Here is a 57671-nt window from a genome sequence, read left to right as displayed (position 1 = left end):
CATTAGCTTTTCCAAAGCAGATTGTTCCTGTTCCACCGCCATATTTTTTTCTAAAGCATGCATTTCTTTTTCTAATTCCTTTTCTACTTTAAAAGCAGAACTCAATACATCATATACAGTCATAGCCTCATCAAACTTCGGAATTTGTGCGACATGACCAATACGTGTACCTTTCTTCATATGAATGGCTCCTGCATCCAAACTCTCCATTCCCGTTAGAAGCCCAAAGATTGTTGTCTTCCCACTACCGTTACGACCAACTAATCCAACACGTTCACCATTCTTTATTTCAAGCGATATATTTTCAAATATAGTGTTTCCACCAAAAGATTTCGTTACATTATTTACACTACAAATAGTCATTTTCCGTACTCCTTTCAATATAAAAAACCATGAGAAAGAAACATTCCCCATGGTTTTCGGCATAGAAAAAGGAAGCCAAATAGCTCCCTTTTCACACGTTTATTAAAAATGGGTGAAGAGATTTCTATCGTTCAATAGTCACTATGCAATTGTTAAAAAAGGGCATACGTATCCCGTTAACAACTACATCATGAAAAATCGCACGACAAAAATAGATAAAATCTAAAAATTTGGCACGTGCAGCTAAAGAACGTTTCATCTCATTCACCCCTTTCGTACGGAATTTAATACTTACTTCTTTATTATACTTTCCAATTTCATGTTTGAATAGTCATTTTTCTGAAAATAATGAAGATAGACTAAACATTTCAATAAGTGACATCAAATCTTACAAAACTGTTATGTTCACGTAATGGAAAGCGATAGTACGAAAAGATGCCTCCCTATACAATAAAGATGTAAACAAGAGAGACAAACAAAAGGAGGAAACAAACATGATGAAAGAAATCGTAAAAGCAATCTTTGAGGTATTAGTGAACGGACAAGCAGTTGTAAAAGAACTAAATGAACTATAAAAAGGAGTGAAGAAATATGATAAACATGGTGAAAATGATTTTACACGCTTTAGTCGATGCAAAAGCAGTTAGCCAAGAATTAAACCAACAATAAAAAGGGGTATATGAATATGAAGAAAGCCATTATTATAATTGCAAGCACAGCAATTACTTTATACACAATAAAAAATAGAAAAAAGAGAAATAATGAAAATGTTCTATATTATCCATACACACTATTAGAGAAAAAATAAAAGACAAGGTACCCTATCGTAATGAGGATATCTTGTCTTTTATTTTTTCTCTATTGCCTTTAGAGGATTTCCTTCTCCTTTTCCCGAATGTATTAAGCGGGATTTTCACACATATTTTAAAGGGGCATATATATAAATGGATACACAACAACTATATTTTTTTAACGATATCGGTAAACAAAAACCAGAAAGTATTCGGAATAGAAGCGCTGCATGTCCATTTTGCGATAAAGAACATTTAACGGATATTTTAACAACTGATGGTTCTATTATTTGGTTAAAAAATAAATTTCCTACATTACAAGATACATTTCAAACAGTGTTAATTGAAACCGATAATTGCGAAGATCATATCGCAACATATACAGAAGAACATATGCGGAAATTAATGCAATTTTCTATTCAACATTGGTTACACTTACAGAAGAAAGAAGAGTTCGTGTCTGTGATTTTATACAAAAATCACGGTCCATTTTCAGGTGGAAGTTTGCATCATGCACACATGCAAATTATCGGAATGAAACATGTAGATTATCTTGAAAATATTGAAGAAGAAAATTTCCAAGGGGTAATTGTTCAAAAAAACGAACGCATTGAGCTTAACATTTCAGAGCGTCCCATTATTGGCTTCACTGAATTCAATATAATCATTGATAATATTTCATATATAGATGATATGGCAAATTACATTCAGCAAACTGTACGTTACATACTGACAGATTTCCATAAAGGATGCAGTAGTTATAACTTATTCTTCTATTACTTAAATGGAAAAATTATTTGTAAAGTTGTTCCTAGGTTTGTCGTTTCACCGCTGTATGTAGGATATAAAATACCTCAAGTTTCTACAAAACTAGAAGACGTAAAAATACAACTAGCGGAGTATTTCACAAAATGACACGATTATCAAAAAAATAGAGTAGGTTAAAACCTACTCTTTTATTACACCTTTATTTCGATAGTACACATCTTCTAATCCGATGTTATACTTCATGTTATTATCCGTCCACTCTGGCCCTAAATTCCCTGGCCATCCAGATGTATTCGCTATATATTTCAGTAATGCAAAATCAGTCAAACCTTTTTGCACCCCGCGCTTATATCCTTTCAGTAAATGCGGCATTGCAATTTGTGCATTTGTACGTGGATCTTTTAGCTCATCATCAGTTAAATGTTCTGGTGCAAGCCCGCCGCCGCGGTGCAGTTGAAACAATCCGAATGAAGTTCCATTATCTCCAACACTCCTTGGATTTAATCGACTTTCATGCTCAGCAATTGCAAGAGGTATCCATTCCGGAAGATTTACTTTCTTCGCTTCCTCTATAATGATTTGTTTCACCTGTTTTGCTTCTTCTGAATCAACATAGCTTGTTCCATTCACTAGCTTATCCATTCCTTCAGACTTTCCTTGGAAATATAAATATACTCCAAGAACAACTAAAAATCCTACAAAGAATTTCTTCACTACCTCTACCTCTTTCTCCGCTGAAATTTTTCCCCTTTCAGCCTTCCCTTTACAATTACCTACATTCTATTACTCTTTTATCATAGCAAATAACTATACATATTATCATCATGCTTTAGACCGATTTTGTGAAAAAACAGCTGGTAAATACGTGCAAAAATGTAACTTTCATAGACTATAACGCATTTATTGTATATAATTGTAAATTGAATTCTAAATATAAACTAGGAGAATAATAATATGAAAAAATGGCTGTTACTCTTATTTAGTTTACTACTATTAATTCCTGTCCCTATTTCCGCACAAAAAACTGAACAACCAAAAACCCTTATTTTATATAGTTCAAACGATGATCAAATTACAAGCGATATCCAAATACTTAATACACAAGTAGGGCATTTCACTAATAATATAACAATTAAAAACATAAAACAGTTAGCTGAAATAACTGATAAATCTTCGTATACACATGTTATTTACATGGGTGAAAAACAAGAAGAACTTTCTACTGAAGCAAAGGAATTTCTAGAAGGCTTCCCAGGACCATTACTAGTTTTAGGTCAAAATATAGAACAGTTATCTACTCGTTTTTCATTTATCACACTTAAAAATGAAGATATAAACTCTGATACAATTGAATATCCAACACGTAAACTAAAGAATATATTAGAAGAAGAAAGATCAATTAAACAACTTGATACAAACGGAACAATTCTCGCACATGCTTTAAGAGGAAATAATACTTATCCATTAATTGTACAGCAAAATAATTCTTATTATGTAGCTACTTCTAACCTCTTTGATTGGATATCTTATTATATTGGCGAAAGCCTATTTTCTTATTTTCAGCAAAAACCCGAAACCAATAAAAAATTAGCTTATTTACGTCTTGAGGATGTTCACCCAGCAGCAGATATAAATCAATTGAAAGAAATTGCTGAATTACTAAAAGAGAAGAAGATCCCTTACATGATCACTGTTATTCCTGTATATACAGATCCAGATACAGGTAAAACACTACATTTAAAAGATAAACCCGAACTAGTCGATCTTTTACGCTCTATGCAAGATGATGGCGCAGCGATTATTATGCATGGTTACACTCACCAATTTTATGATAGTGAAACTGGGGAAGGTTTTGAATTTTGGGACGTAAAGACGGATCAACCAATTCGCCAATCGAAACATGAAAAACCGAAGAGAAAAGATGAATTTCCAAATATAGAGTCATATAACCAATATGTAAAAAAAGGGGAAGAGTTTGAGGAAAAATATACGACAGATCATATCGAAAAGGGGATTCAAGAACTTGTAGATGCTAAACTATATCCTGTCGCCTTTGAAGCACCTCATTACACAATGTCTCAAAAAGGGTATGAAATATTATCAAGATACTTTTCAACTTATGTAGGACAACTACAGTTAAGTGATACAACTTGGAAATCCATGCACTCTCCAGCATATAGAAGTACACCATCATTTCTACATGGAATGAAATTAATGCCTGAAACAGTCGGTTTTATTGAAGAAGATAAGCCACAAGCTATTGCTAAAATGAAAGCAAATGCTTTATCTGTTGCTAAATTATCCGATGGGATTATTGGAGCATTCTATCATCCTTACTTAGGTGTGAAACCATTAAAAGAAGTGTTAAAGGATCTAGAGAGTATTCCAAATATAGAATGGATTGATTTACAAAAGGAAAAGAATGAAGTAAAAATGAAAGATATTCATATTACTACGAATAAAGACGGCATTCACGTTAAAAAACCAACAAGTGCAAATGACATAATTGATTATATAAAGCAATATGGCTTCTTCCTTATACTAGGATTCGTTATCATTGTCTTTCTTTTATTATTAAAACGTGCGAAAAAATTAGAATCCTAATACAAAACCACCGAGCGGAACGCTTGGTGGTTTTTTGTCATATATCAAACCGTGGCATTTTACTAAATAAATTCAACTTTTACTTTTTCCGTTACATGATTAAAACTATAATTCCCCTATCCTTTCAAATAAAATTGACTTGTATTTTCATATATTGTTTTTGCGACCTTATCAATGGATATGTTTTTTATAGAACTAATTTCCTTTAATACCTCTCGAATCATTCTTGGGTGCGTTATAACATCCTCTTGAAATTCCCACGGACCATCTGTTTCTACCATCATATATTCAAGCGGATAATACGAAACGATTTTTCTAATCTTCTCCTTATGTAAAACATCCGGTGTAATCGAAATATAATAACCATTTCTCATCATCCGTTTCATTGTTTCATCGCTTCCTTTAAACCAATGGAAGTGTGCACGTGAAACTTTATATTTCTCTAGCAAATCACATACAATGTCAGCATCTTCATAAACTGCGTGTAATACAATCGGCAAATTATACTTACTAGCTAGTTCTATAAATTTTTTCAATACAGCTATGTATGGATCTGCAGCAATTCTTTCATCTTCTTTTCTCAAATAATAGGGCAAACCTACTTCACCAATCGCAACAATTTCCTCTGCGTTCTGTTCAATAAGTTGATAAATCTGTTCACACTCTTCTTTATGAATCTGTTGCTCTGGATGAAACCCTATCGCTGGATATATAAAGGGATACTTCTTCGCTAAAGATAACGTTTCCTTACAAGATTGATAATTCATAGATACCGCAATAAGCCCCTTTATTTCTTTACTATTTTCCACCTCTTTTAGTAATCTGCTCTTCTCTTCATCCTTATATTGATCAACATGTATATGACTATCAATCCATTTCATCTTTATGCCCCCATAAAAAAAACAAGAAAGGACTTCCTTTCTTGTTTTAGCATCTATATTATTTAACAATTAAGTTTGTTATGATATCAAATAATCCAATACACACTACGGCAACAGTAAAGTAGCTACAGAAATCTTTAATTGGTAACTTCACTACTTCTTCTTTACGCATCCCATTTTTCTCCCTTCTTACTAGATCCCTAATTATTTTTCTATCTGTATCTATTATGCAAAAAATATGACAAATTTACTATCGAATTAACTTACGTAAACCTTACAATGTTGTAAGGTTTAAAAAAGATCCCCATCTTTATTCAGATGAGGATTATTAAAAATTAGTTGGTTTTTCATTCTTCATTACAAACAGAAAGTAATACATTGATACTTTCTAGTTACACTATATGAAAATTACTATCTTTTAACTATCGAATTACATTACAGAAGGCTTACATGTTTGTAAGTTATGTGTAATGTAATTCGATAGTTCTCCTTACTTATATTTCGTACAATAAAGTTAGAAAGTAAGCCAAATAAGAAGAACAATCACATAACCAAATTACATTGCTAGTAGCTACTCTTCTTATACCTTTCACCCATGCTACTACAATGTACCCCCTTCCCCTTTATATAACAAAAAAGCCTTAGTCTATATGGACTAAGGCTTTTTTATTAACCTTAAAAATACCCTTACCCAGTATTTTTATTTTCGACAAAAAAATAGCTGGGGGTATATTTCGCTATCTCACCGTTAAAAGTTTACTCTTCGCATTTATAGGAATATTTGCAACCTCAATCTCTTCAATGGACTCACCGTAACGCCCTTTTGCAAAAACCTTTAATGCTTCATCTCTCTTTAACATATGCTTAACCGTTTTCTTTATTTTCTGCTCTCTACCACGTTCATCGAATGCAATAAATTCATATTCATACCACTCATCACCGATATGCTGACCAATTGTATTCACAACCGTATAGTATTCTTTCGTCTTATAAAATGGATTATATTTATCGATAACCGGTCCAAGTTTCGTAGGCAGTAACATTACTACTATCACTATCATCGCTATTATAGTAGTGATCATTTTTTTCTTCATAATAAACATTCCTCCTCTGCAGGATATATATACATCCATTTTAAAAAGGGGGAATAAAATCTACTATTGAATCTCATTACATTACACTTACATTTTTGTAAGAATTAAAAAAGGTGAACGAATTTACTCGTTCACCTTTTAGCTTGCTTTAAAGCCACCGCCAAGTACATCACGTACATCATGTATAACAACGAAAGCATCTTCATCTACCCGGCTAATAACTTGTTTTAACTTAACAAGCTCTTGTTTATTAATAACAACATATAAAACTTCTTTATTTTTACCAGTATATCCGCCGCGCCCTTCTAATACAGTAACACCGCGTGTCATATTTTTCGTAATAGCTTCACGAATTAAATCTGGTTGATTCGAAATAATCGTAACAGCCGTTTTTGTGTCCATTCCTTCTACAATGAAATCAATCACCTTCGCTCCAATGAACACAGCCACAAGTGTATACATCGCCTTTTCTTGCCCTATTATAAATACAGAACCAGCAATTACAACAATATCAATAATTAGTACGCCTTTCCCTACACTCCAACCTAAATATTGATTTGCTAACTGAGCTAAGATTGCTGATCCTCCCGATGTACCTCCGGCTTTGAACATACAGCCTAATCCAATGCCCACAAATAAACCAGCAAATAAAGCTGCTAATAATGTATCACTATTTACATGATACTCAATATGTTCTGTAACGTATAAAAACAAAGATGTTTCTACAATCCCTAAAATTGTATAAATCATTGTTTTCTTATCAAAAAATTTATAACCAACAGCTAGTAAAATTGCATTTATAGCAAAGTTCACAATTCCTGGTGACCAATCAAATAAGTAGTACGTAACAACCGTTAAACCAATAATTCCACCTTCCGATAAACGGTTTGGAATTGCAAAGTAATTAATACCAATTGCGAATAATAATGAACCAATTGTAATTAGTGTTATTTCCTTTATACGTTGATTAACCATAGTTCATACCCTCCCCCCATTTGACATTGTATCACTATCTCCTAGAGGTTTAGAAGTGGTTTTTATTCCGCATTTTCCCTCTTAAAAATTGAAATATTATGTTTAAACAGAGGGTTGATTAATTATTCATATTTGCTCTAACTGCACGGACAAATCGCTCCACATTCCCTTTCTGAATATACTTAGCGCGAATGGTTTCATGACTACAAGTAAATTCAAAATACGGATAAAAATCTATGCTATCTATATGCAAATATGAATACTCTTTAAATGTTGAAGAATAGTACGGAAATTTCCCGTAAAAAAGGAGACGTCTAGTAGTGGCAACAAAAACCCCATGTTGATACGATAATATAAAATTATCCTTCTCAAATATCCCTACCACAAAAGCCAGAATCTTTTCATCATCATCTACATACTTTTTCATACTCGATAAAAGTTCATTCATGCATATTCCTCCAAATTCTATTCACTGCATTAACACTTGAAAAGAATCCATGGATTATTACAGACCGGTTTAACTTCTTTATAAAGTATGAAACGCGTTTCCTGTCAAAGATATTTCAAAAAAAATAATCCGTTATGCGATTATACACATAACGGATTACGATTAAACTGTAGAGCGTTCCACAAGTTCGTATGGAATTTCCAGCTTTTCTTGTTCAGAACTCTCGTCATTCACTTTTCTATGCAACATTTCAAAAGCAGTTTTCCCTATCTCCTTTAAATTTTGATCAATAGTTGTCAATTGTAACACTTGCGAGATAGGTTGATTATCAAAGCCAATAATCGCTAAATCCTCAGGAACTTGAATCCCTAATTTTTCAACCTCTGTCATAACCCCAATCGCAACTTCATCACCTGCTACTATTAATGCTTCAGGAAGATCCTGCATCTCTTTTAACTTATGAGCCACTTTTACACCATCTTCTAGTGTAAAACATTCTGTAAAAATCCATTCTTCATTAACCTCTTCGTCTATAGATTGCAATTGCTGTTTATAAACATCAAAACGTTTTTGGCTACTTGGCCCTAATTTCCTTCCCGTGCAATAACCAATTTTTTTATAACCTTTCTCAATCAAATAATCCATTCCTAATTGAAAGGCCGCTGAATGATTCGTATATACACTTGAGATGTTTGAAATATCATTGTCTTCACAAGCAATTATTGCGCCGTAAGAAGCATACGGTTCTATCGTTTCCCAATCATTTGCACGTGAACAAATAATAAGACCATCCAATTGTTTTGTTTTTAACATATGTAAACTTTTCATTTCTTCTTTTTTATTATAATTCGTTTGGCAAAGTAGCACCCTGTAATTATGCGCTAACGCAGTCTCCATCATTCCGCTCACCATCGCATCAAAACACGGATGATTAATATACGGTAAAATCACACCAACAATATTCGTTTTTCCTTTTGATAAATGAACAGCATTTGCGTTTTGCGAGTAATTCAATTTCTCAACTATCTCTATAACCGCTTTCCTTTTTTCTTCACTTACATATGGGTGATCATTCAACACTCTCGAAACAGTCGTAACTGAAACTCCCGCCATCTTTGCAATATCTTTAATATTAGCCATACACTCACCTCTACCTTTAACTTAATGAATCTCATGAACATATGTCAAATCTTCTTATCATTACACCTTCATTCGTTTCTCTTACAAAAGTGTAATTTTTCTGTAAGCTAATTCGATAGTTACTTTCCGCAACATTTCATACAATGGAGTCAGAAACAGGGTAACAACTATTCGAAAAGGAGCGGATTAATATGCTGAACAAAATGAAAACGAACAATTTCTTAAATACAATGGGCATGGTATTTTCCGCTCTTATCGACGCAAAAGCTGTTGCTTCTACATTAAACAAGTAAGGAAAATATATTATGAATAACATCACTTTTAACAAATTAGATTTTTTAGGACTAGCTAGTGGCTCGCTTCTTCTTACTGCTTTTATTTACGCCGCTACGCTTGTATAACTTTGTGTCCCCTTTCCCCTTTATTATAAATAGTAATAGAAAAGACGACCGTCTATGCCCGGTCGTCTTTTCTTATTTTTGATTTGATTGCAAAGCTTCTTTTAACTCCTCAAACTTCTCATTTAATTGATCTGTCATCATTTTCATAGCGGTTTTTCGATCTATTTGTTTCCCAGCCTCAATTTGAATTGGATCTCCAAAAATCAATTGTGCCTTTTTCCCCTTTATTAATTCTTTTACACTTGATGGACCAACATAAGCTGCTGGTACTAACGGAACATTAGAACGCATCGCAATTGTCACAGCACCCGCTTTTAATGAAACATCTTCCGCTGATCTTGTTCCACTCGGAAAAATCCCTACTACCTTTCCTTCTTTTAATAAACGTGATGGAATTTTAAGTGTACTTGGTCCTGGATTCGCACGATCTACAGGGAATGCATTTACATTTTTAAAGAACCAATTTTTGAATTTCCCTTCAAATAATTCTTTTTTGGCCATGTAATGAATTTGAGTTGGATACATCCCTGTAGCTAACATTAATACATCCATAAAACTTGTATGTGTACATGCAACAACATACGGTCCACCTTCTGGTAGCTTTTCTCTTCCTTGCACTTCTACTTTCCCAGCTGTTTTAAATATATATTTCAACAAAAATGTAATTGGTTTATACATTTATTTCGTTCCTTTCTAAACATCCGAAGTATAATCATATTCTTATAATAATTATAACACTAAGTTTTAGGAGTTGGTAATAAAATTAAGGATGAATTGTTAAATTTCAATTCTTACAAAAGTGTAATTTTCTTGTAAGCTAATTCGATAGTTACTTCTTACTATATTTCATACAATTAAGTCAGAAACAGGGCAACAATTATTCGAAAAGGAGTGGATCAATATGATGAACAAAATGAAAACGAACAATTTCTTAAATACAATGGGCATGGTATTATCGGCTCTTTTCGATGCAAAAGCTGTTGCTTCTACATTAAACAAGTAAGGAGAATGTATTATGAATAACATTGCTTTTAACAAATTAGATTTTTTAGGATTAGCTAGCGGCTCTCTTCTTCTTACTGCTTTCATTTACGCTGCTACGCTTGTATAACTTTGTGTCCCCTTTCCCCTTTATATAGAAAAAGACGACCGTCTATGCCCGGTCGTCTTTTTAATTTTTTCTTTCTTTCAATTCTTTTAAAAGCTGTATCAGCTCAGCTTGTTGTTTTATCTTTTTACGACCATTTCGATTAATTGCTGCAAGCTCACAGGCAACTCCGACGGCGAAGAAAAACAATAAACTTTCTAACATGTGAAATCCTCCATTTGCCTATTAAACAGCTTGACGTAATTGCTCTTCTTGTAAAACTCTCTTATTTATATTTTCTTCTTTTCTCTGACAAACGTTATTGCGAATAAGCGCTGCAATAACAAGTACAGTCCCTATAATATCAAACATTGTGATCTGATACCCTTGCATCATCATAATAACTAAAGTCGTAATTGGTACAAAATTAATAAATAAAATCCCATTAATGGATGATAAAATTTTCACACCATAGTTCCAAGCAAGTAGCGCTACAATACCTGGCAATGTCATCATAAATAACAAATCGTACTTCACAATAGAAATCGTTCCCATACCAGGAACTGAAACATATCCAAGCGACGTAATAATTACCGTTATAATTCCTGTAACAGTCGTACCGAATACACACGTCAACGTAGAATAACGTAATGTTGACCAATCACTACACGTTTGACCACCCATCGTATAAATAACCCAGCCTACAACACCAATAAATATAAATGCTAATGAGAACATATTATCTTTCAATGTTACAAAGAAACTCATGTCACCTTTTGTAATAACAAACACAGCTCCTACAAAAGCAATAACCATACTCGTTATCATATACTTCTTCGGTTTTATATGCTTATATCCCCATAAAATACAAATAGAAATCATCGGCATAAGTGATTCCATAATGGAAGCTACCATTACACCCGACTTACCCATTAACATTTGCCCTAAAAATATGAGGACATTATATACTGTAAATGCCATCGTTCCAAAAAAGACGAGTAACTTTCCTCTTCCCTCTAAACGAAATGCCTGTTTTCCTTCTTTCATTAACAACAATACAATCAGCATTATCGCCACTGCTCCATAACGAATAAGCGAAAAATAAAATGGATCTATGTATTCTAGCGCATGATCAGCAACTGGAAACATCGCTCCCCATGACATACTCGCAATTAAACACGCTAAAGCCCCTAATATCATTTGACCTCTTCTCACCGCAATCCCCCGTTTCTTTCTATTTGCACAAAGAGAATTGTAAAAGAAAAAATATATCACGTAAAATGATTCAAAATGATGTTAACTATCATTTATAATGATAGTTAACATCAAGGGGGATTACAAAATGGAATTACGAGACTTACAAATCTTTAAAAGCGTTGCCGACCAGGGTAGTGTAAGTAGCGCAGCAAAGGAATTAAATTATGTACAATCAAATGTAACTGCACGTATTAAACAACTAGAAAACGAATTAAAAACCCCACTCTTCTACCGCCATAAACGAGGAATGACTTTAACAGCTGAAGGAAGAAAAATGCTCGTTTATGTTAGTAAAATTTTGCAAGATGTCGACGAACTAAAACAAGTATTTTTAGATAGCGAAACACCCTCCGGTATATTAAAAATCGGTACAGTCGAAACAGTAAGTACACTGCCTACCATTTTATCTTCTTACTATAAAAGCTATCCGAATGTCGATTTATCATTACAAGCGGGTCTAACAGAAGAATTAATTAGAGAAGTACTTGATCATCAATTAGATGGTGCCTTTATATCAGGTCCTATTAAACATCCACTAATCGAACAATACGATGTTAGTACAGAAAAATTAATGCTTGTAACACAAAATAAAGCTTTTCATATAGAAGAATTTACAACAACGCCTCTACTCGTTTTTAACCAAGGATGCGGATACCGTTCCAAACTAGAACGATGGCTGAAAGACGAAGGTTTGCTACCAAAAAGAATTATGGAATTCAATATATTAGAGACAATATTAAACAGCGTTGCACTCGGCCTCGGAATTACACTCGTACCACAGTCTGCTGTCCATCATCTTTCTAAAGCAGGTAAGGTGCATTGTCATGCAATTCCTGAAAAATACGGCAGTATTTCAACGGTTTTCATACGCCGCAAAGATAGCTATATGACGAATTCAATGCGTAGTTTTTTAAAAACAATTGAAGAACATCATCATATCAATATGCTGTGAAAGACATTCTTACATGAATGTCTTTTTTTCTTACAAAAGTGTAAGTCTTTCGTAAGCTAATTCGATAGTTGCAAGTGGACATATTTCCTATAATTAAGACATAAGCAGGGCAACTACAATTCGAAAAGGAGCGGATACGCATGATGAACAATATGAAATCAAATAAATTTTTAAATACAATGGGCATGGTGCTATCCGCACTTGTCGATGCAAAAGCTGTTGCAACTACATTAAACAAATAAGGAGAGATTATAATGAACAACATTACTTTCAACAAATCAGACTTTATCGGACTTGCAAGTGGAGCTACTCTTCTTACGGCTTTCATTTATACACTTGCTCAAGGTCTTGTTTAACACTTTGTTTCCCCGAACCCCTTTATATATAGAAAAAGCTGCTCGTCTTATAGACAAGCAGCTTTTTAGTTTGTTTCATATATTATTTGACCTGTTTTCGTAATATCATATCCGCCAATTGCATTTAATTCATTATGAAATTCTTCCGATTGCAGAATGTCTTTCACGACTTCAATCAGCTCTTCATTTTCTTTATTCTTCAAAATTACTAAATCATACTGTTCTTTCATGATTGGAATAAAGTCCACATTTACAATTTGCGAAAACTTTTCTGAACCTACTCCTACATCAGCTTTTCCATTTGCAACTCGCGTGGCAACACCCAGATGATTCGATTCTTCCCATTCATATCCACTAATATCAGCTTTATTTAATTTTTGGATTCGTAATTGTTCATCCACTAACACTCTAATACCAGAACCCTTTTCTCGATTTACAAACTTTATAGCGGATCCAGATATGTCGGCCCATGTCTTTATTTTCTTCGGATTTCCTTTTTGGACATAAAATCCTACATTTCTGGACAATAAATTAATCATAATACATGGCTGGCCTACTAAAATGCGTTTTACATAAGGAACATTATATGTACCCGTTTCACCATCAAACAAATGCAAACTAACGATACTTCCTTCTCCTTGATACATTTTCACTAAACTTGTTAAGCTACCTTGATACGCCCTTAAAACATTAGAACTTGGCAAACGATTTTCTATACGTTTAGCTAACATATCTAACGTTAGTTCTTGACCACTAATAATACACGTGTTCAAGATACTACTACCATCGTTTTTTACAGGAGTAACTTGTACCTTTCCTGTTTTCATTTGTTTTATATATTGATCTAAATCTGCTGCATCAATGCGCATCTGTCTACCAACTCTATAAGAAGGAAGTTCTCCTTTTTTAATTAAGTCGTATACAGTTAATTTTGATACTTTTAATCGCTTTGCTACTTCTTCCGTTGTGTAGGAATGATGATCCATAGACGATTCCTCACTTTCTTCTTTCATTGTAACAAAGAAAAGAATATTTCTCCTATTTTTTAAAAATAGATATATGTTCAAATTATATTCAATTATAACTAGTTATATTTAGTTATATTTAGTTATAATTAGATGTGTCAAAACGAAAGGGGATTTTTTTATGAATAAATTTACATTACGTTCGATTGGGGCACTTATACTTTCTTTCCTTCTTATATTTAGCGCTGCTTGTACAAGTGGAGAAAAGCATACAAAGTCAGCTGCTAAAGAGGATAAAACAGTTGAACTGACTATCTCAGCTGCTGCAAGCTTACAAGATGCATTAAAAGAAATTGAAAAACAATATAAAGAAAAAGAACCAAATATTAAACTTTCTTTTAACTTCGGTGCTTCTGGAGCACTTCAACAACAAATTGAACAAGGTGCACCTGCTGATTTATTCTTCTCTGCTGCAGAAGATAAATTCCAAATCCTTGTAAAAAAAGGATTCATTAATGAAAAAGAAGGGAAAAATCTTCTTGGAAATGAACTAGTTCTAGTCATCCCTAAAGATAGTTCTCTTACAAAATTTCAAGATTTAAAAGATGAGAAAATCAAAAAAATCGCACTTGGTACACCTGAATCTGTACCTGCTGGCAAATATGCAAAGGCCTCTCTAACACACGAAAACCTTTGGAATGATGTTCAAAATAAAGTCGTATTTACAAAAGATGTTCGCCAAGTGTTAACATATGTAGAAACAGGGAATGTCGATGCTGGTATCGTATACAAAACAGATGCTCTCATTTCAGATAAAGTAAAGATTGGTGAGACAGCAGCAGCTACTTCTCATGAGCCAATCCACTATCCTTTAGGTGTTATAAAAGAATCTAAACATAAGAAAGAGGCGAATTCATTTTATGAGTATTTGCAGTCAAAAGATGCCCAATCTATCTTTAAGAAATATGGATTTACAGTCCTGTCGTAATTACTATGAGCATTGATGCTATTATATCGCCTGTCTTTCTATCTTTAAGAGTAGCTGCGTGTGCCACTATTCTCGTTACAATTTTAGGGACGATTGTCGGACGAGCACTAGCTCGCTCCTCATGGCGATATAAAGTACTATTAGAAACCATATTTTTATTACCAATGGTACTTCCACCAACTGTTATCGGCTTCTTTCTCATTATCATCTTTGGAAACAACAGCCCGATCGGAAGGTGGGTTGAATCATTATTTCAGCAGTCTATTATGTTCACATCTACCGCTGCGATCATCGCTTCTACAGTTGTTGCATTTCCACTTATGTACCAATCAGCGAAAACGGGATTTTCTATCGCAAATGTACAAATTGAAGAAAGTGCTCGTGACCTTGGCGCAAGTGAATATCAAGTTTTTCTGCACGTTACACTTCCGCTCGCATTTCCTGCATTACTAAGCGGGATGATTTTGAGCTTTGTCCGCGCGCTCGGTGAGTTTGGTGCTACACTCATGTTTGCCGGGAATATCCCTGGTAAAACACAGACAATCCCGACTGCAATTTACATGGCCATTGACGCAAGTAATATGCAACTCGCCTGGACACTTGTGGTTATCACTATTAGTATGTCACTCCTATTTCTGCTATGTATTCAGCTTATTAACAAAAGAATTACTAACCCTTAAAGCAGCTTTTTTGGAAGCTGCTTCTTTATTTCTTAGGAAATAAAATATACCACCGGGAAATAACTGAATTTTACCTCTTATTTAAATATACATTTTATTTGAATTCACTTTCTAAAATAGGCAATTTCCTGTTATTATATGGAGGTGTTTCAAAAAATGAAGAAATGAAAACGCATTTATATCATGAATTCTTCATCCTGTTTTAGCGATCGGTAATCTTCTACTCTATTAGTGGGGCATTACCGATCGTTAGAACGATATGTAACTATATTGGTATAGCAAACCGAAGGGAGTCTTGTAATGGACATTTTATTAGCGCTTCTTCCTGCAATTGCATGGGGAAACATCTTATTAGTAAGCGTAAAAATGGGCGGTGGTGCATATAGCCAAACGGTAGGTATGACAATCGGTGCTCTATTCTTCGCAACAATTATGTATGTATTTACTCAACCAGCTTTAACAATGACAGTCTTAATTGTTGGATTTATTTCAGGTTTATTCTGGGCTTTAGGACAAGTAAACCAATTAAAAACAGTTGAAAAACTAGGTGTTTCAACTACCGTAACAATTTCTACTGGTATGCAACTTGTTGCAACTTCTATCTTTGGGGTTATCGCTTTCCGTGAGTGGACTACTACTACAACGATTATTCTGGGAACGATTGCAATCCTATTAATCGTAGTTGGTGTTGTATTCACATCACTAGATGATAAAGAAAATGCTCAGCCACCAGGACAATTGAAAAAAGGACTTCTTACTTTAATTGTTTCTACTTTCGGCTATCTTGTATATGTAATTATTATTCGTTGGTATAATATCGATGGTTGGTCTGCTATTTTACCACAAGCAGTTGGTATGTTTGTTGGTGCGGTTGTACTGACATCTAAACATAAACCATTTAACAAATATGCAATCCGTAATGCTTTATCTGGTTTACTATGGGGAACTGGAAACTTATTCTTACTTCTTTCATTACCACGTGTTGGAGTAGCAACAAGCTTCCCATTATCTCAAACTGGAATCGTTATCTCAACATTCGGTGCGATTGTATTCTTAGGTGAAAAGAAAACAAAACGTCAATTGATCTTTATTGCACTAGGTAGTGTTTTAATTATCGGCGGCGCTGTATTACTTGGTATGACAAAAGCTTAATCTTATATTCTATTAGTAAACCCCTGAAGCATATATGCTTCAGGGGTTTTTTAATTCTAATTATTTTCTAGATATAATTATTTGTATGTTCTTGCCCCTTATAATTGCTCTTCCACTCTAGCAAACCAGCTACACATATAAAGAGATTAATAATAGCTAATATTAGCATGACGTATAAACCAGTAGAAATATAAATTACAATGCTAACTACGTTATATAAAATCCATAAATGCCAGTTTTCTAATATTTTTCGACTTAACATAAATTGAGCCACTAGTCCCAATACGGCATTTAAAGCGTCTAAATATGGACTTGTTGAATCTAAATAACGGACTTGATAATAACCCCAACCAATCCAAGCAACTAAAATAAAACTTATATAAAAAGTCCACCCTTTCAAATCTAAACGAACTGTTGCTTTTACTTCTCCCTCCCCACTTTGTGCAATCCAATAATACCAACCATATACATTAAATATAAATTGAAAAGCGGCTAATACTGCCATTGCATATAAACCTTGTGTAATAAAAATGTATAGAAATACCGCAACAGTAATCATGCCAAATAAAAAGTTGGATACTTTTTCTCTCGCTAATAACCAAACATTAATGATTCCCATAATTGATGCGAAAATTTCAATATAACTCGATTGAATATACAATCCAACTAATACACAAATAATACTAGAAACAAGTAAAAAAAGTGGACTTCTAACCATATTTATCTCTCCCTAGATGTGTAATAAATTCCCTATCACCAGTATAAGGAATAGCCCTTTCCTTTACCATGAATTTCCTCCTTCTCATTATCCATTCCATCTACGGTAAGTCTTTTCTTTTTACAAAATTCTCTTAAAGATGATATCGTTTTTATAACATATCTCTACTAGAAAGGAATAAAGGATATGCCTAACAAACATCGAATTTTATTTATTGGTGCTGGTCGTATGGCAGAAGCTATATTTTCCGGATTACTTAAAACAAGCAAAGAATACATCGAAGAAATTATCATCTCTAACCGAAGCAACGTAGAAAAGTTAGAACAATTACAAAGGCGATATAATGTGTCTATTACAACGGATTGGAAGCAGCATATTACATCTGTCGATACGGTTGTTTTAGCAATGCCACCTTCTGCTCATGAAGAATTATTAGCTGAGCTATCTCCGTTAATATCAAATCAACTTGTCGTAACAGTAGCAGCTGGCATTGGATCATCTTATTTAGAAGCTAGACTCCCAAAAGGCACACCTGTTGCTTGGATTATGCCTAATACAGCTGCTGAAATTGGAAAGTCTATCTCCTTATATACAATAGGACAATCAGTAACCGAGATGCATCAAGAAACCCTGCAACTGCTTTTAAGAGGTATTGGTACTTCGCAACTTTGTACTGAGGAAGAAGTTCATCAGCTTACTGCAGTTACTGGAAGTGCACCAGCCTTCCTTTATTACTTTGCTGAAAGCTTAATTGAAGCAACAAAAAGTTATGGAGTCGATGAAGAAACCGCAAAACATCTTGTCATTCAAATGATTTCTGGCTCTGCTTCTATGCTCGAGCAAACGCAAAATCCAGCTAACCTCCGCGAACAAGTAACAACGCCAGGTGGTTCTACAGCTGAGGGTCTCAAAACTTTATACGAATATAATTTTTCAGAGGCAATTCAAAAAGCAGTAGAAGCAACAAACAAAAAAGCTAGGGGGAAATAATATGATTTTAACAAGTTTAAAAGATTATACAACATTACATAACGGTGTAAAAATGCCTTGGTTTGGTTTAGGTGTTTTTAAAGTAGAAGATGGTTCAGAAGTAATTGATTCTGTAAAAGCAGCAATTAAAAATGGCTACCGCAGCATCGATACTGCAGCAATCTATCAAAATGAAGAAGGCGTTGGACAAGCGATTCGTGAATCCGGTGTTTCACGTGAAGAATTATTTATTACCTCAAAAGTATGGAATAGTGATCAAGGATATGAAACAACACTTCAAGCATTTGAAACTACATTAGAGAAATTAGGTCTAGAATATTTAGATTTATATTTAGTACATTGGCCTGTAAAAGGGAAATATACTGAATCATGGAAAGCATTAGAAAAACTTTATAAAGATGGCCGTGTTCGCGCTATCGGTGTGAGTAATTTCCACATTCACCACTTACAAGACGTATTTGAAATTGCTGAAATTAAGCCAATGGTCAACCAAGTGGAATATCACCCACGTTTAGCACAAGAAGAGCTACATGCATTCTGTAAAGAACATAATATCCAGCTTGAAGCTTGGTCACCATTAATGCAAGGACAACTACTAGATAATCCAACGTTACAAGAAATTGCGACAAAATATAATAAATCAACTGCGCAAATTATTTTACGCTGGGATTTACAAAACGAAGTTGTAACAATCCCTAAATCAATTAAAGAACATCGCATTATTGAAAATACAAACATCTTCGACTTTGAATTAAGTGCTGATGATATGAAAGCAATTCAAGCTTTAAATGAAGATCGTCGCGTTGGTCCAGATCCAGATAACTTTAACTTCTAGTAGAAAAACCACTGCCATATGCAGTGGTTTTTCTGTTTAAGAAAACTGAAAATTTAAACTATATTCCATTTGGTTGACACTTCATTATTCAAGGTGTAAGATTTTGAATTATCAAAGAAACACAAAAATTAATAAAATTTATTCGTTTACTCATTGTATCAAGAGAGGTGGAGGGACTGGCCCTTTGAAACCTCGGCAGCAGGTTCATTTTGAATACTGTGCCACTTCCTGCAAGCTTTATGCTTGAAAGATAGAATGAGGGACTTCGTTTATATACGGGTGCATAACTTGTACGTAAAAATCCCTCTTTCTCAATATGAAAAGAGGGATTTTTTATTTTTCATTTCCCTCATCATCATCCAAACTTAATTATTTAGGAGGAAAATCAAATGAAAAAGAAGTTTGTACCCGGTATTGCATCAGTTGTAGGAGTAAGTATTTTATTAACTGGTTGCGGTAGTTATAAAAACGAAGCAAGCGGAGCAAATGCAAAAGACGAGGCACCTAGTAAACAGGTTTTAAACTTATCTTCACCTACTGAAATACGAACAATGGATACGGCTCGTGCTACAGATACTGATTCTGGTCAAGTAATGAGAAACGTATTTGAAGGTTTGTATAATCTTGGTGAAGGTAACAAACCTGTTCCTGGTGTTGCAAAATCTCATGAAGTAAGTGGCGATAAAACGAAATACACATTCCATTTGCGAGATTCAAAATGGTCAAACGGCACTCCTGTTACAGCGAAAGATTTTGTGTTCGCTTGGCAACGTGCCGTAGATCCAGCAACAGCCTCTGAATATGCATTTCTATTCTTTGATATTAAAAATGCAACAAAAATTAACAACAAAGAACTTCCAGCCGACCAACTTGGTGTAAAAGCAGTTGATGACCATACGTTTGAGGTAGAATTGGAGCGTCCTGTTCCGTATTTTATTAGCTTAACAGCGTTCCCAACATTTCTACCAATTAACGAGGAATTCTTTAAAGCACAAGGTGATAAGTACGCTTTAGAAGATAATACAATCTTGTACAATGGAGCTTTTACACTAAGCGATTGGAAGCACGAACAAAGCTTTAAATTTAAGAAGAACCCTACTTATTGGGATAAAGATACTGTCAAACTAGAAGAAATCAATTTTAACGTCGTAAAAGAAAAATCAACAGAAGTAAATTTATTCGAGTCAAAACAATTAGATCGTATAAAACTAACATCTGACTTCGTTGATAAATATAAAAAAGATGCTAACTTTAAAGAACGTCCAAATGTAGGCGTACAATTTTTACGCATGAATCAACAAAACAAAGTACTTCAAAACGTTTCTGCACGCCAAGCAATCGATCAAACAATTGATAGAAAATCCTTTGTAAATACGTTATTAAATGATGGCTCTACACCAACATTTGGTCTCGTTCCAAAAAACTTTGCAAAAGGACCTGAAGGAAAAGACTTCCGTACTGCAAACGGCGATTTAACAAAAGTTGATACAAAATCTGCACAAGAATTATGGAAAAATGCTAAACAAGAGCTTGGTTCTGAAAAGATAACATTAGAATTATTAACGAGTGATGCTGACCTTGATAAGAAAACTGGTGAATTCTTAAAAGGGCAACTAGAAAAGAATCTAGATGGATTAACAGTAAATATAAAACCGCAACCGCGTAAGCAACAAGTTTCGCTTTTATTAAAAGGTGACTACGAAATCGGAATTGACGGCTGGAGCCCTGACTTTGCGGATCCAATTACATTCCTTGAGCTATTTACAACGAATAACCCTTATAACTTAGATCATTACTCTAATAAGGAATTCGATGAAACAATAGCAAAAGTGAAAACAACTTTAGCTGGTGATGAAAAAGCTCGCTGGGAAGCATTACTAGAATCCGAGAAAATATTATTTAAAGACTCTGTTATCGCTCCTCTTTACCAAAAAGGCGAATCTTATTTAGAACGTTCTTATGTGAAAGGAATTGTGCAAGTAGACTTTGCGGGTCAATTAAACTTCAAGTGGGCAAAAATTGAAAAATAAAGTAAAACCGTAATAAGTGGGGGTTCTTCATCCCCACTTATTATTAGCCCACACCAATTGTTTTTTTAGCAAAATATATTAAAAGTAGGTTCTCTCACACAAAAGAATCTACTTTTTTAATATATTATTCTAAGAAATTAACATTCTATTTTTATTATTGACATATAGTTCTTTCCAGTGTTAATATTCTAAATAATCAAAGAAACAAAATATTTCACCATCAAAATATAATGTCTACTAAGTTGAAACATATAACGATAGATTATAGCTCAACATGTATATACATATAGAACACCTGATTACCTATAAACAAATATTTATAATAGGTTCTATCTCCTTCTATAGCTACTTCAAGACATGGACATTATGACGTTACGAACAACACATTTAGGGAGGAATGAACAATGAAGAAAAAAGTTGTACCTGTTGTTGCATCTGTTTTAGGGGCAAGTCTATTACTAACTGCTTGCGGGGGAAATAAAGATAATGCCGGCGGAGCGAAAGCAAACGATAAAGTACCTGATAAACAAGCGATTAACTTATCATTCGCTTCAGAAATTCCAACAATGGATGTTGCAAAAGCAACGGATGGGGAATCCATGAATGTAATGCGCAATGTTTTTGAAGGCTTATATGCAATGGGAGAAGATAATAAACCGATTCCTGGTGTTGCTGAGTCGGTTGACATTAGTCCCGATAAAACAAAATATACATTCCATCTGCGTGATTCAAAATGGTCAAACGGTACTCCTGTTACAGCAAAGGACTTCGTCTTTGCTTGGCAACGTGCCGTAAATCCTGATACAGCAGCTGAATACGCATTCTTATTCTTCGATGTACAGAATGCGAAACAAATAAACCAAAAACAATTACCAATTGATCAACTAGGGGTCAAAGCTGTTGATGACAAAACGTTAGAAGTACAACTAGACCGTCCTGTTCCTTACTTCTTAAGCTTAACGACATTCTCAACATTCTTGCCAATTAATGAAGAGTACTTAAAGTCTCAGGGCGATAAATACGGTTTAGAAACAAATCATTTAATTTACAACGGTGCTTTCACATTAGATAACTGGAAACACGAACAAAGTTTCCAATTGAAGAAAAACCCTAACTATTGGGATGCTAAAACGGTAAAATTAGAAGAAATCAACTTCAATGTCGTTAAAGATAAGTCTACAGAAGTGAACTTATATGATTCAGGACAAATTGATCGCGTTGCTTTAACTGCAGAGTTTGTTGATAAATATAAGAGCGATCCAAACTTCAAGGAACGCGCTGAAGTCGGCATTCAATTCTTACGACTAAATCAGAAAAATGAAACATTAAAAAATCAACATGCACGCCTTGCTATTAACGGCGCAATGAATAAAAAGGCTTACGTAGAAACAATTTTAAATAACGGTGCTATTCCAGCTGAAGGAATGGTTCCTGCGAAATTTGCAAAGAGTCCAGAAGGCAATGACTTCCGTAAAGAAAATGGAAATCTAGTCAAGGATGATGTGAAAACAGCGAAAGAAAACTGGAAAAAAGCAAAACAAGAACTTGGTACTGACAAAGTAACAATCGAACTATTAACAAGTGACAATGCTTTAGCTAAAAAGACTGGTGAATATTTAAAAGGTGAATTAGAAAAAAACCTAGATGGATTAACAGTGAATTTAAAACCACAACCACGTAAACAACAGTTGAAACTACTATTAAGTGGTGACTATGAAATTGGTATTGACGGCTGGGGCCCTGACTTCGCTGATCCAATTACATTCTTAGATTTATTTACAACAGATAGTGCTTATAACTTCGATAAATACTCTAACAAAGAGTACGATGAGCTAATTCATAAAGTGAAAACAGATTTAGCTGGCGATGAAAAAGCACGCTTTGAAGCAATGAAGCAAGCTGAAAAAATTCTATTACAAGACGGCGCTGTCGCTCCTTTATACCAACAAGGTCGTTCTTACTTACAACGCTCTTTCATTAAAGGACTTGTAACGACTGACTTCGGCGGTGAATTTAACTACAAGTGGACAGAAGTTGCAAAATAACAAAAGTAAAAAGGTATCCTACGAAGGATACCTTTTTACTTTTATACAACTTTAACTACAGAGCTTCTTCTTCCCTTTATCATTCCTTTTATAGCTAAAGTCTTCACTGCTACTAATTGTGTAACCAATACAATAACTAATAATGAAATAATATTTCTCTCTAAACTAACTCCTCCGAATATTATTGTATAATAGCCATTTGCTGCATATGTTACTTGAAATGGTTTGATACGTTTTAGAAAGCATTTCAGTACCTCCCTCACAACTTCAATTTACCATATACATACAAATCATTTTTGATTTAAATTGCGGATGAGCCCTTGTGACTGCAGGATAATAATTTATTTTCAACACATACATAATTACATGTTTTTGGGAAAAACTTGTATAGAACGAATTTACATAAGGAGGAATTTATAATGAGAATTCTACTATCAGTTTTATTAGCTCTTATGCTAGTACCTGCATTAACAGGATGTAAAGCGCCTGCAAAAGAAGACACAACTTCTAATAAAAAGACGACTGAAGAAGCAAAAAATGAGGCTCCTGCAGATTTAAAACTAAACTTTAATGAATTTAGTTTAGATGCAGACTATCAAGATACGAAGAAAGACTACGAAGCTGATTATAAAAATGTAGCCGCTGATAAGAAAATGGAAGCAAAGCTTGAAGACCATAAAACAAATGCAAAGTTTACAGGTGACGAGGCTATTACAAAATTAAGCCCACTTCTACAAGAATTAAAATTTGATAAAGATACTGCTGACCAAGAAGTAATCGATCAAGTAGTGAACGTGTTCAAACTTGATAAAGACTACCAAAAATTCGATTTAGAAGTTATCTTCTCTGATGGAACGAAAAAAGAATATAAAAGAGAAATAAAATAAAGAAGTAGGCAATTGCCTACTTCTTTATTTTTTAATTTTTGCGTATCTTAGTTCTGGACTAGAACCGATAATGAACTGAACACCAGATACTGATGGTTTTTGTAAATATGAAGCACTTGGGAAAATAATTGGGATTAATGGTGAATCTGTAAACATAATATCTTCCGCTTTATGCAATAAGTCAAAACGCTTATCTTCGTTTTGTTCAACTTTTGCTTCTTTTACTAAAGCGTCAAATTCTTTATTATGCCATTTTGCATAGTTATTCGGACCATCACCTGCATATAAATCTAGTTTAGTAATTGGATCTAATAAAGAGCCGCCCCATCCCATATAAGCTAATTGGAAATCACTTTGCTTGTATGTGTCGATGTAACTCTTCCACTCTTTATTTTCTAATTTAATATCTACGCCAAGATTTTTCTTAAACATTTCTTGCATTGCTTCTGCTACTTTTTTATGTTGTGTATCTGTAGTGAATTTTAATGTTACTTCAGGTAATGTAGACCACCCTTGTTCTTTCATACCTTCTTCTAATAATTTTTTCGCTTCTGATGGATCAAATTTAACGTAATCACCTTTTTCTTTACGGAAATCACGACCACTTTGTGTTTTTGCTCCTTCTGGAACGAATGCATATGCTTCTTGCGCATTATTTTTATACAGTTTTTCAACGATAAATTTACGATCAACCGCTAATGAAAATGCTTTACGTACTTTCGCATTTGTAAACGGCTCTTTTTCTACGTTAAACGAATAAATATAAGATGAGAATCCTGCAACACGCTTATATTCTTTATTTCCTTTTTCTTTTTCAATCATCTCTTGTGGTAAACCACTTAGTAAATCTAATTCTTTTGATTTAAATAATTGATACGCTGTTTTAGAGTCTGGAATAATACGAAACTCAATTTCTTTTAATGTTACCTTTTTATCGTAGTATTCTTTATTTTTTTGTACTGTAATAGCCTGGTTATGCTTCCATTCTTTTAATGTGAATGGTCCGTTCGTAATTAACTCTTTTGGATCTGTTTTTAATTTATTATTATCATCAATTGATTTTTTAGATAATGGAATGAATAATGAACTTGCCAATTTTTGTTTAATAGAAGACACTGGGTGCTCAAGTGTTACCTTTAATGTTTGAGGATCAATGACTTGAATGCCAACTTGTCCTTCTTCACCTTTTCCAGTATTGTATGCCTCTGCCCCTTTAATAAAATACATTTCTGTTGCATTCATAGAACCCGTTTTCGGATTTAATAATCGCTTCCATGCAAATTCAAAATCATTTGCTGTAATAGCAGAACCATCTGACCATTTAATATCTTTCTTTAAATGAATTGTATACTCAGTTCCATCAGCATTTACTTCTTCTTTCTCTGCTAATTCATTTTGATATTTCCCATCACTATCTTGCGTATATAAGCTTGAGAATAAATGTCCAATTACATAACCTGAAGTACTATCTGTCGCAATAGCGGAATCAAGTGTATATGGATCGCTACCAATATTCGTTACTAATCGATCTCCTTCTCCCTTACCAGCACTCGCCTTTTGCGTCTCTTTCTTACCGCAAGCGACAGAAGTAATTGCTAAAACAGTCATAATGACAAACAGTAAAAACTTCTTCATCCTACATTCTCCTTTAACCCGAAATTTTTGGTGTTGATGCTAACAATGTTTTTGTATAAGAATGTTGTGGATTACGGAAGACTTCGTCCGTATTTCCAAATTCAACAAGTTCTCCTTTGTATAAGACAGCTACTTTTTCACATAAATAGTGAACCATCGGTAAATCGTGCGCGATGAATAAATATGTATAACCTTGTTCTTTTTGGATTTTTTGCAGCAGATGTACAATTTGAATTTGCAATGAAACATCTAATGCTGAAATTGGTTCATCAAGAATTAATACTTCTGGCTCACACAATAACGCTCTTGCAATAGCAATTCGTTGACGTTGTCCTCCGCTAAATTCGTGCGGATAGCGATCAATATATCGTCTATCTAATCCCACACGTTCTAGCGCATCACCTGCTACTTTATCCTTTAATCCTTTATCACCTAAACCGAATGAAATATAACCTTCCGTTACGCTATCGTGTACTTTCCAGCGCGGATTTAATGCTGCTGTGGAATCTTGAAAAATAAACTGTACTTTCTGTAAGAAATCACGTTTATGAGCTGCCTTCAACTTGTGAACGACTTGACCGTTATAATCAATTTCACCAGACGTTGGGCTCTCAATCCCAGCTATGAGCTTACCAAGTGTTGTTTTTCCTGAACCACTTTCACCAATAATGCCAAGTGTTGTTCCTTTCGGAATAGAAAGTGATATGTCTTTTAACGCTGTGATTTCTTTACTTTTACTTCCATACGTTTTCGTTACTTGCTTTATAGTAATTAAATCTGTCGTCATGAGGCATTCACCTTCTCTTTTGATTTCGCTTTATTATGCTCTAGAACATGTTGCCAACAATGTGAACTATGCTCCTTAGAATATGTGGTTCTCTCTGGAAAACGATGAATACATTCTTTTATCGCTACTGGACAACGATTTACAAAAGGACAACCAAAGCTATTTAATGTTTCAATGGAAGGTGTCGTTCCTTCTATAGCACGTAATACCTTTTCGGAATCATCCATATTCGGAATTGCTTGTAATAAACTTTTCGTATATGGATGTTTAGGAGAACCTATTACCTCCTGTATCGTTCCTTTTTCAACGACACGTCCCCCGTACATAACAACTACTCGATCAGCTACTTCACGTACAAGTGCCAAATCATGTGTAATTAATAAAATACTCGTATTTTGTTTTTCTTTTCTTTCTTTTAATAGCCCCATAATTTGTTTCTGAATCGTTACATCTAACGCTGTTGTCGGCTCGTCTGCAATTACAAGCTTTGGATGACAAGCAAACGCAATTGCTAAACAAATACGCTGCCTCATACCTCCGCTTAATTGATGTGGGTACTGTTCAAAGCGTTTCTCTGCTTCATGTATCCCTAAATCTGTTAACAAGTTAATCGCAATTTCCTTTGCTTCTCTTTTCGATTTTTTCTCATGTTGCAAAACTACTTCTGTAATTTGTTTGCCTACCTTCATCGTTGGGTTTAAAGATGAAAGCGGATCTTGAAATATAAAGGAAATATCTTTTCCGCGAATTTGATTCCATTCTGACTCTTGTAAATTCGTTAATTCCTTTGCTTGGAAAGCTATATTCCCATCATCGATATGAATTGATTCTTGATTCAAGCCGATAATGGATTGTGCTGTGACACTTTTTCCCGAACCACTTTCTCCTACAAGTGCAACTATTTCACCTTCGTTAATAGAAAAGGAAACATGTTTCACAATCGCTTGCTTACTATTCTCTTTTTCAACGGCTAGCGTTACGTTTTCTAAAGATAAGATTTGTGCCATGTTTTTTCTCCTTTCGATTCCGTTTGACGATTTTTGGATCAATCGCATCTTGCAAACCATCACCAATTGCATTAAATGCGAACATAATGAGTGCAATCATGATTGCCGGGAAAAATAGCTGCCACCATTCTCCGCTCAATAATGTCCCGAGTGCATCATTCGTCATCGTCCCCCAACTTGCCGCTGGTGATTGTACTCCAAGTCCTATAAAGCTTAAAAATGATTCTGAAAAAATAGCTGCTGGAATTGTAAATGATAAATTCACGATAATAATCCCTGTTAAATTCGGAATTAAATGCCCATATATAATTTTCATATGTGATGTACCTAATCGCTCTGCTGCAATAACAAACTCTCGTTGTTTTAAAGACAATACTTGTGCTCGAATGAGGCGAGCCATTCCAATCCATCCCGTTAATGCAAGAGCGATAATAATGGTGAAAAGACCTGGTTTCATAACAATTAATAGTAAAATAACAATTAATAAATATGGGATGCCGTATAATACTTCAATTCCTCTTATAATCCACTCATCAATTAACGTTCCAAGGCGATTACGTCCTCTCACATATCCACTAAATCCACCAATCAGTACACCAAGACCTATATCGAGGGCAGCTGCTACTAATCCAACTGTTAGTGAAATCTTCCCACCAGCCCAAGTACGTGCCCAAATATCTCTCCCTAGATCATCTGTTCCAAACCAATGTTCACTACTCGGCGGTAAATTTGTTGCCTCTTTTACTTGTTCACTCGCAGTAAATGAAGTTAAACTTTCGCCAATAAGCGAGAAAACAATAATTAGCAATAACGTCACTGTTCCTAAAACTGCGATTGGATTCGATATAAACTTACGAAACACTTCTTTCTTTCTGCTAATTTTTTGCTGATCTTTATTTATCGTTAATTCTTTTTTCTCTTCTTTCGTTAATAACTGTTCATTAATCTCATAAGCACCCATTTAAATATCCCCCCTCCTTATGTAATAGAACGAATACGCGGATCAACAATGCGATGAATAATATCTGTAATGAAAATACAAGCAATTAATAATGCACTATAGAAAATCGTTGTTCCCATAATCACCGGATAGTCTCGGTTAAAAATACTATCTACAAAATATTTTCCTAGGCCAGGAATTGAAAAGATTTTTTCAATAACGAAAGTCCCTGTTAAGAGTCCAGCCATTAACGGTCCAACAAATGTAAGTACTGGAACAATCGCATTTCGAAGAGCGTGTCTTATAATAATCTTCTTAATTGGTATACCTTTTGCTCTTGCTAGCTTAATATAATCACTCTGCAGTACTTCGATCATATTAGAACGAACAAACCTTGTAATAACTGCGATTGGCCCTAACGCTAATGCAAAGGATGGCAATACCGTATGTTCGAATGTTCCCCAAGAGGCTACTGGTAAAAACTCAAATTGGATAGCGAATACTTGTATAAATAGTGGCGCTAAAATAAAACTTGGAATAGAAATACCTAAAATTGCGAGCAAACTCACACTATAGTCAATTACTCTCCCATGATAGAGAGCAGCAAATGTCCCTGCCGCAATTCCTACTAACAATGAAATAACAAGTGCTTGTAGACCAATAATTGCTGATGGACCAAAGCCAGTTGTTATAATTTCTGATACACCTTGCCCGGTTGATTGAACAGATTCACCAAAATCAAAATGAACTACACCGTCTAAATAAGCAACATATTGATTCCATAACGGTTCATCAAGGTGATACTTCGCTCTCATGTTTTGGATCACTTCTTCAGGAAAGATTTTTGCATCTGATGAAAATGGATCTCCCGGAATAATATGCATAATTAGAAATGTCACTGTCGTAATAACCCATAGTGTAAACACCATAACCGATAATTTTTTAATTACATACACTTCAATAACCCCCTAAACACATGAATTTACTTTGTTTTATGGATGTACTTTTTCCATTACTTCCTTTTCTCTTTTTAGAATACAAAAAGCCTTGATCTTTAAAAATAAGATCAAGGCTTAACAAACAAAGGCCCATCACTTATCTTTCAAGACTTGCTTGCTGGAATTAGCACGGTGTTCCTATTACAGAACCCGCTGCTGAGGTGTCATAGGGCCAGTCCCTCTACCTCTCTGGATAAGTAAATTGCTATATTATTATTTGGTTCAAATTGTATATTTCGAATTATAATTCTGAAAAATTGAAAAGTCAATCGAATTGGATAAATTTAGAAAAATCAGTTTTTAATTCTTTTATCGAAATTACAGTTTTCTGCTTATCATAACAAGAAATGATGTTAAAGGAGTTATAAGATGGATCCCTTACTTCTTGCTACTATAGGATTATCCTTAACTATCGTTATACTTGTCATCATCGGCTTCTATAAACTCTTTATTAAAAAGAAACGTATCACTTCTTTCTTATACCCCTTTCGATAATATTACCGGGCAAACTATTTCCGAATTTCACGAAGAACAGAAAATATTAGTATCTGAGGATGAAGACGGAGATGGTAAGAAGAAAAAATAACCTTGCACAGGCAAGGTTATTTTTTCGTTTCTGCTTGAAAACGTTTATAGTATGTCGATGCTGTTGCAAAATTAATTTCTATATCACGAATCAACGATGAATCTTCTTCTTTAGCTAACTTCTGTAATTTTTTCATCGCTTGTTCTGATTCATTCAAGAAACCAACATATACCTCATGTTCTTGCTCTTTCGACTTCGGAACACGAATTTCTTTACGTATATGATCAATATCTTCTAACATGCTCGTTGTTACCTTTTGCACGTCTTCTTTATATGTAGCATTCGTTATTTCCTTACCGCCCTTTTCTTTTGCCACTTCAAATAACTGGAGTGCTTTATTAATTTCTTTATTCATTTTTATATCGTATTTTTCATGTACTGCAAGGTATTCTTTCATCTCTTCTGTTTGTTCAGTAGATTGCTCTACCTTTTCTTTCGGTTCTTTCGTATCTTTATTTCCATTACATCCTGCTAGAAGGATCATACTTCCCATTACAGCAATACCCAAAACCTTCTTCATCTCTTCTTCTCCTTTTATCTACAGCTATTACTCGTTATAGTTTCTTTTATCTCCACTTGTTATTATACCGAGAACTCCCTACTTTTTACACTTAAGACGACATCGTAATATATATACCAACATGTTTGTCACAGTATCGTCACTTTATACAAATAACTTTTGCAATGCTTTACTACATCACCTTACAAAACTGTAAGCACACATAAAGAACAAACCATGCTAGACTTACATATGCATAACGCAAACATATGTAAGGTTTTAAGGAGAATCATCTATGTACAACACAATGCCTTTTATGGGAGAAGATATTCGTGTCCTTATTCGCGAAAAATCACTTCATATCGAAAATACAGAGAGCCTTCGCCGCGTATTAAAGAAGAAGCATGCTCCATTTAAGTTAGCTCAATATTTAAAACAACAACATACAAATCAATTTCATACCGTGCTAAATATATCGGATAAATCATTAACAATCGAAATCATCGGTCATGTCTACATTGGAAACTTTGCAGATACCTTAAAGGAAATCCCACGTATACCGAAGATTGCTCCTATTATCGTTAAAAAAGCGTATAAAATTACTGACCATACCGATATTATCGACTGTGGGGAAAAAGAAGTCGATAGTAATCGCTGGGTGTGGGATAAACTTGCTGTTTTATATGATACGATCATGAATAATATGTATGAGGTATTTCAAAGAAATGAAAAAAAGAACTGATTCAAACATTCCCTTTGAATCAGTTCTTTTTTGTTAAGCCTCTAAATTTTGTCTTTGTTGCAGTTCAAACTGCTTCTCACTTCTTCTGGCCATAAATAGATAACATAATACTGCTCCTACTTCACAAAGCGCAATAACAACACCCATCGGTAACGCTGTATTACTCCCACCAATACCTACTAGCGGAGCGACAAGCGCTCCTGAAATGAACTGTAATAAGCCTAATAAAGCTGACGCTGTTCCTGCAGCTTGCTTCTGATTTCTCATCGCTAATGAGAACCCAGTTGTTGATACAACCCCGACACTTGATACAACAAGGAATAACGAACATAAAACACCGATTAAACCTATTCCTAGTACGATTGTCAGTAGTAAAGATAGGCCACCAACAGCTGCGATAATAATACCAGCAACAAATAATGTCTTCTCATTCACTTTCCCCGCTAAACGACCCGTTACCTGACTAGCAATAATAATACCGATGCCGTTAATCGCAAAGAATAAACTAAATTGCTGTGGTGATGCTCCGTATATGTTCTGCAACACAAATGGTGAGCCCGAAATGTATGCAAACATTGCCGCTGTTACTAATCCTTGTGACAATGCATATCCCATAAACAGACGGTCCTTTAACAATTTTCCGTACGTCGCCAAAGTCCCTGACAAACCACCCGTTTCTCTTTCTTCAGGAGGTAATGTTTCACGCAATACAAAAGTAGCTGAGATTAACATGAATACGCTAATTGCTCCAAGAACGATGAAAACACCGCGCCACGTTGTGAACTGTAATAATTGCCCCCCAATAATCGGTGCCAAAATAGGTGCTGCTCCGTTTACTAACATAAGCAGTGAGAAAAACTTCGTCATTTCAGAACCTGAGTACATATCACGTACCATTGCACGTGATATAACAATCCCGGCTGATCCTGAAGCTCCTTGTAGGAAGCGCAATAATACTAATGTCCAAATAGATGGCGCAACAGCACAAAGTAAAGAAGAAGCAACATAAATAATAAGAGCAATAATAAGTGGTTTGCGTCTTCCGTAAATATCGCTAATTGAGCCAACAAATAATTGTCCTACTGACAGCCCAAGCAAACAAGCTGTTAATGTAAGCTGCGCTAGGGATGCACCTGTTTGCAAATCATCCGTTAACTTCGGTAATGAAGGCAAATACATATCAATAGATAATGGCCCAATCGCCGTAAGTGTTCCTAATACAAGAATCATCCATAACCTGTTTGCCTTTACAGGTTTGTATATTTCGTGATTAACTTCATTCACTTTTTCAATTCACCCTTTCCTATACACACGGAATCGTAACAATTATAGTTACATCATAAACATACGTCAAGTACAGCGCATTTTCCTCTTTCATAATGTAAAAAAAAGCGATAGAAATTCTATCGCTTTACTTTTTCACATTGCTATTCGTAAATTTAGATACCGAGGCCATCGTCTCTCCTGTATCTAAATATGTAATTTGAATTGGGTCTCCTACTTCTGTAAACATAGCATACGGGAATTTCTTCACTGGTATCATAAATACCTTTTGTTCATTCTCTAAAAGTACGTACACGATTGTATTTTCACCTGATTTCTCTTTATATACACGTTGTACAATACCTTCTTTTTGCGCTTCTTTTCCTGTTGAGGTTGGTCTAAAGGTATCACCATTACCGCTCATTACGTTTTTATAATTCTCAAGCGCTTCTTTCTGCGTCGAACCTGTCGCAAATATTTTTGCATTAGCAGCATATACAACTGTATGTGCACGTACTAGGCCTCCGTCATCAACAACCGGAATAATCCAAGCTGGTTTTCCGTATACGTTATAAATGACAGGCATTGTCCCATGCCATTTCTCTCTCTTAAAGGAATTATCCACTACTTCTGTAGCTGCTGAACCATCCATAATCCCCTTCACTTCTTTTCCATTATAGTAATATAGCTTGCCTGTGCGTGCATCTACTAATGAATAGCCTAGGGCTGAATCTACTCCTTCTTTTGGAGAAGTAAAGTCTGTAAAATAATACAGTGTTCCATCTTTACCAAAGATCGGGGTCACGCCTTCTTTCGTTCCCCACTCAGTCGGAATTTTCATATCTGTTTGTGAGAATTTCGTATTCCAAAATCCGTGAATATATTTACCAAAGTACGTATTTAACGTAGATGCAGTCTCATGATTTAATACACCATCAACAAATTTAGGTGCCTTTCCTTTATCATATCTTTTCACTTCACCTGTTTGTGCATCTACTACGACAACACCTTCTACCTCAAATCCAGATCTTCCTGAAATAAATTCACCATACGTCATTGTATAATATGGTTTTCCTTTATCATCAACCTCAAATTTAGGTTTTCCTTTAAAGATTAAATTTGGTTCTGCTTGCCTTACCACACGCTCTAAATTATTACCAAAAAACATGCTTGGCACATATTTCATTTTATAACCGAGGTGCAGTTTCGCTTCCGCATCAGGATTCGTACCTGACATCGTTACATACCCTGGAATTGTCTCAGCTTTACGCGCTTTAAAAAATCCTGAAACTTCAATCGGCGCTACATATAAAGCTTCGCCGTTTACCATTTGTGGCGTTAATTCTCCTAGCTCAAAATAAGCTACTTTCGGAATATCACCAAATACTTTTTTCATCTTATTCTCCGCTGTCTTTGGCGGCACTGTAAACGGCTGATCATTTTCAGTAAATGGCTCTGAAATATCTTTCTCTATCTTAACAACAGAATCATATTTCTTTTGCGAGATTACTATATCGTGCAAATAACCAAAGTAGCCGTAACTTGCGAGTAAAATAAACATTAGAAGTCCTTTTAATGTACCTTCTAATTTCCCTATTTGATCTTGTGAAAATAAAACAAGCCCAATTAAAATTGCTACTGCAACAGAATAATGAGTAAGAATCGAGTCTACTCGATCATCAATTAGCCAAAAGTATTCATAGATTGCAATACCTATCCAAAATAAAACAGGAATAACTAAAATAGATGATTTCTTACCCTTTACAACCTTCTTATCTCCCTTCTTATCCACTGCTCGAAGCTTACTACTACTTCTTGTCCATGGAATCAAAAACAAAGTAAGAATAGCTAAAACTACAAATTTCATCAAAGGCACTGTCCCCTTTTCTTTTGTATTCCCTTTTAGTATAACAAATAAAGGGTATTAAGGTGAAAATAGGAATAGTTATATTTTTTTACTACTTAATACAATCCCGCTCACTACATATAGAATAGATGCAATATAAAAAATTGTACCAATCGTAAAGAAATCTACTAAATATCCCGTGGCAATAACCGCTACTGCTCCGCCAATGGATGTCCACACATGGTATTTTCCAATCTCATAACCAGCCTTTTCCTGCGCAACCTTTCGTGCTAATGAAGTCTTCTCAGTATTACGCTGCACAGCACCTAAAACTCCCATTACAATTTGAAGAATATACACATGCCATACTTCCGTGGCAATCGGAAAGCAAAGCATTAAGATTGCCATGGACCAAGCGTATATGATTAATAATTTTTTATCACCTACTTGATCAGATACCTTTCCCACTAGTGGATATACAAGTGCTGATGTTAAAGCAAATAAGCCATACGCCCAGCCAAATTGCGAGAAGCTATTTCCAACGTTTCGAAGTAATAATATATAAAAAGGAAATACCATACTTCCTGCCATCATGATAATACTTTGCGAAGCCACAAATCTTCTATATGTCATTTCGTATACTCCCTATAAAATAAATTAACAAATCTCTCTTCTGAATCTACTTCCTTCTTTTTCTTGAGAAATTCTTCAATACGAGGATATGCCCTTTTTAACTGCTCTTTCGTTGGATAAGAATAGTACGGCAAATAGTAACTACCGTTATGCTTTAAAGTAACATCAATCATCTTCCGAATGACATCCTCTGTTTTCTTTATCTCACTCTCTGAGCGTCCCTGGTTAATCAAAAGAACCAGCGCAAACATATCATCTTTCGCATAGGACAAAACTGCATTTTCATTCTTTTCCACGTAACGAATCGTAATGTTGAGTAAATTAAACTCTTCTTCATTTAATGCGTTACGTAAATCATCTATATACTCCGTGAAAGCATCTATAGGCACAAAGTATTCTTGTAACACTTCGGTCCTATTTGGATTTTCATATTCCATAAAAGCACTATCTGATCTCATAACATTATTACGCGTCTCATACTTTCCATCTGTACGTTCAAAATAACCTCTTTGTATATCCCAAAATGTATTCTTTCCCCAATCACTATAACGTGATAACCCAAGTAAAAATTTAGGTGCAGCTATAATATTTTCTTCCTTTAATTCACTGTACTCTTCTCTCATATTTTGATTTTGTGCCAAAGTATAATCCGTCACATACATCTCTTTTAAAAATGAATTTGGAGCAACAGAAATACGCGCTAAGTGCATACGAACATTCTCATCTCTTTTCACTTTCTCTTTGAAATAAGATGCGTATTCTTTATAATCTATCATTCTCGTGTGCATTTCATATAATTCATCATCTGTTAACTTCAGCGTCACATCTAAAATAACTCCAAATAAACCGTAACCCCCAATGACATATGGAAATAACTCTGCATTTTCTTCTCTACTTACATTACGTATCGTACCATCTGCCATTAACAATCTAAATGAATCTACTGTATCAATTAGTGCCTCATGACGAATATCACGCCCATGTACATTTACACTTAATGAACCACCAACAGTAAAAATATTTTGAGACTGCATGACCTGTACCGCAAGGCCATATGGATTTATTTTCTTCTGAATATCATTCCACGTGACACCACTTTGAACTGTAATTCGCTTCTTCTCTGGATCAAATTCTAATATTTTATTATATCCTTTCATATCGAGCATCGTGCCATTCGGATAATATGTCTGTCCTCCTTGGCTATGTTGCATGCCTGCAATGGAAATTTTCTCTCCTGAAACTTTTGCATCTCGCACTAATTTTATTAACGAGTGCTCTTCCGTAGCACTTTCAACACGTTTTATTTTTGTCGGAAGCAATTTACCTACATCACTCATAATAGGATGATCAATTTGTTTTTTATACGTATGTACAGACGTTGCAAGCAAAACCGTATATGCGACAATGACCACTGCTATCTTTCTTTTTTTCAAAGGACACTCTCCTTATTAGCAACAAAAAGAGATACCCGTTCTTTCAGGTACCTCTCTTGACAGTGATTACTTTGCTGCTGGCAATTGTATTGGATCAAATTTATCATACGATGTAAACTTCGCATCCGTAATAATGTGCGCTTTATCCTCACCATTGCTACTCATAACCATATCTATCTTTGCTGATTCATATTTAAAATCTTTTGTAATAATATATTCTCCATCTATTTCTTCTATCTTTGCATTTTGGCCTTGTAGCATTTGTTTCTGCTTTTCATCCATACTAGCTAACATACTCTCTGTCTCTTGCCCTTTTAATGCAAACTTCAGCTTATAATTATCTCCACTTTTCTCCATCTTCACTTTATTTAAAATTTCCGATGGAATCTCTAAATTATCTACCATTCCTTGAGTCGCATTCATTCCGTTAGCATTTAATTGTTCCTCTGGTACAGACATCACTTCACCCGTATTAGGATTTTTCAACTGACCAGCAATTTTGCCACCCACATCATAAACAACAACCTCTGTACCAGAAACATTCATTTCAGAACGAGAATTTTTTTGCTTCGGCTCTAATTGCATTTTGGCCTTTATTACATTCATCTCTGTTCCTTCAGCCTTTATTCCCACATCATATGTCATCGTTACATTTTCTTCGTTTTTAAAAGCTTCATTCGCTTTATTGAAAACATCCTTCGCTGTTAATTCCTTTTCTTTCTGCACAGCTTCTTTTTTCGGCTCATCAGTCTTTTTTGTTTTCTCATTACTACACCCTACTCCTAGACCGACTGCAAGTACTAAACTTGAAATTAAAATAATTTTTTTCATAACGTCCCCTCCTTCCCAAAAATAATATCATCTCTTTTCCTATGAAATCTATATAATTCGTAATATTCTTCTTTAAATTTATTTCCTATATAGCAACATGTTTGAGAAAAAGTTTAAATATGATGTAAATAATAACAACTCATTTCAGGAGGTCATTATGAAAGCTATTATTTGCACAAAGTATGGACCACCTAATGTTCTCCAGCTTCACAATATAGAAAAGCCTAAACCTAAGAAAAATGAAGTATTAGTTAAAATTCACGCAACAAGTGTATCGACTGGAGATTGTAGAATACGTGGCTTTAATAGCCCCCTCTTATTTTGGATTCCTATGCGGATCATATTAGGTTTCAGAAAACCGAGAAAACCTATACTTGGCGTAGAGTTATCTGGTGAAATCGAAGACATTGGATCAGATGTAACACAATTTAAAAAAGGAGATCCAGTTTTTGCATTAACAGAACTAAACCTTGGTGGTTATGCGGAATATACATGCGTGCATGAAAGTGGATTAATAGCATTAAAACCTACCAATGTGACATATGAAGAAGCTGCCGTTATTCCTTTTGGCGGAACTTCAGCATTGCACTTCCTTAGAAAAGGACAGATAAAAAAAGGGCAACAAGTACTTATATACGGCGCCTCTGGGTCAGTAGGGACAGCTGCCGTACAGCTTGCTAAATACTTCGGGGCGACTGTCACAGCCATTTGTAGTAGTTCGAATTTCGATTTAGTAACAGCTTTAGGGGCAGACAACGTAATTGATTATATGAAAGAAGATTTTACTAAGCGGGGCGATCACTACGATATTATATTTGACGCAGTTGGAAAATATAAAAAGTCTCTTTGTACAGATGCATTAATGCCTAATGGAAAATATGTATCTGTGAACGGAATGATGGCAAAGGTCAGTAAAGAAGATATGAACCTACTAAAACAACTAGCTGAAACAGAAAAGCTAAAACCTGTTATTGATAGAACTTACCGATTAGAAGAAGTTGTAGAAGCCCATACGTATGTAGAAATGGGCCATAAGAAAGGAAACGTTTCAATTACCTTAAAATAAAATATATTCTGAAAATACCATTGACAATTTTTTTTGTACGATTTACTATTAGTACCATATTCAAAACTACATACACATACTCTTATCAAGAGTGGCGGAGGGACTGGCCCGATGATGCCCGGCAACCGAGCTTATGACGTATAAGCTAAGGTGCTAATTCCTGCAAAACGAGTTTTCGTTTTGGAAGATAAGAGAGGAATCTATTTCGTCTATTCGGCACCTCTCTTATTTTTGGGAGGTGCTTTTTATTTTGGAACGTATATGAAGGGGGATTTATAGATGAAAAAGGTATTATTAAGCATTGTAAGCGGAGCAGTATTATTATTAGGCGCATGTAGCGTGAGTTCAGATAAAGAGGTAAAAGCATTAGACGAGAAAAAGATTACTGTCGGTGTAACAGGTGGGCCGCATGAACAAATTTTTGAAAAGGTAAAAGAAGTTGCCGCAAAAGATGGCCTCGAAATTGATATAAAAGTATTTAATGATTATGTAGCGCCAAACGTATCTTTAGATGAAAAAAGCCTTGATGTAAATAGCTACCAAACAAAATCGTATTTAGATGTATTTAAAGCTGAACGCAATATGAAATTAGCTGAAGTATTTTCAACAGTAACATTCCCTATGGGCGTATATTCTAAAGATATAAAAGATGTAAAAGACTTAAAAGACGGCGATGCAATTGCTGTACCAAATGACCCAACGAATGAACTGCGAGCTTTAAAATTATTTGAAAAAGCAGGGGTTTTAAAAGTTGATCCAAAGGCTACAGAAAAAGCGACTGCAAAAGATGTAATTGAAAATCCAAAAAAATTAAAGATTGTCGAATTAGAGGCATCTCAATTACCAACGCAACTAAGTGAAGTGAAAGCAGCTGCAATTAACACAAACTTTGCATTAGGTGCAAAATTAAGTCCAGCGAAAGATTCTATTTTCCGCGAAGGAAAAGATTCACCATATGTGAACTGGGTCGTTGTTCGTACTGAAAATAAAGATGATGCCGTTGTAAACAAATTAAAGAAAGCTTATCAATCTAAAGAAGTAAAAGAGTTTATCGAGAAAAAATTTGATGGTTCAGTTTTACCATCTTGGTAGGAGCTGACGATAATGATTGAATTAAAAAACATATCCAAAGTATTTTCAACAAAAAAAGGGACTGTTGAGGCTCTTAAGTCTACTTCCCTTAAAGTAGAAAAAGGCGAAGTATTTGGAATCATTGGGTATAGCGGCGCTGGTAAAAGCACATTGATTCGATGTGTAAATTTATTAGAAAAACCAACGACAGGAAATATCATTGTAAACGAACAAGACTTAACAACGTTATCGACAAAAGAACTAGCAAAAGCGAGACAAAAAATCGGAATGATCTTTCAAGGATTCAATTTACTTAAAACTGTTACCATCTATGAAAACATTGCATTACCTTTACGCCTTGCTGGCATTCCAAAAGCGGAAATTAAAAAAAGGGTAGAAAAATATTTACGCATTGTCGATCTTTTCAATCGAAAAGATGCTTATCCAAGTGAACTTTCTGGCGGTCAAAAACAGCGCGTTGCAATTGCACGTGCACTATCACATGAGCCTGAAGTGTTATTAAGTGATGAAGCAACGAGCGCTTTAGATCCAGAAACAACTGATTCTATTCTTGATTTGTTATTAAAGATTAACGAAGAAATTGGAATTACGATTTTACTCATTACACACGAAATGAACGTTATCCAACGTATATGCGACCGCGTTGCCGTTATGGAACATGGATCTGTAGTCGAAAGCGGGACTGTGAAAGATATTTTCACAAACCCACAACATGTAACAACGAAGAAATTTGTAAATAGCGCCTTTGCAGCTAAAATTCCAGAAGAGGTACAGAAAGAACTACAGAATACTGGAGAAATTGTAACACTTTCATTTATTGGCACTACTTCAGGTGAACCTGCCTTAGCTGTTGCCACAAAACGTTTCCAAGTGTATCCGAATATTTTATCCGGTAATATTACGCAGTTAAAACATGAAGCATATGGGAAACTAGTCGTTCATATGCAAGGAGAACAAAATGAAATCCACCGTGCTTTATCATTTTTACAAGAGCAAGGAATCATCGTAGAAGGAGGTAGAACAGATTATGGGAAACAAGTCCTTTTTGGATGAATGGGGTAAAGTCATATGGGAAGCCACAATTCAAACCTTTCAAATGACATCTATTTCATTACTCATCTCACTCCTTATTGCACTGCCACTTGGCGTCACACTTGTTTTAACGAGACCTGGTGGGCAGCGTGAAAATAAAATCATCTATCCTATTCTTAATACAGTTATTAATATCATTCGCTCTCTTCCATTTATCATTCTATTATTCTTCATCTTACCTTTTACAAAGTTTCTAATGGGAACATCCATTGGCGTGCAAGGTGTTATCGTACCACTTGTCGTCTTCACAGCTCCCTATATCGCACGTTTAATGGAGACAGCCTTACTAGAAGTAGATCGAGGGGTTATTGAGGCCTATCAAGCGATGGGAGTCTCTACTATAAAAATCATTTGGCACGTCATGGTTAAAGAAGCTCGTCCCTCCCTTGTACTTGGATTAACAATTGCAACGATTGGCTTAATCGGCGCAACAGCAATGGCTGGTCTTGTAGGTGCTGGCGGGCTAGGGGACTTAGCATATCGCTTCGGACATTTACGCTATGAACCTGAAGTAATGTATGCAACCGTCTTTATTCTAATTATCCTCGTTCAAGGATTACAGTCTTTAGGTAATGGGGTTGCACGAAGACTGAAGAAAGATTAAAAAAGAAGGTATCTCACCAGGGTGAGATACCTTCTTTTTATCTTTTAAATCCGCCTTCTGAATGAATAACTTGCCCCGTAATCCACTCAGCTTCTTCACTTACTAAAAATTTAATGAGTCTAGCTGCATCTTTTGGCTCACCAATTCTGCCAAAAGGAAACATCGGCTTTAACCCTTGTTTTATCTCTTCAGTCATCCATCCTGTATCGGTTGGTCCTGGATTAATTGCATTCACTGTTATTCCTAATTGAGCTACTTCTGCTGACAACGTACTAGTAAGAGCATCAATAGCTCCCTTCGTTGTCGCATAAGCTAGTTCTCCTGCCATAGGACCTTGAAATTGCCCCGAAGTCATATTAACAATTCTACCACCAGATTTCTTATCAAATCCTCGGGCAAATTGACTACTGAGCAATGTAGTCGCACGAATATTAACCATATAATGCTTATCTAATTCTTCAGCAGTCAACGTAGAGAAATCATTATTCGTAGAATATGCTGCATTATTAATTAATATATGAGGGTACCCTAATTGTTCAGTAACTTTATTTAAAAGCTCTTTCGGTGCATCATTCCGATTTAAATCTAACTCCATGCTCAATACTCTAACACCTTTTTGTAATAGCTCTTCTTTTAATTGTATTTGTTCATTTTTATCAACGCCCCAAGGCATCTCTTTATCATAATCCGTCCAATACGTAAAAAATATATCGTATCCTGCCTCAGCTAATTCTTTACAAATCGCTGCTCCTATACCGTCTAGACGACTTACGCCTGTAACAACTGCTACTTTATTTTTTAATTGGTTCATCATATACTCCTCCAAGTTTAAAGGACGCATATTTTATATAAGAGATATAAATTTCCCCACCTAGACCTCTGTCCTTACAAAAGGGATGTACAAGCCAACTATGCAGTCCTTGCATGATTTACAAATAGCTAAATAAACCCTCACTTATGAGAGAAAAATTCATCTATCCAATTTCTAATCATTACAAGTTCATCCACATATCGAGTCCTTGTCTCCTTTCCATATATCTCTGTTTCTATCATACCAATATGATGTACTATTTCAAATGATAAAAAAATAAAAACCAATATTCCATTCCAAACTTCTATCGAATTTATTATATTATAATATAATAAATAATGAAAATAATCAGAAAAATACTGGCAAATATTGACTAACCTTCTTATAATAAAACGTGGGGCTAATGTGAGAATTTAGTTTTAAACAAATAGGGGGAAGAAATATGTCAAAAAAATTACTTTCTTTATTTTCTGCAGTAATCGTAGCAGCTTTTGTAATAACCGGCTGTGGTCAAAGCGATACGACAAATAAAGAACAAAAAGAGAATGCAACAAAAGAAAGCAAAACGGAAAAAACAGATACAACGAAAGAAAGTAAACCTACTGAAAAAAAATCCGAAGATAAAAAAACTGAAGATAAAAAGCCTGAAAATACAGCTACTGGATCAAGCGACTACTCTAAGCTGATTTCCTATATGGAAAAAGAAACAGGTGGTAAAACAAAAGTTCTTTTTGAAAATAAAGAACCACAAGTCTATAAAGCTGAAGATGTTTCAGTATCAATGAATAGTTACACATTAGTTGAATTAAATGGATTCCATACAAACTTCGATATTCCGTTTAATCGTCAAACAGAAGGCGGAGTTATTCTTGTGAACTACAGCGTAAAAAATAGTTCAGCTAAAGATATTTATTATATGCCAGCATTGGACATGTCATTTACTGGCGCGCAGAAAGCATATAGTAACTATAAAGATTTAATTCCAAAAGAAGATCAGCTCCCAACTAAACTTGCTCCAACGAATGATTACTTAGTAAAAGCAGGAGAAACTATTTCTGGTTATATCGCTTATCCATTCGGAAAAGATGATCTAGCGAAAATTTCAAGTCTCTCAACAGTCTCAGTCACAGTCCCAACTGCACAAGCTAATAAAGGAAAATTTGATGCTCCAATCGGAAATCCTGGAAGCTTTTCATTAAGTTTAAACAAACAGGGTGCTGAAAAAGTTGCAACAGATAATACTTTCTACCAAGATAAAGCTACAGCTAATAACATGGGCGATAAAAAAATGTTAAAAGAGAAATCAAGTATTAATAACAATCAAGAATTAGGCGCTGTTAATGTTACATTAGACGGATACCAATTCACTCAATTCACACCAAATTCCGTCGAAGCTCCACGCTTTGCAAATTTTAAAAACGGTCTTGTTCTGTTAACAGTAAAATTCAAGCTTGATAACAAAGATGCTCAAGACGTTTCACTGTCTCCTATAAGCTCTACATTGAGAGTGAATGATGGTACACAATATACGATTAATGAAGGTATGCTATTAAATTATGACTATAATGCTTCAGTCAAAACAGGAACATCTGGAGAGTTACTACAAGTATATATTTTAGATCAAGAGCAGTATGAAAAGATTTGGAAAGACAAAAGCTTTGAGATTGAGTTAGGACCTATGAGAAATAAAGAAGCTAAAGATATTTCACAAGGTAAAAAAGCTAAATTTACATTACCTAAATAAATTAATAAATATATAATAGAAAAGGCATATAACATATGATTGTTATATGCCTTTTTCATTTTATAAAAACACCATTTTTGTTCACACTTTATCCATTGTGAATTTTTTCACAATGGATATATAATAAACATGTAAATAGAATATTGGAGGGATTTCAATGGTTATCAATTTTTTAAGAACTGATAAACGTGCTGCTTTCATATTATTATTTTTACGATTTTACATAGGATATGCATGGCTCGCTGCTGGGATAGGTAAAGTTTTCGGACAATCTTTTGATGCAAGTGGTTTTCTAAAGGGCGCTATCGCTCAAGCATCAGGTGACCATCCTGCAGTACAAAGTTGGTGGGCAGATTTTCTTCAAAATTTTGTTCTTCCAAACGCAGACCTATTTAGCTTTTTAGTTCAATGGGGAGAAATTTTAGTAGGTCTAGGTTTAATTTTAGGCGGATTAACAAAAACAGCTGCATTTTTCGGAATCATAATGAATCTTTCATTTTTATTAAGCGGAACTGTTAGTGTAAACCCAAATCTGCTTATTTTAACTATGTTCATTTTAGTTGCAGGGCAAAACGCTGGACGTATTGGATTAGATGACTATGTTTTCCCTAAACTTTTCCGTAAAAATAACCACGGAACATATAAATTAAGTAAAACTGCGTAGTAACAGTTTACTTTTAAAATATAAATAAGAAAAAGAGCCTGAGTATAGGCTCTTTTTCTTATTTATCCTAATTTAAACTTTTAACGAGCCACGAAAACCTCTGGCAGCATAGTAAGAGTCTGCTCCATTGTGGTACACGAAAACATGTCCGAAGCGATAATCGCAAAATAGAGCACCACCGAGTTCTCGAATATCTGAAGGTGTTTGTACCCAACTTGATGATTTCATGTCAAAATCCCCAAGTTGTTGCAATTCCCGATATTGTTCTTCCGTTAATAGTTCAATGCCCATAGCATTTGCAACATCAATAACATTATTTTCTGGTTTATGTTTTTTTCTTGATTCTAACGCTTCAAGATCATAACAAAGACTTCTGCGGCCTTTAGGACTCTCCTTTGAACAATCATAGAAAGTATATTCGTCCTTTTCTTCATCATAACCGACAACATCCGGCTCACCGCCAGTTACTTCCATTTCGTTAAGTGACCATAATTTTTCAGCATTAGCTTCTATCTTAGCTTCAACCTTAGCCCATTCAAGACCTTCATGGCGGTTCATATTTTTCTCAAAACGAGCTTGCAATACTTTCAATAACTCTTGACGTTTTTCTACTAGTAAGTCATTTTTATTTCCTGTCATATTAGTCCTCCCTGATGTGTGTACAGATATTAGTTTAAGTATATATTTTATAATAAATCATCTCAAGATGAAGACCGTTTCAGCCTTATGTGTTGTACAAACATCCATTATAAAGTTCTAAAACCCTCCATACTTTCTCCAAGAATATAGTGTGAAAACCACATCAAATTCTGCTTCATAATAGCTACATTCATTCCCGGCTGATTAGGACTATATGCCATTCCTTTAAATATAATTAATTCTGTATCCACTTCCATATCCATTAATCCTTGATATAGATCATATGCATTTGTAATTGGAATTCTTGCATCCTTTTCTCCATGCTGAATTAAGGTAGGCGTACAAGCTGATTCAATATACGTCATAGGTGATGTCTTCGTATATATCTCTGGATCATCCCATGGAGTATTTCCTAAATACATTCTAATAAAGTAAGGTATATCTGTATTTACATAATGGGTACTCCAGTTAGTGATTCCACCGCCAACTGAAATAGCTTTAAATCGACTACTAAATGTAGAACAGAAAGCTGATACATATCCACCGTTGCTCCATCCCATAACTCCTACTCTATCCTTGTCTACCATCCCTTTTTCTACTAGTTCATCCACTCCAGATATAACATCATCGTAGTCAGCAATCCCCTGTTTTCTATAGTTAGCTTTTAAAAATTCATTACCATAACCTGAACTTCCTCTGTAATTTGGTTCTAAAACGATAAAGCCTTTTTCAACAAACTGTTCAATCGGATATTTCTCATTGAAGCAGTCTGAAAATATCGGAAAAGATGCCCAAGCCGGACCGCCGTGAATTACTACTAATAAAGGATATTTTTTATTTATATCAAACTCTACTGGGGTGGATATAACCCCTTCTATTTCAAGACCATCACTACTTTTCCATGAGATGATTTCCCTGTTACTTTTAAGTTTCCCTTTGAAAAAGCTATTTTCATCCGTTATTTTTTCATCGTCTAAATAGATTTCAAAGGTTTCATTTGTTATTGCCTTATTGTAGGATATATATTTGCCATCCTTTGTTATAGAAGCATCCATTATAAAGCCATCTACTTTTTCGCTTAGTATTTCCACAGTTCCATCTTCAGCTAGCAACCCAATAAGATAATTCGTTTTATTCTGCCATCTAATTAAAATCCCTTTAGCTGTCCACTGTAATGGCATAACCGTACTATCAAAATCTGTTAAAGGTTGAATTAGCTCTCCATTATGAATATCATATATCTCTAACGTACTATCTTGTATATAGTTTCTATAGTAATCCCTCTCTCTTATGCTTGCTGAGTAACAAATTTTGCTGCCCTCTGGAGAAAAGCAAACACTCCCTCCCAACAATTTATCCACATTCAGCTTTTGTAGCTCTCCAGCTTTAATATGGAGTATGTATAGATCTCCATTTATATAATCTGCCATATTTGAGCTTGGTGTCGCCATAAATACAACCTTTTTACCATCATTTGAAATATCAAATTCATGGATATGAAAATCCTTACCATCAGTTAATCGATAAACAACTCTGTTCTCGTGTTCATCTGTATCACTTTGTATCACCTTTTCTATTTCAATGTAATATAAACAATTATTCTGGTGTTCTTTACTTACATGATGGAAATCTCCATATAATTCCTTACGTTTCTTTATTTCCTCACATTCTTTTGACTGTGCAACATAATAAAAACCTTTACCAGCAGGATCCCATTTGAATGTACTAATTCCTTCCTTCTCATCAGTAATTTGAACCTCGCTATAACCATCTAGCGACTTAACAAATATCTGATTTTTCCCATCACCAACTGGACTAAGATATGCGATACACTTAGCATCCGGAGACCATAATGGGTGTGTACTATCTATATCCCCATTTGATAATGGGTAACTCTGCTTCTTATCTTTTTCATATATCCATACATGATTCCTATATGTATTGTCTTTCCAATCAGCCGTCTTCTTTACAAATGCTACGTTTTTACCATCATCACTTATGTTTGTACTTGATAAGGTTGGTAATGAAATAACCTCTTCTATACTTAGATATGTTTTTTTAATCGTTTTCATCAATATCCCCCCTGAAATGTCCATAAATCTCTCGTCTCTTTTTGTCGTAATCAAAGAAATTGTTCATGAATACTTAAAATAATAATGGAAAATTCAGATAAATAAAAGTGAATTCGATAAAGTAAAACTTTAATCTATAAGGTTCTATCCACTTACCAATTCTAGATGTTATTTTTCGACACAAAAACACCCCTTTAGATAAAATATCTAAAGGGGTGCAAATTTGTAAATTTATTTTAAAGCTACAACTATATTTATTAACCTACCAATCTCCTACTCAACAGTAACAGACTTAGCTAAGTTACGTGGCTTATCAACGTCACACTCGCGGTGAAGTGCTGCGTAGTATGAAATAAGTTGTAATGGAATAACTGCTACTAGCGGTGCTAGTGCTTCGTGTACAGCTGGTAATACGAAGCTGTCTCCTTCCATTTCTAAGCCTTTCATTGAGATGATACATGGGTTAGCTCCGCGTGCTACTACCTCTTTCACGTTGCCGCGAATTCCAAGGTTTACGTGCTCTTGTGTAGCAAGTGCGATAACTGGTGTACCATTTTCGATTAAAGCGATTGTACCGTGTTTTAACTCTCCTCCAGCGAATCCTTCTGCTTGGATGTAAGAGATTTCTTTTAGTTTTAACGCACCTTCTAATCCTACGTAGAAGTCTACGCTACGTCCGATGAAGAAACAGTTACGCGTTGTCGCTAAAAATTGTTTTGCTAATGCGTCCATTTCTTCTTTTTGATCACAAAGTTCTATCATTGCATTTGCTACAAGTCCTAGTTCGTGTGTTAAATCGAAATCAAGAACTTCACCTTTTGCTTTAGCAATATCAGCTGCTAAAATTGAAAGTACTGCAAGCTGTGCTGTGTAAGCTTTCGTTGATGCAACTGCAATTTCTGGTCCAGCATATAACGGAAGTGTATAATCAGCTTCACGAGAAAGAGTAGAACCAGGCACGTTTGTAATTGTTAATGCTTTATGACCCATTTCATTTGTTTGTACAAGTACTGCACGGCTATCAGCAGTTTCACCACTTTGTGAAATGTAAATGAAGAATGGTCTTTCTGTTAATAATGGCATGTTGTAAGAGAATTCACTTGCTACATGCACTTCAACTGGCATTTTTGCAAACTTCTCGATAAATTGTTTTCCAACAAGACCTGCATGATAGCTCGTTCCACATGCAATGATGTAAATACGATCGCTATCTAAAATCGCATTGCGAATGTCTTGATTTAATTCAATCTCGCCATTTTCATCTTGATACTTTTGAATTATATTACGGATTACAAGTGGTTGCTCATCGATTTCTTTAAGCATGAAATGAGGGTATGTTCCTTTTTCAATATCACTTGCATCTAATTCCGCTGTAAACGGTGCACGTTCAATCGTTTCACCTTGTAAGTTTTTAATTGTAATACTTTCTTTCGTTACGATTACGATTTCTTTATCCATTAACTCAATAAATTGATCTGTAACTTGTAACATCGCCATAGCGTCGCTCGCCACAACATTAAAGTTGTCACCAACACCTACTAATAGCGGGCTTTTGTTTTTAGCAACATAAATCATGTTTGGATTTTCAGCATCAAGTAATCCGATTGCATAAGAGCCATGTAAAAGAGATAGCGTATTACGGAACGCTTCTTCTACACTTAATCCTGTGCTCACTTGTTGTTCCATAAGCTGTACGATAATCTCTGTATCTGTTTCACTTACGAACGTTACATCTTGTAAATATTCCTTTTTCACTAATTCATAGTTTTCAATTACACCGTTATGAACTAGTGTAAAGCGTTTTGATGTACTTTGATGCGGATGCGCGTTTACTTTACTTGGAACACCGTGTGTAGCCCAGCGTGTGTGTCCGATACCTACGCTTGCTGCTACATTCTCATCTACGATTTCACGAAGTTTTGCGATACGGCCTTTTTCTTTGTATACAACAACACCGTTCTCTGCTTGTACTGCAATACCTGCTGAATCATATCCACGATATTCTAGCTTTTCTAAACCTTTTAATAAAATTTCCTTTGCATCTTGCTCTCCAATAAATCCTACGATTCCACACATGTTTAGTCGCCGTTACAAATGCTTACACTGCTCTGCGAACATGTAACGACATAGTCCGATACCATTTTTATTTATACTAAAAAAACGGATTACATATTGCTAGCCCTGTAAGCTTGTAACGGCTTTCACCTTCCTCTCGATTGGGTTTAAGTCCGTATATACTTATACAGCTAGTTTTCATCCGTTCCTCTTCTCTCATCACACTTTCACCTTTGTCCACTAAGTCACCTTAATGATTTAAGTAAAAGTTTGCGGTTGTGATGAACAACCGGGAGTCATCCGCCGAAATCTCGATAAACCCCACCTCGTCAACTACACTATTTGTAGTTCTGGCGCTTTTATAATTTACAATATTTCCTTTGAGAAAAAGAACAAGACCATCTTATAACAAACATGGATAAACCGTCAATGAAATTTTTTTCATCGTCTATAAAACATATGAAAAAGGAGCACTTTTTGTGCTCCTTTTTCATATAAATTCAGCTAATTACTCAGCGCCAACTTCGGCTTTCACAACTTCTACAATGCGATGTACATATGCATCACAAACTTCTTGTGTTGGTGCTTCTGCCATTACACGAATAAGTGGCTCTGTTCCAGATGGACGAACAAGAATACGGCCATCACCGTTCATTTCTTCCTCTACAACACGAATAATTTCTTTAATTTTTTCATTTTCTAATGCTAATTTTTTATCTGTTACACGAACGTTTACTAGCAATTGTGGGAATTTCGTCATTTCTCCTGCAAGCTCAGATAATGGTTTTTTCGTCATTTTCATGATGTTTACAAGTTGAAGTGCACTTAACATTCCGTCACCAGTTGTAATGTAATCAAGTAAGATAATATGGCCTGATTGTTCTCCACCTAAGTTGTAACCACCGCGTTTCATCTCTTCCATTACATAGCGGTCACCAACTGCTGTTTTATCACTTGTAATATTGTTTGCTTCAAGTGCTTTGTAGAAACCTAAGTTACTCATAACAGTTGAAACAACTGTATTATGTTTTAATTGACCAGTTTCTTTCATGTACTTCGCACAAATAAACATAATTTGATCACCGTCAACGATGTTTCCTTTTTCGTCTACAGCAATTAAACGGTCGCCATCGCCATCAAAAGCAAGTCCAATATCCGCACCTTTTTCTTTTACCAATTCAGCTAAGCCTTCTGGATGTGTAGATCCTACACCCTCGTTAATATTCATACCGTTTGGAGAAGTTCCCATTGTTGAAATATCAGCTTCTAGGTCTGCAAATAAGTATGGAGCTAGAGAAGAAGTTGCACCATGTGCACAATCTAAAGCGATATGTAGGCCAGAGAAATCTTCTTCAACAGTTTGTTTAATGTACTGTAAATATTTTTGTCCACCTTCAAAGTAATCGCTCACTTGTCCAAGATTAGTACCTGTCGGACGTGGTAGTTCATCAACTTCTTTGTCTAATAAAGCTTCAATCTCAGCTTCTTGCTCATCTGTTAATTTAAAGCCGTCTGAACCAAAGAATTTAATACCATTATCTTGTACTGGATTATGAGATGCAGAAATCATAACACCTGCTTGTGCATCTAGTGCTTTTGTTAAATAAGCAACGCCCGGTGTAGAAATAACGCCAAGGCGCATTACTTCTGCTCCAGTTGATAATAGACCTGCTACTAAAGCTCCTTCTAACATATGGCCAGATACACGTGTATCACGACCGATAATTACTTTTGGACGATCTGTATCTTTTGTTAATACATAACCACCAAAACGCCCAATTTTGAAAGCTAATTCAGGTGTTAACTCCTTATTTGCAACTCCACGTACTCCATCTGTACCAAAATATTTACCCATTATGATTCGCTCCTTTTTCTTGCTCTTTTTGATTATGGTTATCTACCGTTGGTTCTTGACTATTTTCTTTATCTTTATCTTGATTTTGATTATTTTCCTGTTCCGTTTCTTTTTCTTGATTGGATTCAGGATTTTTTGGCTTCTCATTTTGATTTTCTTGATTGGTGTTTGAATCCGGTTGTTGACCGTTACCCTGTACTTCTTTATCTGGTTTTTCTTTCTTTACAATAGTAACTTTAGCACTTTTTTGTTTTGGCTCTATTGAAATATTACCAGGACCACTCACTTGAATAGAAATATCTTTCGTCCCTGAAGATACATTTTGCAAATTAATTACCGCTGTGATTTGGGCAGCTGTTATTTTATCTACTATACTTGCTTCTCCTGAAATATCAACACTTATATTTCCATCTTGCGGCGAAATTAGCTGAGCCGTAACATCTTTAGAAAGTCCATTTTTTTGGATTGGGATGCCATCAATCGTTTTTGTTTTCGTTTGTTTTGTTTTTTGCACTCCCACTGAAACCTTCACTTGATTCGGTTTTGCACTGGTTACACCCTTGGGTAATAAAACAGAGGCATCGAATGTTGTAGACTCTGTCAATTGACTAAGATCTACTTCGACCCCCTCTAGCGATTGTATATTATCCAAAATATCTTTTGGACCAGCTATCGTTACCTCTCTCGGCTCGACACTGATATTTGTAACTGCCAATCCTTCTGCTAAACTCCCCTTCTTCGTATACGTTACAGGAACAGTTTTTTCAGTATTATTGGCTGTAGTTTGCGTTGCCACATTCAACGTTACACTAATTTTAGATGGACTTGTTCTTACATTTAAACGTTTTCCTTCTTTATTGTATAATGTAACTTCGGGCGTTTTTGTAACAGTTTTATTAACACCTTTTAAATCAACATACGCTTTGGCAGATGAAATGCTTTCAATTTCTTCTTTCGTCCCAACTACCTCAACAGTATCCGGTTTAATGCTTGATTTTTCGAGAGTAGCCCCCGCTGGCATTTGATCCTCATTTGATAATTTCAAATCTACATGAACATATTTTCTCGCCTTTTCATGAAGAGTAACTTTAATTGTTGATGGCTGAACTGTTCCTTTCACATCGTCTGGAAGCCCGTTCGTTTTTAAAGAAATCTCATAAGTTCCTTTTGGACTATCTCGCAAATCAATTGGTATGTCAAATTGTTTTTTTGCTTTTGCTGTAGCAACTGATGCTTTTGGGCCTTCTAACTTCACCTTAACGCCCTCTGCTGGAATACCACTTACAATATATTTCTCCTCATCATACTTAAGATTAATCTCATAATTAGTTAATGTTTCTTTCGTATCATTTGCAAAAGGTAATATACCTGATGTCGTATTTTTCTCAGTTAACGTCGCTGACATAAAAAGCATACACGCCAATAGTAATGAGATCCCTTTTAAAAACCAATGATTCTCCATTAACTTATCCATGACGCTTTCTCCTCCAATTCCATAAAGACGAAGAAGTCGTTTTTTCGTTCCCACTAAATTCAGCTAATAACATATCCTTCAGCTGTTCTGTCTTCAAATCACGATGCAACTTACCATTTTTCGTTAAAGAAATTTGACCAGTTTCTTCAGACACAACTACTGTAATACTATCAGTAACTTCACTAACTCCCATTGCAGCACGATGCCTAGTTCCTAATTCTTTAGAAATAAACGGACTTTCTGATAATGGAAGATAGCATGCTGCTGCTTTAATTGTACTTCCTTGCATAATTACCGCTCCGTCATGAAGAGGTGTATTTGGAATAAAAATATTAATAAGTAATTCCGATGATACGTTTGCATTCAGCGGAATACCCGTTTCCACATAATCACCCATACCGGTCTCTTTTGACAAAGTAATTAATGCACCTATTCTACGTTTCCCCATATATTCGGTTGCTTTTGCTATCGCTGTTGCAACCATTTCAGGTTCATCATCCTCATGCGGTCCAACACGCGAAAATAAACTCCCGCGCCCTAGCTGCTCAAGTGCTCTTCGCAATTCTGGCTGAAAGATAATAATAACGGCTAAAAATCCCCATGTTAATACTTGTTCAGTTAGCCAAGATAACGTATGCAATTCAAGGAAAATACTAATCATCTTAACGACAATGATAACTGTAATCCCTTTTAAAAGTTGAACAGCTTTCGTCCCTCGGATTATGAGAATCAGCTTATATATAATAAACCATACAATGGCAATATCTAATGCCGTACTAAGATATTTCAAAATGGTCGTATCTTCAAAAGGCATGCTATCCCTTCCTCCTACTTACGAGCAATTCTATCCATATATTGAAATATTGTTTTATGCTCTATCTGTATGTATTTCCAACAACTAGTTAATTATACCATACATGAAACAAACGACAATTACAAACAACCCCCTTTAGCTCAAATTGGTAAGATGTCAAACATTTTTATCTTACAGTATAATATAAATCATTATTATACGCCTATTTTCAAATAAAAAAAGCAACTTCTCAGTTGCTTTTCTTACATTTATTTTAGTTTTTCACCGAATAAAGAACCCATTAAAGCAACTGCTGTTGTTGCCGTTCTATTTCTCTCATCTAAAATCGTATTTACCTCAACAAATTCAGCAGATGTGATAATATCCGCTTCTGCTAACATTTCCATCGCCAAGTGACTTTCACGATAAGATAGACCACCAATTACAGGCGTCCCAACACCTGGTGCATCATGAGGATCAAGACCATCTAAATCTAATGATAAGTGTACACCATCAGTATGAGATAAATATGCGATTGTTTCTTCCATAACAGCCGTCATCCCCATACGATCAATTTCATGCATTGAGAACACTTTAATACCTTCATTGCGAATGAAATCTTTTTCTCCTTCATCCAATGCACGCGCACCGATAATTACGACATTCTCTTTTTTCACCTTTGGATATGCTCCATATAAATCTACAAGTGAAGAATGTCCATAACCTAAACTTGCTGCAAGTGACATACCGTGAATATTTCCAGATGGTGAAGTTTCCTCTGTATTTAAATCACCGTGTGCATCATACCAAATAACACCTAAGTTTTTATAATGTTTTGCTACACCAGCTAATGTACCGATAGCAATACTATGGTCACCACCTAATACAAGTGGAAAACGACCTTCTTCTATAATATGATCCACCTTACTTGCTAATTCATTACATACAGTTGCAACTTGTGTAAGGTTTCTTAATTTTGTATTTTCATCTATCTCTTTTTCTCTCTCTATACGTATATCTCCCATATCTTTAACGTCATATCCAATTTCTTCAATTCTTTCAATTACCCCTGCATAACGGATTGCGCTCGGTCCCATATCAACGCCACGACGCATCTGCCCTAAATCCATTGGAACTCCAATAACTGAGATTTCTTTTTTCATAGATAGTATCCCCCTTCTGTGCCTTCACTAAATATTTTAAATCTTTTATATAGTCTGACTCAACTCGACATTTTTCTGTATGGATATACAAATTATTCACTTATATTCACGTTCAAAATCAAATTTCAAGACTATTCTATGTATAAAGTTAACTTAATGAAACAATCACAATCACTATTATTAAATAATAATAAAAAAACACCCCTACATTTAGAAGTGTTTTTCTGACGCTATTTTCCATACTGTTGCAATATTCTTCGTTGTCATTTCAATATTTTCTTCTGCTACTCTATATGCTTCTTCTAGTGTCATCGGTCTCGTTGTAATACTAAATACCGCATCTATTCCTTTCTCGTACACGGCTGAATAATCAGATGATACAGACCCTCCAATGGCAATTACAGGCACAGAAAAACGTTTCGCACGCCCCGCAACACCAACAGGAGCCTTCCCATATGCAGTTTGTTCATCTATTCTACCTTCACCAGTTATAATGAGATCTGCATCTTCTATATGTTTATCGAAATTTGTATAATCCAATACAATTTCAATGCCCCTTCGCAAGTCTCCCTTTAGCACTGAAATAACAGCCGCCCCCATTCCTCCTGCTGCCCCTGCACCAGGTATTTCAGATACATCAGAAGATACATATCTTTTAAGGATATTCGCATAATGTTTTAAATTCTCATCTAGCTCTTTCATCATCTCTATATTCGCACCCTTTTGTCTCCCAAATACGAAAGATGCTCCCTGCATTCCGACTAATGGATTATCCACATCACATGCCGCTTCTATCTTTACCCCCTTTAAGCGTGGGTCCATTTGTGAAAAATCAATAGCAACAATCGAATATAACGTACCTCCAGATGGATCTATTACTTCACCCTTATCATTTATAAATCTTACTCCTAAAGCTGCTAACATGCCTGCCCCACCATCATTTGTAGCACTTCCTCCAAGTCCTAAAATTATGTACTCCACCCCTTGATTTAGCGCATGTAATATAAGTTCTCCTGTTCCTTTTGTCGTTGTAATAAGTGGGTTTCGCTTTTCAACTGGAACGTGCTGTAATCCTGATGCTGCTGCCATTTCAATAAACGCTGTCTTTTTATCTTTAGACACGCCATAAAAAGCTTGCACACTTTCTCTAAGCGGTCCTGTCACACTAATTGATATAATTCTCCCCCCTGTAGCATCAACAAGCGATTCAACCGTCCCTTCTCCTCCATCTCCAATTGGTATTTTCACATACTTTGCATTAGGAAAAATTGCTCTAAAACCTCTTTCAATAGCTTCACATACTTCTATAGCTTTTAGGCTTTCTTTATATGAATCAGATGCAATAACAACTTTCACAATTATCCCCCATCCCTTATTTTTACGTTTTCTTCATTTTAAACGATAAATATAAAAGTTGTCTTTTTAAACACAAAAAAGCTTACATCATATGATGTAAGCTTTTTCTATTTAGATGGAGCCTAGCGGGATCGAACCGCTGACCTCCTGCGTGCAAGGCAGGCGCTCTCCCAGCTGAGCTAAGGCCCCTTAGTAATAAAGCGGAAGACGGGATTCGAACCCGCGACCCCAACCTTGGCAAGGTTGTATTCTACCACTGAACTACTTCCGCGAAAATGGTGAGCCATGAAGGATTCGAACCTTCGACCCTCTGATTAAAAGTCAGATGCTCTACCAACTGAGCTAATGGCTCGTAAATGGCTGGGCTAGCTGGATTCGAACCAGCGCATGACGGAGTCAAAGTCCGTTGCCTTACCGCTTGGCTATAGCCCATTAATATTTACTAGTATGGTTATCTTCTCAAAAAAATAAACCCTTTCAGGTTATTTTTAAGAAAATGGTGGAGGGGGGCAGATTCGAACTGCCGAACCCGAAGGAGCGGATTTACAGTCCGCCGCGTTTAGCCACTTCGCTACCCCTCCGACATTTAAACATATATGGTGGAGGATGACGGGATCGAACCGCCGACCCCCTGCTTGTAAGGCAGGTGCTCTCCCAGCTGAGCTAATCCTCCAAAAGTGGTGACCCGTACGGGATTCGAACCCGTGTTACCGCCGTGAAAGGGCGGTGTCTTAACCACTTGACCAACGGGCCAAAAATTTAAAAACTTTTCCAAGCTTCCAACCGGGCTTGAACCGGTGACCTCTTCCTTACCATGGAAGTACTCTACCAGCTGAGCTATGGAAGCATAATGGCTCCGCAGGTAGGAATCGAACCTACGACCGATCGGTTAACAGCCGATAGCTCTACCGCTGAGCTACTGCGGAATAATACAAGCCTGGCAACGTCCTACTCTCACAGGGACAAGGTCCCAACTACCATCGGCGCTAGAGAGCTTAACTTCCGTGTTCGGTATGGGAACGGGTGTGACCTCTCTGCCATCATTACCAGACTTTTATCATTATACACATTCTTTTCAGAATGTCAAAAGGAATTTTAAATATATATTCCTTCAAAACTAGATAACATTGCTACATATTATATGGTTAAGTCCTCGATCTATTAGTATTCGTCAGCTCCACATGTCACCATGCTTCCACCTCGAACCTATCAACCTGATCATCTTTCAGGGATCTTACTAGCTTACGCTATGGGAAATCTCATCTTGAGGGGGGCTTCATGCTTAGATGCTTTCAGCACTTATCCCTTCCGCACATAGCTACCCAGCTATGCCCTTGGCAGAACAACTGGTACACCAGCGGTGCGTCCATCCCGGTCCTCTCGTACTAAGGACAGCTCCTCTCAAATTTCCTACGCCCACGACGGATAGGGACCGAACTGTCTCACGACGTTCTGAACCCAGCTCGCGTACCGCTTTAATGGGCGAACAGCCCAACCCTTGGGACCGACTACAGCCCCAGGATGCGATGAGCCGACATCGAGGTGCCAAACCTCCCCGTCGATGTGGACTCTTGGGGGAGATAA

55 protein-coding genes, 9 tRNA genes, 2 rRNA genes, 3 pseudogenes and 3 riboswitches (2 of these 72 cut by a window edge) are annotated in these 57671 nt (G+C 35.5%); of the genes and pseudogenes, 23 read left to right on the top strand and 46 right to left on the bottom strand.

Features of this window, described 5'->3' with window-relative positions; genetic code table 11:
• Together abc-f and MHH27_RS01220 are read right to left on the bottom strand one after the other, a co-directional pair.
• Positions 1-414, bottom strand: partial view of a ribosomal protection-like ABC-F family protein gene (abc-f, locus tag MHH27_RS01225; protein ID WP_141541711.1) — the 5' portion only. 1518 nt of this gene lie to the left of the window's left edge; only the first 414 of its 1932 coding nucleotides appear in the window; its start codon is at positions 412-414; its stop codon lies beyond the left edge, outside the window.
• Positions 415-487: 73 nt separating this feature from the next.
• Complete coding sequence (locus MHH27_RS01220) at positions 488-622, bottom strand: RAxF-45 family protein (protein ID WP_000830643.1); 135 nt, start codon at positions 620-622, stop codon at positions 488-490.
• 420 nt (positions 623-1042) lie between these two features.
• Between MHH27_RS01220 and MHH27_RS01215 the strand changes: the two genes are divergently transcribed.
• Together MHH27_RS01215 and MHH27_RS01210 are read left to right on the top strand one after the other, a co-directional pair.
• A complete protein-coding gene (locus MHH27_RS01215; protein WP_053565418.1) occupies positions 1043-1171 on the top strand; it encodes a hypothetical protein in 129 nt (42 codons plus the stop codon).
• 136 nt (positions 1172-1307) lie between these two features.
• Positions 1308-2069 carry a DUF4931 domain-containing protein gene (locus tag MHH27_RS01210; protein WP_340941407.1) on the top strand — a complete coding sequence of 254 codons (762 nt, stop codon included), beginning with the start codon at positions 1308-1310 and terminating at the stop codon, positions 2067-2069.
• A 33-nt stretch (positions 2070-2102) separates the two neighbouring features.
• Here MHH27_RS01210 and MHH27_RS01205 read toward each other — a convergent pair whose 3' ends face one another.
• The gene (locus MHH27_RS01205) at positions 2103-2636 is read right to left on the bottom strand and encodes a transglycosylase SLT domain-containing protein (protein ID WP_000713252.1); all 534 of its coding nucleotides are present in this window, start codon (positions 2634-2636) and stop codon (positions 2103-2105) included.
• Positions 2637-2876: 240 nt separating this feature from the next.
• Here MHH27_RS01205 and MHH27_RS01200 point away from each other — a divergent pair, with 240 nt between their 5' ends.
• A complete protein-coding gene (locus MHH27_RS01200; protein WP_053565420.1) occupies positions 2877-4526 on the top strand; it encodes a DUF2334 domain-containing protein in 1650 nt (549 codons plus the stop codon).
• 116 nt (positions 4527-4642) lie between these two features.
• Here MHH27_RS01200 and MHH27_RS01195 read toward each other — a convergent pair whose 3' ends face one another.
• From MHH27_RS01195 to MHH27_RS01175, 5 genes are all read right to left on the bottom strand, one after another.
• Positions 4643-5407, bottom strand: a complete 765-nt coding sequence (locus MHH27_RS01195; protein WP_053565421.1) for a TatD family hydrolase — start codon at positions 5405-5407, stop codon at positions 4643-4645.
• A gap of 737 nt (positions 5408-6144) precedes the next feature.
• A complete protein-coding gene (locus MHH27_RS01190; RefSeq protein ID WP_000728423.1) occupies positions 6145-6501 on the bottom strand; it encodes a YxeA family protein in 357 nt (118 codons plus the stop codon).
• A gap of 138 nt (positions 6502-6639) precedes the next feature.
• Positions 6640-7476, bottom strand: a complete 837-nt coding sequence (locus tag MHH27_RS01185) for a YitT family protein (RefSeq protein ID WP_000248045.1) — start codon at positions 7474-7476, stop codon at positions 6640-6642.
• Between the two features lie 118 nt (positions 7477-7594).
• A complete protein-coding gene (locus MHH27_RS01180) occupies positions 7595-7924 on the bottom strand; it encodes a PH domain-containing protein (protein ID WP_090978572.1) in 330 nt (109 codons plus the stop codon).
• Positions 7925-8086: 162 nt separating this feature from the next.
• On the bottom strand, positions 8087-9064 hold the full coding sequence (locus tag MHH27_RS01175) for a LacI family DNA-binding transcriptional regulator (RefSeq protein ID WP_001273903.1): 978 nt from the start codon (positions 9062-9064) through the stop codon (positions 8087-8089).
• 305 nt (positions 9065-9369) lie between these two features.
• On the opposite strand from MHH27_RS01175, the gene MHH27_RS01170 reads away from it, so the two are divergent.
• The gene (locus tag MHH27_RS01170; protein WP_001060007.1) at positions 9370-9465 is read left to right on the top strand and encodes a DUF3948 family protein; all 96 of its coding nucleotides are present in this window, start codon (positions 9370-9372) and stop codon (positions 9463-9465) included.
• A 72-nt stretch (positions 9466-9537) separates the two neighbouring features.
• On the opposite strand, the gene MHH27_RS01165 is transcribed toward MHH27_RS01170, so the two are convergent.
• Complete coding sequence (locus MHH27_RS01165; RefSeq protein ID WP_090978573.1) at positions 9538-10143, bottom strand: lysophospholipid acyltransferase family protein; 606 nt, start codon at positions 10141-10143, stop codon at positions 9538-9540.
• A 337-nt stretch (positions 10144-10480) separates the two neighbouring features.
• On the opposite strand from MHH27_RS01165, the gene MHH27_RS01160 reads away from it, so the two are divergent.
• Complete coding sequence (locus MHH27_RS01160) at positions 10481-10576, top strand: DUF3948 family protein (RefSeq protein WP_001059387.1); 96 nt, start codon at positions 10481-10483, stop codon at positions 10574-10576.
• A gap of 60 nt (positions 10577-10636) precedes the next feature.
• Here the strand turns inward: MHH27_RS01160 and MHH27_RS01155 are convergent, their stop codons facing one another.
• Both MHH27_RS01155 and MHH27_RS01150 read right to left on the bottom strand, forming a co-directional pair.
• Complete coding sequence (locus tag MHH27_RS01155; protein ID WP_000894065.1) at positions 10637-10777, bottom strand: YrzO family protein; 141 nt, start codon at positions 10775-10777, stop codon at positions 10637-10639.
• 21 nt (positions 10778-10798) lie between these two features.
• Positions 10799-11767, bottom strand: coding sequence for a DMT family transporter (locus tag MHH27_RS01150; RefSeq protein WP_142316442.1), 969 nt, complete (start codon positions 11765-11767; stop codon positions 10799-10801).
• Between the two features lie 127 nt (positions 11768-11894).
• Between MHH27_RS01150 and MHH27_RS01145 the strand changes: the two genes are divergently transcribed.
• Together MHH27_RS01145 and MHH27_RS01140 are read left to right on the top strand one after the other, a co-directional pair.
• Positions 11895-12761, top strand: a complete 867-nt coding sequence (locus MHH27_RS01145; RefSeq protein ID WP_023520844.1) for a LysR family transcriptional regulator — start codon at positions 11895-11897, stop codon at positions 12759-12761.
• Between the two features lie 254 nt (positions 12762-13015).
• A complete protein-coding gene (locus tag MHH27_RS01140) occupies positions 13016-13117 on the top strand; it encodes a DUF3948 family protein (RefSeq protein WP_001060018.1) in 102 nt (33 codons plus the stop codon).
• A gap of 65 nt (positions 13118-13182) precedes the next feature.
• On the opposite strand, the gene MHH27_RS01135 is transcribed toward MHH27_RS01140, so the two are convergent.
• On the bottom strand, positions 13183-14103 hold the full coding sequence (locus MHH27_RS01135) for a substrate-binding domain-containing protein (protein ID WP_340944801.1): 921 nt from the start codon (positions 14101-14103) through the stop codon (positions 13183-13185).
• A gap of 160 nt (positions 14104-14263) precedes the next feature.
• Between MHH27_RS01135 and modA the strand changes: the two genes are divergently transcribed.
• The 3 genes from modA to MHH27_RS01120 all read left to right on the top strand — a co-directional run bounded on the left by modA (position 14264) and on the right by MHH27_RS01120 (position 16902).
• Positions 14264-15070, top strand: coding sequence for a molybdate ABC transporter substrate-binding protein (gene modA / locus MHH27_RS01130; protein WP_016513343.1), 807 nt, complete (start codon positions 14264-14266; stop codon positions 15068-15070).
• 5 nt (positions 15071-15075) lie between these two features.
• On the top strand, positions 15076-15750 hold the full coding sequence (gene modB, locus MHH27_RS01125) for a molybdate ABC transporter permease subunit (RefSeq protein WP_002152004.1): 675 nt from the start codon (positions 15076-15078) through the stop codon (positions 15748-15750).
• A gap of 300 nt (positions 15751-16050) precedes the next feature.
• The gene (locus MHH27_RS01120; protein WP_000353546.1) at positions 16051-16902 is read left to right on the top strand and encodes a GRP family sugar transporter; all 852 of its coding nucleotides are present in this window, start codon (positions 16051-16053) and stop codon (positions 16900-16902) included.
• A gap of 67 nt (positions 16903-16969) precedes the next feature.
• Here the strand turns inward: MHH27_RS01120 and pnuC are convergent, their stop codons facing one another.
• Complete coding sequence (gene pnuC / locus MHH27_RS01115; protein ID WP_053565424.1) at positions 16970-17620, bottom strand: nicotinamide riboside transporter PnuC; 651 nt, start codon at positions 17618-17620, stop codon at positions 16970-16972.
• A 186-nt stretch (positions 17621-17806) separates the two neighbouring features.
• Between pnuC and proC the strand changes: the two genes are divergently transcribed.
• The 4 genes from proC to MHH27_RS01095 all read left to right on the top strand — a co-directional run bounded on the left by proC (position 17807) and on the right by MHH27_RS01095 (position 23520).
• Positions 17807-18610 (top strand): pyrroline-5-carboxylate reductase, encoded by an 804-nt coding sequence (proC, locus tag MHH27_RS01110; protein WP_090978577.1) that lies wholly within the window; start codon positions 17807-17809, stop codon positions 18608-18610.
• A 1-nt stretch (position 18611) separates the two neighbouring features.
• On the top strand, positions 18612-19445 hold the full coding sequence (locus MHH27_RS01105; RefSeq protein WP_097925009.1) for an aldo/keto reductase: 834 nt from the start codon (positions 18612-18614) through the stop codon (positions 19443-19445).
• Positions 19446-19597: 152 nt separating this feature from the next.
• Positions 19598-19702, top strand: a riboswitch (SAM riboswitch).
• A 132-nt stretch (positions 19703-19834) separates the two neighbouring features.
• Positions 19835-21475: a peptide ABC transporter substrate-binding protein gene (locus MHH27_RS01100; RefSeq protein ID WP_090978581.1), complete on the top strand. Its 1641-nt coding sequence runs from the start codon at positions 19835-19837 to the stop codon at positions 21473-21475.
• Positions 21476-21879: 404 nt separating this feature from the next.
• A complete protein-coding gene (locus tag MHH27_RS01095; RefSeq protein ID WP_000731063.1) occupies positions 21880-23520 on the top strand; it encodes a peptide ABC transporter substrate-binding protein in 1641 nt (546 codons plus the stop codon).
• 41 nt (positions 23521-23561) lie between these two features.
• Here the strand turns inward: MHH27_RS01095 and MHH27_RS01090 are convergent.
• Positions 23562-23766: pseudogene (locus MHH27_RS01090) on the bottom strand (hypothetical protein).
• A gap of 173 nt (positions 23767-23939) precedes the next feature.
• Between MHH27_RS01090 and MHH27_RS01085 the strand changes: the two are divergent.
• On the top strand, positions 23940-24407 hold the full coding sequence (locus MHH27_RS01085; RefSeq protein WP_098235936.1) for a YusW family protein: 468 nt from the start codon (positions 23940-23942) through the stop codon (positions 24405-24407).
• Between the two features lie 24 nt (positions 24408-24431).
• On the opposite strand, the gene MHH27_RS01080 is transcribed toward MHH27_RS01085, so the two are convergent.
• From MHH27_RS01080 to MHH27_RS01060, 5 genes are read right to left on the bottom strand one after another with little or no spacing between them, the layout of a single operon-like run.
• Positions 24432-26042, bottom strand: a complete 1611-nt coding sequence (locus MHH27_RS01080) for a peptide ABC transporter substrate-binding protein (protein WP_090978583.1) — start codon at positions 26040-26042, stop codon at positions 24432-24434.
• A 13-nt stretch (positions 26043-26055) separates the two neighbouring features.
• Positions 26056-26829, bottom strand: a complete 774-nt coding sequence (locus tag MHH27_RS01075; protein ID WP_000205645.1) for an ABC transporter ATP-binding protein — start codon at positions 26827-26829, stop codon at positions 26056-26058.
• The gene (locus MHH27_RS01070) at positions 26826-27836 is read right to left on the bottom strand and encodes an ABC transporter ATP-binding protein (RefSeq protein WP_000057270.1); all 1011 of its coding nucleotides are present in this window, start codon (positions 27834-27836) and stop codon (positions 26826-26828) included. Before MHH27_RS01070 ends, MHH27_RS01075 begins: the two co-directional genes overlap by 4 nt.
• Positions 27793-28797 (bottom strand): ABC transporter permease, encoded by a 1005-nt coding sequence (locus MHH27_RS01065; RefSeq protein WP_000501531.1) that lies wholly within the window; start codon positions 28795-28797, stop codon positions 27793-27795. Before MHH27_RS01065 ends, MHH27_RS01070 begins: the two co-directional genes overlap by 44 nt.
• A 17-nt stretch (positions 28798-28814) precedes the next feature.
• A complete protein-coding gene (locus MHH27_RS01060; RefSeq protein ID WP_000289326.1) occupies positions 28815-29732 on the bottom strand; it encodes an ABC transporter permease in 918 nt (305 codons plus the stop codon).
• Positions 29733-29868: 136 nt separating this feature from the next.
• Positions 29869-29974, bottom strand: a riboswitch (SAM riboswitch).
• A gap of 169 nt (positions 29975-30143) precedes the next feature.
• Between MHH27_RS01060 and MHH27_RS01055 the strand changes: the two are divergent.
• Positions 30144-30360: pseudogene (locus tag MHH27_RS01055) on the top strand (DUF3951 domain-containing protein).
• 16 nt (positions 30361-30376) lie between these two features.
• On the opposite strand, the gene MHH27_RS01050 reads toward MHH27_RS01055, so the two are convergent.
• The gene (locus tag MHH27_RS01050; RefSeq protein ID WP_000756523.1) at positions 30377-30880 is read right to left on the bottom strand and encodes a hypothetical protein; all 504 of its coding nucleotides are present in this window, start codon (positions 30878-30880) and stop codon (positions 30377-30379) included.
• Between the two features lie 274 nt (positions 30881-31154).
• On the opposite strand from MHH27_RS01050, the gene MHH27_RS01045 reads away from it, so the two are divergent.
• A complete protein-coding gene (locus tag MHH27_RS01045; RefSeq protein ID WP_000282869.1) occupies positions 31155-31601 on the top strand; it encodes a hypothetical protein in 447 nt (148 codons plus the stop codon).
• 33 nt (positions 31602-31634) lie between these two features.
• Here the strand turns inward: MHH27_RS01045 and MHH27_RS01040 are convergent, their stop codons facing one another.
• The 5 genes from MHH27_RS01040 to MHH27_RS01020 form a co-directional block, all read right to left on the bottom strand.
• Complete coding sequence (locus tag MHH27_RS01040) at positions 31635-32894, bottom strand: multidrug effflux MFS transporter (protein ID WP_223266695.1); 1260 nt, start codon at positions 32892-32894, stop codon at positions 31635-31637.
• A gap of 118 nt (positions 32895-33012) precedes the next feature.
• A complete protein-coding gene (locus tag MHH27_RS01035; RefSeq protein ID WP_069354754.1) occupies positions 33013-34731 on the bottom strand; it encodes a DUF3981 domain-containing protein in 1719 nt (572 codons plus the stop codon).
• A 78-nt stretch (positions 34732-34809) separates the two neighbouring features.
• Positions 34810-35343 (bottom strand): MFS transporter, encoded by a 534-nt coding sequence (locus MHH27_RS01030; protein ID WP_000222367.1) that lies wholly within the window; start codon positions 35341-35343, stop codon positions 34810-34812.
• The gene (locus tag MHH27_RS01025; RefSeq protein ID WP_141548247.1) at positions 35340-36776 is read right to left on the bottom strand and encodes an FAD-binding oxidoreductase; all 1437 of its coding nucleotides are present in this window, start codon (positions 36774-36776) and stop codon (positions 35340-35342) included. The genes MHH27_RS01030 and MHH27_RS01025 overlap by 4 nt, the downstream gene beginning before the upstream one ends.
• Positions 36777-36842: 66 nt before the next feature.
• On the bottom strand, positions 36843-37607 hold the full coding sequence (locus tag MHH27_RS01020; RefSeq protein WP_090978590.1) for a DUF6612 family protein: 765 nt from the start codon (positions 37605-37607) through the stop codon (positions 36843-36845).
• 157 nt (positions 37608-37764) lie between these two features.
• Here MHH27_RS01020 and MHH27_RS01015 point away from each other — a divergent pair, with 157 nt between their 5' ends.
• From MHH27_RS01015 to MHH27_RS01000, 4 genes are all read left to right on the top strand, one after another.
• Entirely contained in the window at positions 37765-38673 is a 909-nt protein-coding gene (locus tag MHH27_RS01015) for an NAD(P)-dependent alcohol dehydrogenase (protein WP_090978592.1), read from the top strand.
• 79 nt (positions 38674-38752) lie between these two features.
• A riboswitch (SAM riboswitch) is annotated at positions 38753-38867 on the top strand.
• A gap of 85 nt (positions 38868-38952) precedes the next feature.
• Positions 38953-39765, top strand: coding sequence for a MetQ/NlpA family ABC transporter substrate-binding protein (locus MHH27_RS01010; protein WP_071731286.1), 813 nt, complete (start codon positions 38953-38955; stop codon positions 39763-39765).
• 12 nt (positions 39766-39777) lie between these two features.
• The gene (locus MHH27_RS01005) at positions 39778-40818 is read left to right on the top strand and encodes a methionine ABC transporter ATP-binding protein (RefSeq protein ID WP_016084002.1); all 1041 of its coding nucleotides are present in this window, start codon (positions 39778-39780) and stop codon (positions 40816-40818) included.
• On the top strand, positions 40793-41461 hold the full coding sequence (locus MHH27_RS01000; RefSeq protein WP_061660792.1) for a methionine ABC transporter permease: 669 nt from the start codon (positions 40793-40795) through the stop codon (positions 41459-41461). The genes MHH27_RS01005 and MHH27_RS01000 overlap by 26 nt, the downstream gene beginning before the upstream one ends.
• 37 nt (positions 41462-41498) lie before the next feature.
• On the opposite strand, the gene MHH27_RS00995 is transcribed toward MHH27_RS01000, so the two are convergent.
• Positions 41499-42275 (bottom strand): SDR family oxidoreductase, encoded by a 777-nt coding sequence (locus MHH27_RS00995; protein WP_340941394.1) that lies wholly within the window; start codon positions 42273-42275, stop codon positions 41499-41501.
• Positions 42276-42714: 439 nt separating this feature from the next.
• On the opposite strand from MHH27_RS00995, the gene MHH27_RS00990 reads away from it, so the two are divergent.
• On the top strand, positions 42715-44016 hold the full coding sequence (locus MHH27_RS00990; protein ID WP_000038602.1) for a DUF5068 domain-containing protein: 1302 nt from the start codon (positions 42715-42717) through the stop codon (positions 44014-44016).
• A gap of 157 nt (positions 44017-44173) precedes the next feature.
• Complete coding sequence (locus MHH27_RS00985) at positions 44174-44680, top strand: DoxX family membrane protein (RefSeq protein WP_061660795.1); 507 nt, start codon at positions 44174-44176, stop codon at positions 44678-44680.
• Between the two features lie 72 nt (positions 44681-44752).
• Here MHH27_RS00985 and MHH27_RS00980 read toward each other — a convergent pair whose 3' ends face one another.
• The 20 genes and pseudogenes from MHH27_RS00980 to MHH27_RS00885 form a co-directional block, all read right to left on the bottom strand.
• Positions 44753-45319, bottom strand: a complete 567-nt coding sequence (locus tag MHH27_RS00980; RefSeq protein ID WP_000147403.1) for a DUF4256 domain-containing protein — start codon at positions 45317-45319, stop codon at positions 44753-44755.
• A 107-nt stretch (positions 45320-45426) separates the two neighbouring features.
• A complete protein-coding gene (locus tag MHH27_RS00975) occupies positions 45427-47391 on the bottom strand; it encodes a S9 family peptidase (protein WP_139213342.1) in 1965 nt (654 codons plus the stop codon).
• A 273-nt stretch (positions 47392-47664) separates the two neighbouring features.
• Positions 47665-49467 carry a glutamine--fructose-6-phosphate transaminase (isomerizing) gene (gene glmS, locus MHH27_RS00970; protein WP_000334155.1) on the bottom strand — a complete coding sequence of 601 codons (1803 nt, stop codon included), beginning with the start codon at positions 49465-49467 and terminating at the stop codon, positions 47665-47667.
• Between the two features lie 12 nt (positions 49468-49479).
• Positions 49480-49666 (bottom strand): annotated as a pseudogene (locus tag MHH27_RS00965) (hypothetical protein).
• Between the two features lie 288 nt (positions 49667-49954).
• Positions 49955-51301 (bottom strand): phosphoglucosamine mutase, encoded by a 1347-nt coding sequence (gene glmM, locus MHH27_RS00960; RefSeq protein ID WP_000521476.1) that lies wholly within the window; start codon positions 51299-51301, stop codon positions 49955-49957.
• Positions 51294-52775 (bottom strand): CdaR family protein, encoded by a 1482-nt coding sequence (locus tag MHH27_RS00955; protein WP_097925515.1) that lies wholly within the window; start codon positions 52773-52775, stop codon positions 51294-51296. Before MHH27_RS00955 ends, glmM begins: the two co-directional genes overlap by 8 nt.
• Positions 52768-53589 carry a diadenylate cyclase CdaA gene (gene cdaA / locus MHH27_RS00950; RefSeq protein ID WP_001115694.1) on the bottom strand — a complete coding sequence of 274 codons (822 nt, stop codon included), beginning with the start codon at positions 53587-53589 and terminating at the stop codon, positions 52768-52770. The genes MHH27_RS00955 and cdaA overlap by 8 nt, the downstream gene beginning before the upstream one ends.
• A gap of 248 nt (positions 53590-53837) precedes the next feature.
• Positions 53838-54731: an arginase gene (rocF, locus tag MHH27_RS00945; protein WP_000711574.1), complete on the bottom strand. Its 894-nt coding sequence runs from the start codon at positions 54729-54731 to the stop codon at positions 53838-53840.
• Positions 54732-54941: 210 nt separating this feature from the next.
• Positions 54942-56087 (bottom strand): glycerate kinase, encoded by a 1146-nt coding sequence (locus MHH27_RS00940; protein WP_090978600.1) that lies wholly within the window; start codon positions 56085-56087, stop codon positions 54942-54944.
• A gap of 116 nt (positions 56088-56203) precedes the next feature.
• Positions 56204-56276, bottom strand: a tRNA-Ala gene (locus MHH27_RS00935).
• 10 nt (positions 56277-56286) lie between these two features.
• Positions 56287-56358: transfer RNA gene (locus tag MHH27_RS00930), tRNA-Gly, on the bottom strand.
• 5 nt (positions 56359-56363) lie between these two features.
• A tRNA-Lys gene (locus tag MHH27_RS00925) sits at positions 56364-56439 on the bottom strand.
• Positions 56440-56444: 5 nt separating this feature from the next.
• A tRNA-Gln gene (locus MHH27_RS00920) sits at positions 56445-56519 on the bottom strand.
• A gap of 65 nt (positions 56520-56584) precedes the next feature.
• Positions 56585-56668 (bottom strand) — tRNA-Tyr (locus tag MHH27_RS00915).
• A 16-nt stretch (positions 56669-56684) separates the two neighbouring features.
• Positions 56685-56760 (bottom strand) — tRNA-Val (locus MHH27_RS00910).
• Positions 56761-56765: 5 nt separating this feature from the next.
• A tRNA-Glu gene (locus tag MHH27_RS00905) sits at positions 56766-56840 on the bottom strand.
• Between the two features lie 21 nt (positions 56841-56861).
• Positions 56862-56934 (bottom strand) — tRNA-Thr (locus MHH27_RS00900).
• Between the two features lie 4 nt (positions 56935-56938).
• Positions 56939-57013: transfer RNA gene (locus MHH27_RS00895), tRNA-Asn, on the bottom strand.
• A gap of 9 nt (positions 57014-57022) precedes the next feature.
• Positions 57023-57138, bottom strand: a 5S ribosomal RNA gene (gene rrf, locus MHH27_RS00890).
• 90 nt (positions 57139-57228) lie between these two features.
• Positions 57229-57671 (bottom strand): 23S ribosomal RNA (locus MHH27_RS00885); it runs 2479 nt beyond the window's last position.

Source organism: Bacillus sp. FSL L8-0152 (assembly GCF_038006365.1).
GTDB lineage: Bacteria > Bacillota > Bacilli > Bacillales > Bacillaceae_G > Bacillus_A > Bacillus_A cereus.
Note: the sequence above shows the minus strand (reverse complement) of the source record. Positions and strands in the feature narration are given on the sequence as shown.

What these genes read in the sequence shown, in the direction of transcription:
- MHH27_RS01220 (WP_000830643.1), bottom strand. Translation starts at nt 622, where the DNA reads ATGAAACGTTCTTTAGCTGCACGTGCCAAATTTTTAGATTTTATCTAT.
- MHH27_RS01215 (WP_053565418.1), top strand. Translation starts at nt 1,043, where the DNA reads ATGAATATGAAGAAAGCCATTATTATAATTGCAAGCACAGCAATTACT.
- MHH27_RS01210 (WP_340941407.1), top strand. Translation starts at nt 1,308, where the DNA reads ATGGATACACAACAACTATATTTTTTTAACGATATCGGTAAACAAAAA.
- MHH27_RS01200 (WP_053565420.1), top strand. Translation starts at nt 2,877, where the DNA reads ATGAAAAAATGGCTGTTACTCTTATTTAGTTTACTACTATTAATTCCT.
- MHH27_RS01195 (WP_053565421.1), bottom strand. Translation starts at nt 5,407, where the DNA reads ATGAAATGGATTGATAGTCATATACATGTTGATCAATATAAGGATGAA.
- MHH27_RS01190 (WP_000728423.1), bottom strand. Translation starts at nt 6,501, where the DNA reads ATGAAGAAAAAAATGATCACTACTATAATAGCGATGATAGTGATAGTA.
- MHH27_RS01185 (WP_000248045.1), bottom strand. Translation starts at nt 7,476, where the DNA reads ATGGTTAATCAACGTATAAAGGAAATAACACTAATTACAATTGGTTCA.
- MHH27_RS01180 (WP_090978572.1), bottom strand. Translation starts at nt 7,924, where the DNA reads ATGAATGAACTTTTATCGAGTATGAAAAAGTATGTAGATGATGATGAA.
- MHH27_RS01175 (WP_001273903.1), bottom strand. Translation starts at nt 9,064, where the DNA reads ATGGCTAATATTAAAGATATTGCAAAGATGGCGGGAGTTTCAGTTACG.
- MHH27_RS01170 (WP_001060007.1), top strand. Translation starts at nt 9,370, where the DNA reads ATGAATAACATCACTTTTAACAAATTAGATTTTTTAGGACTAGCTAGT.
- MHH27_RS01165 (WP_090978573.1), bottom strand. Translation starts at nt 10,143, where the DNA reads ATGTATAAACCAATTACATTTTTGTTGAAATATATATTTAAAACAGCT.
- MHH27_RS01160 (WP_001059387.1), top strand. Translation starts at nt 10,481, where the DNA reads ATGAATAACATTGCTTTTAACAAATTAGATTTTTTAGGATTAGCTAGC.
- MHH27_RS01155 (WP_000894065.1), bottom strand. Translation starts at nt 10,777, where the DNA reads ATGTTAGAAAGTTTATTGTTTTTCTTCGCCGTCGGAGTTGCCTGTGAG.
- MHH27_RS01145 (WP_023520844.1), top strand. Translation starts at nt 11,895, where the DNA reads ATGGAATTACGAGACTTACAAATCTTTAAAAGCGTTGCCGACCAGGGT.
- MHH27_RS01140 (WP_001060018.1), top strand. Translation starts at nt 13,016, where the DNA reads ATGAACAACATTACTTTCAACAAATCAGACTTTATCGGACTTGCAAGT.
- MHH27_RS01135 (WP_340944801.1), bottom strand. Translation starts at nt 14,103, where the DNA reads ATGGATCATCATTCCTACACAACGGAAGAAGTAGCAAAGCGATTAAAA.
- modA (WP_016513343.1), top strand. Translation starts at nt 14,264, where the DNA reads ATGAATAAATTTACATTACGTTCGATTGGGGCACTTATACTTTCTTTC.
- modB (WP_002152004.1), top strand. Translation starts at nt 15,076, where the DNA reads ATGAGCATTGATGCTATTATATCGCCTGTCTTTCTATCTTTAAGAGTA.
- MHH27_RS01120 (WP_000353546.1), top strand. Translation starts at nt 16,051, where the DNA reads ATGGACATTTTATTAGCGCTTCTTCCTGCAATTGCATGGGGAAACATC.
- pnuC (WP_053565424.1), bottom strand. Translation starts at nt 17,620, where the DNA reads ATGGTTAGAAGTCCACTTTTTTTACTTGTTTCTAGTATTATTTGTGTA.
- proC (WP_090978577.1), top strand. Translation starts at nt 17,807, where the DNA reads ATGCCTAACAAACATCGAATTTTATTTATTGGTGCTGGTCGTATGGCA.
- MHH27_RS01105 (WP_097925009.1), top strand. Translation starts at nt 18,612, where the DNA reads ATGATTTTAACAAGTTTAAAAGATTATACAACATTACATAACGGTGTA.
- MHH27_RS01100 (WP_090978581.1), top strand. Translation starts at nt 19,835, where the DNA reads ATGAAAAAGAAGTTTGTACCCGGTATTGCATCAGTTGTAGGAGTAAGT.
- MHH27_RS01095 (WP_000731063.1), top strand. Translation starts at nt 21,880, where the DNA reads ATGAAGAAAAAAGTTGTACCTGTTGTTGCATCTGTTTTAGGGGCAAGT.
- MHH27_RS01085 (WP_098235936.1), top strand. Translation starts at nt 23,940, where the DNA reads ATGAGAATTCTACTATCAGTTTTATTAGCTCTTATGCTAGTACCTGCA.
- MHH27_RS01080 (WP_090978583.1), bottom strand. Translation starts at nt 26,042, where the DNA reads ATGAAGAAGTTTTTACTGTTTGTCATTATGACTGTTTTAGCAATTACT.
- MHH27_RS01075 (WP_000205645.1), bottom strand. Translation starts at nt 26,829, where the DNA reads ATGACGACAGATTTAATTACTATAAAGCAAGTAACGAAAACGTATGGA.
- MHH27_RS01070 (WP_000057270.1), bottom strand. Translation starts at nt 27,836, where the DNA reads ATGGCACAAATCTTATCTTTAGAAAACGTAACGCTAGCCGTTGAAAAA.
- MHH27_RS01065 (WP_000501531.1), bottom strand. Translation starts at nt 28,797, where the DNA reads ATGGGTGCTTATGAGATTAATGAACAGTTATTAACGAAAGAAGAGAAA.
- MHH27_RS01050 (WP_000756523.1), bottom strand. Translation starts at nt 30,880, where the DNA reads ATGAAGAAGGTTTTGGGTATTGCTGTAATGGGAAGTATGATCCTTCTA.
- MHH27_RS01045 (WP_000282869.1), top strand. Translation starts at nt 31,155, where the DNA reads ATGTACAACACAATGCCTTTTATGGGAGAAGATATTCGTGTCCTTATT.
- MHH27_RS01035 (WP_069354754.1), bottom strand. Translation starts at nt 34,731, where the DNA reads ATGAAATTTGTAGTTTTAGCTATTCTTACTTTGTTTTTGATTCCATGG.
- MHH27_RS01030 (WP_000222367.1), bottom strand. Translation starts at nt 35,343, where the DNA reads ATGACATATAGAAGATTTGTGGCTTCGCAAAGTATTATCATGATGGCA.
- MHH27_RS01020 (WP_090978590.1), bottom strand. Translation starts at nt 37,607, where the DNA reads ATGAAAAAAATTATTTTAATTTCAAGTTTAGTACTTGCAGTCGGTCTA.
- MHH27_RS01015 (WP_090978592.1), top strand. Translation starts at nt 37,765, where the DNA reads ATGAAAGCTATTATTTGCACAAAGTATGGACCACCTAATGTTCTCCAG.
- MHH27_RS01010 (WP_071731286.1), top strand. Translation starts at nt 38,953, where the DNA reads ATGAAAAAGGTATTATTAAGCATTGTAAGCGGAGCAGTATTATTATTA.
- MHH27_RS01005 (WP_016084002.1), top strand. Translation starts at nt 39,778, where the DNA reads ATGATTGAATTAAAAAACATATCCAAAGTATTTTCAACAAAAAAAGGG.
- MHH27_RS01000 (WP_061660792.1), top strand. Translation starts at nt 40,793, where the DNA reads ATGGGAAACAAGTCCTTTTTGGATGAATGGGGTAAAGTCATATGGGAA.
- MHH27_RS00995 (WP_340941394.1), bottom strand. Translation starts at nt 42,275, where the DNA reads ATGATGAACCAATTAAAAAATAAAGTAGCAGTTGTTACAGGCGTAAGT.
- MHH27_RS00990 (WP_000038602.1), top strand. Translation starts at nt 42,715, where the DNA reads ATGTCAAAAAAATTACTTTCTTTATTTTCTGCAGTAATCGTAGCAGCT.
- MHH27_RS00985 (WP_061660795.1), top strand. Translation starts at nt 44,174, where the DNA reads ATGGTTATCAATTTTTTAAGAACTGATAAACGTGCTGCTTTCATATTA.
- MHH27_RS00980 (WP_000147403.1), bottom strand. Translation starts at nt 45,319, where the DNA reads ATGACAGGAAATAAAAATGACTTACTAGTAGAAAAACGTCAAGAGTTA.
- MHH27_RS00975 (WP_139213342.1), bottom strand. Translation starts at nt 47,391, where the DNA reads ATGAAAACGATTAAAAAAACATATCTAAGTATAGAAGAGGTTATTTCA.
- glmS (WP_000334155.1), bottom strand. Translation starts at nt 49,467, where the DNA reads ATGTGTGGAATCGTAGGATTTATTGGAGAGCAAGATGCAAAGGAAATT.
- glmM (WP_000521476.1), bottom strand. Translation starts at nt 51,301, where the DNA reads ATGGGTAAATATTTTGGTACAGATGGAGTACGTGGAGTTGCAAATAAG.
- MHH27_RS00955 (WP_097925515.1), bottom strand. Translation starts at nt 52,775, where the DNA reads ATGGATAAGTTAATGGAGAATCATTGGTTTTTAAAAGGGATCTCATTA.
- cdaA (WP_001115694.1), bottom strand. Translation starts at nt 53,589, where the DNA reads ATGCCTTTTGAAGATACGACCATTTTGAAATATCTTAGTACGGCATTA.
- rocF (WP_000711574.1), bottom strand. Translation starts at nt 54,731, where the DNA reads ATGAAAAAAGAAATCTCAGTTATTGGAGTTCCAATGGATTTAGGGCAG.